Consider the following 56,149-nt stretch of genomic DNA (forward strand, 5'->3'; position numbering starts at 1 on the left):
GCGCGCGCCCTCACGCCGCCCGAGGTCTTCGCCCGCGTCATCGCCGCGGTCGACGCGGGCCACGACGCGGTCGTGCCCGTTCTCCCGGTCGTCGACACGCTGAAGCGGGTAGCCGACGACGTGGTGGTCGAAGCCGTCGACCGGTCGGTCCTCGCTGCTGCGCAGACGCCGCAGGGGTTCCGTCGCGCCGTGTTGGATGCCGCGTACGCCGCGGCCACCGCGGAGTTCACCGACGACACCGCGCTCGTACAGCACGCTGGCCGCGCCGTGCACACCGTGGCGGGGGCGGACCTCTCGTTCAAGATCACCACCCAGGCCGATCTCGCCCGGGCTCGCGCCATCGTCGCGCCCGTCCCGCCGGCGCCTCGGGTCGGCGTCGGCACCGACGTACACGCGTTCGGCGGTGACGGCACGCTGTGGCTCGCAGGCCTCGAGTGGCCGGGAGAGGCCGGGCTGCACGGGCACTCCGACGGCGACGCCGTGGCGCACGCGATCGTCGACGCCGTGCTCGCCGCGGCATCCCTCGGCGACATCGGCACTCACTTCGGCGTCGACAAGCCGGAGTACGCGGGCGCCCACGCACCGGCGTTCCTGCGCCGGACCGCCGAGATCCTCGCCGAGGCGGGGTGGCGGGTCGGCAACGTGAGCGTGCAGGTCCAGGCGAATCGGCCCCGCTTCGCGGCGCGGCGACTCGAAGCCGAGCAGGTGCTGTCGGCCGCACTCGGCGCACCGGTCTCGGTGTCGGCCACGACGACCGACGGCCTCGGGTTCACCGGTGCGGGTGAGGGCGTCGCCGCGTTCGCCGTCGCAGTCGTCGTCCCGCGCTGAGGGGCCGTCCCGGCGGAGCGCTCAGAGGGCGCGGGTCATGAAGGTCGACAGCGGGTCCAGCCGGTACGAGCCGAACGGGCCGCAGACCTCGAATCCCTCGCTCGCATAGAGGCCGCGGGCGGTCTGGAATCCGGCATCCGCTCCGGTCTCGAGCCAGAGCGCACGGATGCCGGCGGCGCGGGCCTCGGCGACGATGTGGCGGACGAGTGCTCGACCGACCCCGGTGCCGAGGTGGGTGTCTGCGACGCGCATCGACTTGATCTCTCCGTGGGCGTCGCCGAACCGCTTGAGCGCGCCGACACCGGCGATGTCGTCGCCCGCCCACGCCGACCAGACCGTGATGTCCGGATGCCGCAGCGCCTCGAGCCCGAGCGCGTGGACGCTCTCGGCCGGCGTCAGGGCGTGCATCCCGGCGAGGTGATGCGCGATGAGCGCTCGGGTCGGCTCACCCGACAGATCGTCGACGCGGATCGTCAGTGCAGCGGTCATCAGCCCTCCACGGCGAACGGGCGAGGGTCGCGGGTGCGACGCGAACCCCAGGCGAGGGTCGCGAGTCCGGCGGCCAGGACCACGAGGCCGACGATCGCGAGGATCGACAGCTGCTCGCCGAGGACGGCGAGCCCGAGGATCGCCGCGGTGAGCGGTTCGCCGAGCGTGAGCGTCGCCGCGGTCGCTGCGGTCAGTCCCTGCAGCCCCCACGTGAACATCGTGTACGCCACGGCGATCGTCGCGAGGCCGAGCCACAGCGTCATGACGAGCCCGCTCGGCTCGAGCACCCATGCGAGGTCGACGAAGGGGAGTGCGAGTGCGCTGACGAGCGCGGACCCCAGGCCCATCGCGCCGACGACGGTGAAGGCATCCCAGCCGCTGTCGAGGAGCCTCCGCTGCGCGTTCGCGATGACGGCGAAGGACGCGCCCGCGCCGATCGCACCGAGGACGCCGATCGGGTCGGCCCCGCCCGACTCGGCACCGCCGCCGACGCCGAGGAGCACCACGCCGACCGTTGCGAGCGCCGTCGCCGACATCCAGATGGGGGAGGGGAGCCGACGCGTGAGCGCCCACTCCAGGAGGCCCGCCAGCACCGGTGCGGAGCCGAGGGCGATCACTGTGCTCACGGCGACGCCGTTGCGTTCGGTGCCCAAGAAGAAGAGCGGCTGGTACACCGCGAGGGCGACACCGGTAGCCGCCATGAGGAGCAGTGGTGTGGCGGTGAGCTTCGGCCTTGGCGCGGTCGAGGTGCGGGCGTGACGTGCCGCCAGCAGGAACGCGATCAGCGCGAGCGCGGATCCGCCGACGACCATGCGCGCGACGCCGACGGCGAGGGGCGTCGTGCCGTCGGGGCCGAGGGCTTGCGAGGTGCCCGTGGTGCCGAACAGCACCGCTGCGGCGAGGACGGCGAGGACGTGCAGCACGCTTCCTTTCTACCTTCACGGCGACCGTGCTCCCGACCACGCGATCGCGCCGACCCCCAAGTAGGCTGGTGCGGTGACGGTTCGGCTCTATGACACCCAGGCGCAGGCGCTGCGCGACTTCGCGCCCGCGGAGCCGGGCAACGTCACGATGTACGTCTGCGGGCCGACCGTCCAGTCCGGCCCCCACATCGGGCACGTGCGCGCTGCGCTCAGCTTCGACCTGCTGCGGCGCTGGCTCGCGCACCGGTTCGGTCGCGTCACCTTCGTCCGCAACGTCACCGACATCGACGACAAGGTGCTCGCGAACGCGACCGCCGACGAGCCGTGGTGGGCCCTCGCGTACCGCATGGAGCTCGAGTTCTCGCGGGCGTATGCCGCCGTCGGCATCCTGCCCCCGACCTACGAACCTCGCGCGACCGCGTCGATCCCGCAGATGCAGGAGCTCATCGAGCGCCTCATCGACGCGGGGCATGCCTACGCTGCGGCGGGCGACGTGTACTTCGACGTGCGTTCCTGGTCCTCGTACGGTGCGCTGACCCGGCAGTCGGTCGACGCGATGGAGTCGGCCGCCGACGCCGACCCGCGCGGCAAGCGCGACCCCCGCGACTTCGCGCTCTGGAAGGGTGCGAAAGACGGTGAGCCGGCGGACGCCTCGTGGGCGTCGCCCTGGGGCGTCGGTCGCCCCGGCTGGCACATCGAGTGCTCCGCGATGAGCCGCCGCTACCTCGGCCCCGAGTTCGACATCCACGGCGGCGGGCTCGACCTGCGCTTCCCGCACCACGAGAACGAGCTCGCGCAGTCGACCGCGGCAGGCGACGGCTTCGCCCGCTACTGGGTGCACAACGGCCTCGTCACCGTCGGTGACCAGAAGATGTCGAAGTCGCTCGGGAACTTCCTCCTCGCGGCGGACGTCCTCGCCGAGCAGGACCCGCTCGTCGTCCGCTACGCCCTCGCGTCGGCGCACTACCGCTCGAACCTCGACATCTCGGAGGGGACGTTCGCGGAGGCGGCATCCGCCCTCGATCGCATCCGCTCGTTCCTGCAGCGCGCGGCACGTGACGCCGCCGGCTCGTTCGAGTGGTCGGAGTCAGATGTGCCCGCCGCGTTCTCCGCGGCGATGGACGACGACCTCAGCGTTCCGCAGGCCATCGCGGTGCTGCACGAGACCGTCCGCACGGGCAACGCGCGACTGGATGCAGGCGACGCAGAGGCCGCGACGATCGCGCTGCGTCAGGTCGCTGCGATGACAGCACTCTTGGGCATCGACCCGCTCGACCCGCAGTGGGCGAAGGATGCCACCACCCCCGCGACCGACGCGCTCGACGCGCTCGTGCGCACCATGATCACCCAGCGCGCGGACGCCCGCGCGAACAAGGACTGGGCGGCAGCCGACCGCATCCGCGACGCGATCGCGGCGGCCGGCATCGCCCTCGAAGACGGTCCCACCGGGACCCATTGGAGTCTGCACAATGGCTAAGTTCGGAAACCCCTCCGCAGGTCGCGGCAAGAAGGGCCCCACCAAGGGCTCCGGCGGCAAGAACAGGCGCTCGCTCGAGGGTCGTGGCCCGACACCGAAGGCCGAGGACCGCGCCTGGCACCCCGCCGGCAAGCGGAAGGCCGCCAAGGAACGGTTCATCGCCGCCGGCGGCAAGCCGCAGCAGCGGTCGAGCCAGAACCGCGCCCCGAAGTCGAAGGCGGGCGACGACACCGAGACGGTCACCGGGCGCAACAGCGTGCTCGAGGCCCTCCGCGCGAAGATCCCCGCGACGGCGTTCTACATCGCGCAGCGCGTCGAGATGGACGACCGCGTGAAAGAGATGCTGTCGATCACGACGAACCGCGGCATCCCCGTCCTCGAAGTGACCCGCCAGGAACTCGACCGCATGGCCGGCTTCGACGGCGTGCACCAGGGCGTCGCGCTGAAGGTGCCGCCGTACGAGTACGCGCACCCGCAGGACCTCCTCGAAGAGGTCATCGACCGCGGCCAGCTGCCGCTGTTCGTGGCCCTCGACGGCATCACCGACCCCCGCAACCTCGGCGCCATCATCCGTTCGACGGCCGCCTTCGGCGGTCAGGCGATCATCGTGCCGCAGCGTCGATCGGCGGGTGTGAACTCCGCCGCGTGGAAGACGAGCGCCGGCGCCGCAGCGCGCGTGCCCGTCGCGATCGCACCGAACCTGACGACGACGCTCAAGGAGTTCAAGAAGCAGGGCGTCTTCGTGCTCGGCCTCGACGGTGGCGGCGACGTCGCGCTTCCCGCGCTCGAGCTCGCCGACCGCCCGGTCGTCATCGTCATCGGTTCCGAGGGCAAGGGGCTCTCGCGCCTCGTCACCGAGACGTGCGACCAGATCGTCTCGATCCCGATCTCGTCGGCGACCGAGTCGCTGAACGCCGGCATCGCGGCATCCGTCGCGCTCTACCAGGTCGCCACGCTCCGCTCCGTCTCGGAGTGACCCCGCGCCCTGCGCATCGTCCAACGAAGGGAACGCCCATGGCACGCATCGCCGTCCTCGGTGGCACCGGATACGCCGGCCACCACATCGTCGCCGAAGCCGTCCAGCGCGGCCACACCGTCGTCTCGGTCGCCCGCACGGTGCCCGCAGAGCGCGTGGAGGGCGCGACGTACATCGAGGGCACGCTGCTCGATGTGCCGTCGCTGGCGGCCCAGCTCGACGGCGTCGACGTCGTGGTCTCGTCGGTCGCGCCCCGCGGTGACATGCTCGGCCAGGTTCGACCGAACCTCGAGGCGCTCGTGGCAGCACTGCCCGAGCACGTCCGGGTCGGGGTGATCGGCGGCGCCGGCGGCAGCCTCGTTGCACCGGGCGGCCCTCGCGTCGTCGACAGCGGATTCCCGGAGGAGTTCAAGCCCGAAGCGCTCGAGGCCATCGGCGTGCTCGAAGACCTGCAGGCCGACACGAGCGGTCGCGACTGGTTCTTCCTCCACCCGGCCGGCGGGTTCGGCGCGTGGAACCCGGGGGAGCGGACCGGCACCTACCGCGACGGCGGTGACGTCATCGTGACGGATGCCGCGGGCGAGTCGTTCATCTCCGGACCCGATCTCGCGGTCGCGGTCGTCGACGAGATCGAGACGCCCAAGCACTCCCGAGAGCGCTTCACCGTCGGCTACTGAGCCCCCGGTTCAGACCAGGTCTCGCCAGTCGATCCCGTCCGTTGCGGTCGACACCTCGCCGGTGACGACGGGAATCGCCATCGTCTCGGTCGGCGGACCCATCACGGTCGCCTCGTCGCGACGGTGCCGCAGGACCCCGTCGATGTACGACGACAGCACCTGGGCGATCGGGATCGACCGGCCGCGTGCCTGGGACATGTACCAGCGGTGCTCCAGCACCTGATGGAACACCTCGGCGGGCTCGAGCTTGGCGCGCAGGTCCCACGGGATCGCCTTCACCACCGGCTCGAAGACGCGGGTGAGCCACTCGTGCGCGAGCATCTCCTCGTCGCTCCCGAGACGTGAGACGCGTGCCGCGAACTCGTCCATGTCGTTGAGCAGGCGACGCGCCTGGTTCTCCTGCACGTCCAGACCAGTGAGGCGGAGCAGGCGGCGCTGATGGTGCCCGGCATCCACCACCTTCGGCTGGATGAGCACCTTCGCCCCGTCGGACGTCTCATCGATCGACATCTCGCCGATGTCGAAGCCCAGCGAGTTGAGGCGCTGCACCCGCTCGGTGATGCGCCACGTCTCGTTCGCGGCAAACGTCTCGGTCTCGGTGAGGGCGCTCCACAGCGAGCGGTACGACGACATGATGCCGTCGGCGATCGCGACCGCGTCGACGCCGCCCTCCAGGCGCCCGCCTGCCTCGAGGTCCATGATCTCGCCCGCGATGTTCGTCCGGGCGACGTCGAGGTCGTGCTCCCGCTGCCCGCGGGTCAGCCCGTTCTCGTGGAGCTCGCCGGTCTCGGCGTCGACGAGGTAGGCGGCGAAGGCACCGGCATCCCGTCGGAACAGCGTGTTCGACAGCGACACGTCGCCCCAGAAGAACCCCACCGTGTGCAGGCGCACGAGGAGCAGCGCGAGCGCATCGACCAGGCGCGTCGCGGTGTCGGGCCGGAGCACCTGCGTGAACAGCGCGCGATAGGGGAGCGAGAACTTCAGGTGCGCCGTCACGAGCGCGGCCGGCAGCGGCTCGCCCTTCGGCGTGCGGCGTCCGTCGATGACGGCGACCCGGCTCACGCAGGGGACATCGAGGCGGGCGAGTGAGCCGAGCATCTCGTACTCGCGACGCGCCATCTCGGCCGTCGTCTCCTTCACCGCGACGACGCGCCCCGACAGGTTCGCGAACCGGACCAGGTGGCGCGAGAGCCCCTTCGGCAGCGACACGATCGTGTCGTTCGGCCACTCGGCGAGCGGCGTCGACCACGGCAAGGCGAGGAGTCCTGCGTCGACGCTGCTTGCGGTGATGCTCAGGGAGTGGACCACGGGGATGCCTCCGGGTGACGCGCCGCGGCGCGGGAGGTCAGAAGACCCGCCCGCGCCGCGACACTGCTGGTGGTGACGATCAGGCCGAAGCGATCGCCTTGTCGTTCAGGCGGTCGCCCGACTCGATGTCGAACGCGTGCACGTGGCCGGGCTTTGCGGCCAGGGTCACGGTCTCGCCGGCGTTCGGGTGGTTGCGGCCGTCGACGCGGGCGACGATGTCGGTGCGCTTGCCCTCGATCTCGGTGTGGCCGTAGAGGTAGCCGTCGGCGCCGAGCTCTTCGACGAGGTCGACCTGGACCGAGAGGCCCTTGCCGTCGGCGGGGCCGACCTCGATGTCCTCGGGGCGGACCCCGACGGTGACCTGGCTGCCGTGCGCGCGGCCGACGGTGTCGCGGTCGAGCGGAACGACCTCGGTGCCGAACTGCACGCCGCCCTCGGCGAGGTTCGCCGGGAACAGGTTCATGGCGGGCGAGCCGATGAAGCCGGCGACGAACACGTTGTTCGGCTTCTCGTACAGGTCGCGCGGCGAGCCGACCTGCTGGAGCAGGCCGTCCTTGAGGACCGCGATGCGGTCGCCCATCGTCAGGGCCTCGGTCTGGTCGTGCGTGACGTAGACCGTGGTGACGCCGAGGCGACGCTGCAGCGACGCGATCTGGGTACGGGTCTGCACGCGGAGCTTGGCGTCGAGGTTCGACAGCGGCTCGTCCATGAGGAAGACCTGCGGCTGGCGGACGATCGCGCGGCCCATGGCGACGCGCTGACGCTGACCACCCGAAAGTGCCTTGGGCTTGCGGGTGAGGTACTGCTCGAGGTCGAGGAGCTTGGCCGCCTCGAGCACGCGCTGCGCACGCTCTTCCTTGCCGACACCGGCAATCTTGAGCGCGAAGCCCATGTTCTCGGCGACAGTCATGTGCGGGTACAGCGCGTAGTTCTGGAAGACCATCGCGATGTCGCGGTCCTTCGGCGGAACGTCGGTGACGTCGCGGTCGCCGATGCGGATGGCACCGGAGTTGACCTCTTCGAGGCCAGCGAGCATGCGCAGCGACGTCGACTTGCCGCAACCGGACGGGCCGACCAGGACGAGGAACTCCCCGTCACCGACCTCGAGGTTGAGCTTGTCGACCGCCGGGCGGGTGCCACCGGGGTACAGACGGGTTGCGTTGTCGAACGTGACGGACGCCATCGTTTCTTCTCCTTCACCGGCAGGTACGTGCCGGACGATCCGTTGTGAAGCGAGCGGGGGTCTCCCCGCACACCCATCATTGGGTGCGGGATCAGTATGGCACGCGAACCTGGGCGGCGGACAAGAGGACTCGTCAGGCTTTTTCCAGGACGCGTGGCTAGCATCGAGGGGTCAGCCGCACTCCCGAGCGGCACGCAGATTCTTCTTTCCGAGGTTCCATGTCCAACGACTCGAGCGAGCACACCCCGGCGGTCCCGGATCGCCGTGAGGCCGTCCGCGAGAAGGCGCAGCTCGTCCACGCCCGTCAGTCGCGCGCCCGCGTCGCCCGTCGCGTCGGCTTGAGCACGCTCGCCGCCGTCGCGGTCGCAGCGGTCGCCGGTGTCGTCGTGTGGTCGGTCATGTCGACCGTCGGCGGTCGCGACCTCTCGCCCCGGAACGTGACGGCCGACGGGTTCGCGATCACGTCGATCACCGGTGGTGTCCCCGACGACCTCCAGGCGATGGATGCCACGCCGACCCCGACGCCCACCGAGCAGGCCGGCGGCGGCGCGGAGCCCGCAGAGACCACGGCGGCGCCGGCACCGGTCGACATCCGCGTCTACGTCGACTACCTGTCGCCCGGCGCACGCGAATGGCACCTCGCCAACGTCCAGCAGCTCACGACCTGGGTGGACGAGGGTGCTGCGACGCTCACCTACCACCCGGTGTCGATGCTCACCGCGAAGTCGAACGGCACGAAGTACTCGCTTCGCGCAGCCGCGGCATCCGCCTGCGTCGCCACCCATGCCGAAGATGTGTTCTTCGCCTACAACAGCGAACTGCTGACCCGTCAGCCCGCCATCGATTCCGACGGGTTCTCGAACGTCGAACTCGCCGACCTCGCACAGGCGATCGGCGCCGGTGACCCGAAGATCGTCCGCAGCTGCATCGAGGACGGCGACTTCGTCGAATGGGCGAAGGACGCCACCGAGCGCGCCGTCGAGGAACTTCCCGACACCGACGGGCTCTCGCTCACCGGAACCCCGACGATCCTCGTGAACGGTCAGCCGTATCTCGGTGTGCTGACGGATGCCGCGGAGTTCTCGCAGTTCGTCCTCACCAACGCGAGCGACGCCTTCTACAAGCAGCAGGCCGAACTCCTCAGCCCGAGCCCGACCCCGACCCCGACTCCGTGACGGGGCGGCGCCCCCGATAGACTGGGCGTTCTGCCGGCTTGGCGCAATTGGTAGCGCACCGTACTTGTAATACGGGGGTTGCAGGTTCAAGTCCTGTAGCCGGCACAGCTTGTCGCGTCGACACGCACGTTGTCATACGGGGGTTGCAGGTTCAAGTCCTGTAGCCGGCACAGCTTTCCTGCGAGCGAGACGCAACCTGCCGGTCCCGCCGCGTGAATGCGTCGACCGGGAGGTTGCGTCTCGATGGCGCGGCGCGGTCAGACCTCGTCGGCGGACGCCGCGCGGGTGACGCGCACCTCGGCGATGCGACGGCGGTCCATCGCGGTGACCTGCAACGTGACGCCCTCAAGCTCGACGACGTCGCCGACGACCGCGAGGCGGCCGAGGTGCTCGGTGACGAACCCGGCGACGGTGTCGGAGGCGCCGCGCGTCAGCTCGACGCCGGTGACCTCCTCGAACTCGGAGAGGTTCAGTCGACCGTCGACGACGCCGTCGGCCGAGGCTGGAGCGACGTCGCCGTCGTACTCGTCGAAGATCTCGCCGACGACCTCCTCGACGAGGTCCTCAAGGGTGACGATGCCGTCGGTGCCGCCGTACTCGTCGACGACCACCGCGATCTGGTGCCCCTCGGCGCGCATGCGCGTGAGCGTCGGCAGCACGCGAGCGGTCGAGGGGAAGTACGAGATCGGCCGCAGGACGCGATCGAGCGCGGCATCCGCGTCGTTCGCTCCGATGTCGAACAGGTCGCGCACGTGCACGAACCCGACGATGTCGTCGATCGACTTGTCGGCGACGGGGTACCGCGAGAACGGCAGGTCGCGGATCTGCGCGATCGCCTCGCCGACGGTCGCACCCTCGTCGAGGGCCGTCACATCTGGGCGCGGCCGCATGACCTCACTGATCTGGCGGTCGCGGAGCGAGAGGACGTCTTCGAGGATCCGGCGCTCCTCCTCGGGGAGACCCTCGTGGCTCGCGACGATGTCGCGGACTTCCTCGTCGGTCATCTCCTCGCCGGTCTTGTTCGGGTCGCCGCCGAGCAGGCGCACCAGCGCGTTCGTCGAGACCGACAGCAGCCAGATCACCGGCCGCATGATGATCGCGAAGCCGTTCAGGATCGGCGCGACGGCGTATGCGAACTGGGCGTTCCGCTGGATCGCCAGCCGCTTGGGCACAAGCTCACCGAGCACGAGCGACAGATACGCGATCACGAGCGTCAGCAGGACGGTCGCAACGGTGCCCGCCACTTCGGGGGCGAGTCCCCACGTCTCGAGCAGGGGCGTGACGTACGGCGCGATCGACGTGGCGCCGTATGCCGCCGACGCGAAGCCGGCGACCGTGACACCGATCTGTACGGCCGACAGGAACGTGTTGGGATTCCTGGCCAGCCCCGCGACCTTTTCACCGCGGCGGCCACGGGCCGCGATCGCGTTGAGCTGGCTCTCGCGCAGTGTGACGAGCGCCATCTCGGTGGCGGCGAACACTCCGCCGATGAGGACGAACGCCACGACAAGGGCGATGTTCAGGATGAGATCGCCGCTCACCGGGCGTGCTCCTTTGCTCGAGGGATGTCAGTGGAGGATGCCGCAGAGCGGCTGGGTCTGTCATCCACCGTTCAGCGGTGTCCGTCCGAATTCGCCTCGGCGTCGTCGGCCGAGACGATCTCGGCCTCGCGCACCTGGGTGCGCTCGAGCGACTTCGGGTCGCGACGCGTCTTGATGAGGCTCGCGACGGTGGCGACGGCGATCGTCGCGCCGATGAACAGCAGCGAGAACCAGATCGGGATCTCGGGCGCCCACAGCATCTTCTCGCCGCCGTTGATGAACGGGACCTCGTTCACGTGCATCGCGTGGAGCACGAGCTTCACGCCGATGAAGGCGAGGATGACCGCGAGGCCCTGTGCGAGATACACGAGGCGCTCGAGCAGACCGCCGATGAGGAAGTACAGCTGGCGGAGACCCATGAGGGCGAACGCGTTGGCGGTGAAGACGATGTACGCCTGCTCGGTGAGACCGTAGATCGCCGGGATCGAGTCGACCGCGAAGATCAGGTCGACGAAGCCGATGGCGATGATCGTGAGGAGCATCGGCGTGACGAAGCGCTTTCCGCCCTTCTTCACCGTGAGCTTGTCCTCGTGGTACTCGTCGGTGACGGGCAGGTGACGGCGGACGAACCGCATGAACTTTCCGTCGGCGGGGTTCGAGTCGCCGTGGGCGAACGCCTGGCGGTAGGCCAGGAACAGCAAGAGCGCACCGAAGATGTAGAAGATCCAGGAGAAGTTCTCGATCAGCGCGGCGCCGATGGCGATGAACCCGCCGCGCAGGATGAGCGCGATGACGATGCCGATCATCAGCACCTTCTGCTGGTAGATCTTGGGCACCGCGAAGCCCGCCATGACGATGAGGAAGACGAACAGGTTGTCGATCGACAGCGCCTTCTCGGTGAGGTACCCGGCGAAGTATTCGCCCGAGTAGCCCCAACCCCAATCGGGCACGAGCCCGATGACGACGCCGAAGATCAGCGCGAGACCGATGTAGAACGCCGACCAGCGGGCGGACTCGCCGATGCTGGGCTCGTGCGGCTTGCGGACGTGCGCGAAGAACTCGTACACGAAGAAGGCGATCGTCACGGCGATCGTGATCGTCCAAACGAGGGGGGTGATGTTCACCGGTCAGGCTCCTGAAGTCGTCGGCGCCGTGCTGTCGGCGTCGCGGAAGGTGGACACCAGAGTCTCTTCCATCCCACTCGCGTGGGACCGGTGACCCGGGATGCGTGGCATCCGTAATGACGAGTCGACCGTGTCGGAGTACTCCCCCTGGAACTCACGATCGTAGAAGTGCCAGGTTTCGGGTTCCTGAGAATCCGCCCGGCGCGCGCGGCTCAGGCGTCGGCGAGCCCCAGGACATCGAGGAGCCAGGCGAGCTCGAAGGCGCGCTCGCGCCACGAGTTGTACCGGCCGCTCACGCCGCCGTGCCCGGCCACCATCTCGCACTTGAGGAGCGCGTCCGCCTCGACCTCGCGCAGGCGTGCGACCCACTTCGCCGGCTCGACGTAGAAGACCCGGGTGTCGTTGAGCGACGTGACCGCGAGGATCTTCGGGTAGGTCACGTCGGCCGCCACGTTCTCGTACGGCGTGTACGACTTCATGTAGGCATAGACATCGGCGTTGTGCAGCGGGTCGCCCCACTCGTCCCACTCGATGACCGTGAGCGGCAGCGACGGATCGAGGATCGTCGTCAGCGCGTCGACGAACGGCACGCCGGCCACGATGCCCGCGAACAGGTCGGGTGCGAGGTTCGCGACCGCACCCATCAGCAGCCCGCCGGCCGACCCGCCCTCGGCGACGAGGCGATCGGGCGTCGTGTACCCCTCGGCAACCAGGTGACGGCCGACGGCGACGAAGTCGGTGAACGTGTTGCGCTTGGCAAGGAGCTTGCCGTCCTCGTACCACTGGCGGCCCATCTCGCCGCCGCCGCGCACGTGCGCGATCGCGAAGACGACGCCGCGGTCGAGCATCGACAGGCGCGCAACCGAGAACCCGGGCTCGATCGAGTGCTCGTACGAGCCGTAGCCGTACAGGTGGAGCGGGCGGGGCGACTCGCCGGGGGCACCGAACGAGCGCTTCCAGACCACCGAGACCGGTACGCGGGTGCCGTCCTCCGCGACCGCCCACACGCGTTCCTGGCCGTAGTCGGCGGGGTCGTACCCACCGAGGACCGGCTGGCGGCGGCGGAGCAGCAGGGCGCCCGTTGCGACCTCGTAGTCGTAGACGGTGCCGGGCGTGACGAACGACGCGTAGCCGAGGCGGATCACGGGCGGCGCCCACTCTGCCGACCCGGACGCACCGGCCGCGTAGAGCTCCTCGTCGAACGAGAGCTCGGTCACCGCATCGGTGGCGTAGTCGAGCACGCCGACGCGGGCGAGCCCCTCGCGGCGGTACTCGACGATCGCCCAGTCGCGGTACGCCGAGACATCGAGCAGACGGCGGCCCGGTTCGTGCGCGAGGACGACGTGACGATCGCCGGTCGGATCGGATGCCGCGACCCGCACGAGCTCGAAGTCGAGCGCACCCTCGTTGTGGAGGATGTAGAGGACGTCCTCGCCGCCGATGACGGCGTGGGTGAGGGAGTACTCGACGCCTTCGCGTCGCGGCCACACCGAGCGGGGCTCGGCCGTGAGGTCGGCGGCATCCACGAGATATTCCTCGGACGTGATGGATGAGCCGACGCCGATCACGAGATACCGGTCACTGCGCGTGAACCCAGCGCCCACCCAGTACCGCTCGTCGGGCTCGGTGAAGATCTTGCGATCGGATTCCGCTGCCGTGCCGACCTCATGGAGCCAGACGGTGTCGGGACGCCAGGCGTCGTCGACGGTCGTGTAGACGACGTGGCGGCCGTCGGGCGAGAAGACCGCCCCCGAGAAGGTGCCCTCGATCACGTCGTCGAAGTCGGCGCCGGTCGCGAGGTCGCGGATGCGGAGCGTGTACCGCTCGTCACCGGCGACGTCGACGCCGTAGAGCATGCGGGTGCCGTCGGTGGAGATGTCGAGGCTGCCCACGGAGAAGAACTCGTGGCCTTCGGCCTCGACGTTGCCGTCGAGCAGGATCTGCTCACCGGGCACGGGTGCGTCGGGGGAGAGGAGCGGCGGCGTCCAGTCGGCCTCGTCGGCGATCGGCGCGCGGCAGTTGATGCTGTACTGCTGGCCCTCGACGGTGCGGGCGTAGTACCACCACGCGCCTCGGCGGGACGGGACCGAGAGATCGGTCTCGAGCGTGCGGCCCTTGATCTCTTCGAAGATGCGCTCGCGCAGGGGCTCCAGGTGGGCGGTACGGGCATCCGTGTACGCGTTCTCGGCTTCGAGGTGCGCGATGACGTCGGCGTCCTCTTTCGCGCGAAGCCACTCGTAGCGGTCCTCGACGTCGTCCCCGTGGTGCGAACGGATGATCGGGCGGGCGTCGGCGACAGGGGGATGCAGTGCGTCTGAGGTCACCGCTCCACGCTAACGGACCCCGCGGATGCGGAACCGGGTTCTGCCCACGGCGATCATGTGCGAGGATTTCTGCGGCCCGGTCTGAACAACAGGTGACGACGGGGTGAACTCTTCGTTCGCACGCCGATCGCCGCGGCATCCGTTCCCCCCGCTCCCGACGGAAAGTGAACTGTGGAAACCGCAGCCCTCATCGTCGTCCTCGTCATCGCGTTGGCGCTCTTCTTCGACTTCACCAACGGCTTCCACGACACCGCGAACGCCATGGCGACCCCCATCGCCACCGGTGCGCTGCGTCCGAAGGTCGCCGTCCTCCTCGCCGCCATCCTGAACCTCGTCGGCGCCTTCCTCTCGACGGAGGTGGCGAAGACCATCTCGGGAGGCATGGTCCGGGAGGATCAGATCTCTGTCGACGTCTTCCCCGCGATCATCTTCGCCGGGCTCGTCGGCGCGATCACCTGGAACATGCTGACGTGGCTGCTGGGCCTGCCGTCGAGTTCGTCGCACGCCCTCTTCGGTGGGCTCATCGGCGCGACCCTCGTGGGCGCCTCGGTGTCGGCGATCGACTTCGGCGTCGTCCTCTCGAAGGTTGTCCTGCCGGCGCTCATCGCGCCGCTGACGGCAGGCATCATCGCGTTCGTCGTCACGAAGATCGCGTACAACGTCACCCGTCGCTACGACAACAAGCCCGACGGCCGCGACGGGTTCCGGTGGGGACAGATCTTCACCTCGTCGCTGGTCGCCCTGGCGCACGGCACGAACGACGCGCAGAAGACCATGGGCGTCATCACCCTGGCCATGATCACGGTCGGCTGGCAGTCGGCGGCACACCACGAACCCGAGCTGTGGGTCGTCATCGCCTGTGCCGTCACGATCGCGCTCGGCACCTATATGGGCGGCTGGCGCATCATCCGCACGCTCGGCAAGGGCCTCACCGACGTCAAGCCGGCGCAGGGCTTCTCGGCCGAGGCGTCGACCGCGTCGACGATCCTCGCCTCGAGCGCGCTCGGCTTCGCCCTCTCGACGACGCAGGTCGCCTCGGGCTCGGTCATCGGCTCGGGCCTCGGTCGCCGCGGCTCGAAGGTGCGCTGGGGGACGGTCGGCCGCATCATGATCGGCTGGGTGCTCACACTCCCCGCCGCCGGCGGTGTCGGTGCGCTTGCGGCGCTCCTCGTCGTCTGGTTCGGCCAGCTCGTGGGTGTCATCATCGGGGCCATCGTCGCGGTCGGCATCATCCTCGGGATCTTCCTGCGCTCGCGCCGCAACGAGGTCACCCACTCCAATGCGATGAGCGAAGTCGCCGACTCGGGTCGCGCGGTCAAGGTGAAGCGGAACCCGCCGCCCACGCGCCGCCAGCGCGCGGCCGCGTCGGCCACCGCCGACACCACCACCAAGGAGGACGGCCGATGAGCGTCTCGATCGACTGGTTCGCCTTCGTCCAGGTCTTCGGTGCCGCACTCCTCGCGGCATCCCTCGTCGTCACCTTCTACGCGATCGGAGTCCGACTCCTCGTCCGCGGCGGCAAGGCACCCGTCGTCGCGCCCGCCGAGTTCACCGACGCGCTCACCGTCATCACCGAGAAGGACCAGCGCAGGGCAGCCAAGGCCGCGGCGAAGGCCGCGAAGAAGAGCCCGCTCACCGAGGGGCAGAAGCGCTTCGCGCTCGTCGGTGCGTACGCGTCCTTCACGGTCTGCGGACTTGCGGTGCTCAGCGGACTGCTGCTCATCCTCTTCAACCACTGACGCACTCGATGCGGGCGTTCCGTCTCGGTTCGCTCGCGGGCCGCTCGAGCGCGACACCGTCGGCGGTGCTCCGTAGGCTGGCGGCATGCAGCCCGTCACCTTCGGCCAGCACGCACCCGCGGTCCGGACCCTCGTCCACCTGAGCGACACCCATCTGCTCGCCGGCGACGTCCACCTCGGTGGACGGTACGACTCGACCGGCGGCGCCGCTGCGGCGCTCGCGGCCGTCGAGCGCACCGGCATCCGTCCTGACGCCATCGTCATCACGGGTGACCTCACCGATCTCGGCGAACCGGCCGCGTACCGGCGCCTGCGCGAGCTGGTCGAACCCGTCGCCGAGCGTCTCGGTGCCCCCGTGGTGTGGGTCGCCGGCAACCACGATGAGCGCCCCGCGATGCGGGAGGGGCTCTTCGACGTCGCCGGCACTGAGGAGCCGATCACGGGTGTCTGGGACCTCGGTGGACTGCGGTTGATCGCGCTCGATTCCACCGTGCCCGGGTGGCACCACGGGGAGCTTGGCGCCGATCAGCTCGACTGGCTGCGGGGTGTACTCGCCGAACCGGCGCCGCTCGGGACGGTCCTCGCGCTCCACCACCCGCCGCTGCCGTCGCACATCCCGTTCTTCGACATCCTCGAGCTGCGCCGCCAGCACGAGCTCGCGGACGTCATCGCCGGCACCGATGTGCGCGGCATCCTGGCGGGCCACCTCCACTACTCGACGAGCGGCACGTTCGCCGGTATCCCCGTGAACGTCGCGTCGGCCACGTGCTACACGATGAACCTGCAGCGCCCGGCGACATCGGTCAACGGCATGGATGCCGGGCAGTCGTTCCACCTCGTCCACGTGTACCCCGACACCATCACGCACGCGGTCGTTCCCGTGGTCGAGGCCGACACCGCCGAGTACTTCACCCCGGAGTGGAACGCACGGATGGCGGCGCTGACCGCGGAGGAACGCCTCGAGGCGTTCTCGCGCAAGCCCGCGCGCTGAGTCCGCTTGACTTCGAGCGCACTCGAAGTTCTACCGTGAGGGCATGACCACCGCCCCCACCTCCGACCCTGTCGCCGACGCGACGGTTCCGGATGCCGCCTCCCGAGGCCTCTCGATCGCCCAGGCCAGTGCCGCGACCGGCGTCTCCACTCACACGCTGCGCTATTACGAGCGCGAAGGCCTCATGCTGATGCCCGTCGATCGGGCGTCCTCGACTCACCGTCGTTACACCGACGCCGACCTCAGCTGGGTCCGCTTCCTCACCCGGCTGCGCTGGGCGGACATGCCGATCGCCGTCATGCGCCGCTACACGGAGCTCGCGCGAGAAGGCGACACCACGGTCGCAGCTCGTCGAGCCCTGCTCGTCGAGCACCGCGAGAGCGTCCTCCAGCGACTCGATGAGGTCACTCAGAGCCTCGCCGCCATCGACCACAAGATCGACATCTACGACAAGGAGATCTCGTCATGACCACCACCGCACTCGACACCATCGAACTCGGCAGCGGCGGCATCCACGTGAGCCGTATCGGCCTCGGCCTCATGGGCATCAGCGCCTTCTACAGCGGCGCCGGCGAAGACGACGCCGGGGGAGCTGCGACCATCCTCGGCGCGCTCGACCGCGGCGTGACGTTCCTCGACACCGCCGAGATCTACGGGCCGTACGCGAACGAGGAGCTTCTCGGCCGCACGCTCGCGGCTGCCGGGCGGCGCGACGAAGCCGTCATCGCCACGAAGTTCGGCACGATCCGGCAGACCGACGGTGACGTCCCCGGGCTCGACGGCAGCCCCGCGAACGTCCGGCTGTCGGTCGAGGGGTCGCTGCGGCGGCTGCAGACCGACCGCATCGACCTCTACTACCAGCACCGGATGGACCCCGGCGTGCCCGTCGAGGACACGGCCGGCGCGCTCGCCGAGCTGATCGCCGAGGGCAAGATCCGCGGCTACGGGCTCTCGGAGGCCGCCGTCTCCACGATCCGTCGCGCACATGCAGTGCACCCCGTGACCGCGGTGCAGACGGAGTACTCGCTCTGGAGCCGCGACCCCGAGGCCGAACTCCTGCCCGCGCTGCGCGAACTCGGCATCGGCTTCGTGCCGTACTCGCCGCTCGGCCGCGGCTTCCTCACCGGCGCGATCCGCTCGGTGGACAGCCTCGCCGAGAGCGACTTCCGTCGGGCCAACCCGCGCTTCGCGGGGGAGGCGCTCGACGTGAACCTCGCCATCGTCGCCGTCATCGAGCGGATCGCTGCCGAAGCGGATGCCACACCCGCGCAGGTGGCGCTCGCGTGGCTGCTCGCGCAGGGCGACGACATCGCCCCGATCCCGGGCACGCGGCGGATCGAACGCGTCGAGGAGAACATCGGCGCGGCATCCGTCGCACTCACCGCCGACCAACTCGCCGCGCTCGACGCGATCGTCCCGGCTGTCGGCGACCGGTACGCGGACATGACGCCCCTCAACCGCTGACGCGCGAGCGGAAACCGCACGCGGGGCCGCCCGGCTGGACATGCCGTGCGGCCCCGCGTCCGTCGTGAGGTCGGCGAGTAGGCTCGAGGGCACCCCACCCGCCCCTGTGACCCACAAGGACACCGCACATGGCACTGGACGCAACGACGCGCACCGAATCCGATTCCCTGGGAACGATGGAGATCCCCGCCGATGCCTATTGGGGCATCCACACGGCGCGGGCCCTCGAGAACTTCCCCATCTCCATGCGACCGATCTCGGTCTACCGCGACCTCGTCGTCGCCCTCGCGATGGTCAAGCAGGCGTCGGCCCGCGCGAATCGCGAGATCGGCGTCCTTGACCACGAGCGGGCCGACCTCATCGACCGCGCCGCGCAGCGCGTGATCGACGGCGAGTTCCACGACCAGTTCGTGGTCGGCGTCATCCAGGGCGGCGCCGGGACCTCGACGAACATGAACGCGAACGAGGTCATCACCAACGTTGCGCTCGAGATGGCAGGCCGCGAGAAGGGCGACTACGCCTTCCTCTCGCCGATCGACCACACCAACCGCAGCCAGTCGACCAACGACGTCTACCCGACGGCGATCAAGGTGGGACTCGGGCTCGACCTGCTGACCCTCCTCGAAGAGCTCGACCTGCTGCGCCGCGCCTTCCTCGCCAAGGCCGAGGAGTTCCACGACATCCTGAAGGTCGGTCGCACGCAGCTGCAGGATGCCGTGCCGATGACCCTCGGCCAGGAGTTCCACGGCTTCGCGACGACGCTCGGCGAGGACTACCACCGGCTCAAGGAGAACGCGTATCTCCTGTACGAGATCAACATGGGTGCGACGGCGATCGGCACCGGCATCACGACGCATCCCGACTACGCGCCGGCGGTCCTGCGTCACCTGCGCGAGGTCAGCGGCCTCGACCTCGAGACCGCCGAAGACCTCGTCGAGTCGACGAGTGACACCGGCGCGTTCATGTCGTTCTCATCGTCGCTCAAGCGCAACGCCATCAAGCTGTCGAAGATCAGCAACGACCTTCGGCTGCTCTCGAGCGGGCCGCAGGCCGGATTCGGCGAGATCAACCTGCCGCCCCGGCAGGCGGGCTCGAGCATCATGCCCGGCAAGGTGAACCCTGTCATCCCCGAGGTCGTCAACCAGGTGGCCTTCGCCGTCGCCGGTGCCGACTTGACCGTGACGATGGCGGTCGAGGGCGGCCAGCTGCAGCTCAACGCGTTCGAGCCGGTGATCGCGCACTCGATCTTCCAGTCGATCGTGTGGATGCGGCGCGGCATGCGCACCCTCCGCGTGAACTGCGTCGACGGCATCACGGCGAACCGCGAGCGACTCGGCACCATGGTCGGCTCCTCGGTCGGCGTCATCACCGCGCTCACTCCCTTCATCGGGTACTCGGCGGCGGCGGCGCTCGCCAAGACCGCGCTGCTCACCGGTCGCGGAGTCGCCGATCTCGTCGTCGAGGCGGGCCTCATGTCGCGCGAAGACGTCGACAAGCAGCTGTCGCCGGCGCGACTGTCGGGGCTCGAGGTCGCGACCCGGGCGATCCCCGTTATCACAACCACGGGGGATGTCGACGGAAACTGATCGGTCCTTGTCTCCAGACCCCGAACGCCGCTAGCGTCGGGGCGTATCCAGGCCGATCCGTGACCAGAAGGACGCGACATGACCGATCCGAACCAGCCGAATCCGCAGCACACGCCCCCGGCGGCGCCGCCCGCGTACGAGGCGCCCGGTTACCCGAACGCCCCGCAGTACTCGGCAGGTGCGCCCGCACCCGCCGCGCCGGCTCCCGGCAAGACGCTCGGCATCGTCGCGCTCATCCTGGCGATCGTTCCCGGCACGCAGATCATCGGTCTCATCCTGGGTATCGTCGCGATGGTCCAGAGCCGGAAGGCGGGCCGGAAGAACGGCTTCGCGCTCGCCGCGATCATCGTCAGCATCGTCTTGATCGTGGTCACCATCGTGATCATCGTGCTCGCAGTCGTGGCCTTCCAGGCTGTCGGCGGCGGCGACCTGGTCACGCAGATCAACGCGTGCCTCGAGGACCCGACCGGCACCGTGACCTACCAGGGCGTCACCATGACCTGCGAGGAAGTGCTCGAGCAGTCGGGGTACTGACCCCACGTTCCACGGAGAAGGCCCGGATGCGATTGCATCCGGGCCTTCTCCGTTCGGTTCAGTCGGTGATGCGGCAGAACGTCGTGAGTTCACCGATCCCGTCGACCCCGACGGTCACCGTCGAGCGGTCGCGGAGGAAGATCTGCGGGTCGCGCGAGTAGCCGGCGCCACCCGGGCTCCCCGTCGAGATGAGCGTCCCGGGCAGCAGTGTGGCCGAGCGGGAGAGATACGAGACGAGCTTCGCGACCGGGTGGATCATCTGCTCGGTCGAGGCATCCTGCACCGTCTGCCCGTCGACGACGGCCCAGATGTGCAGGTCCTGCGGGTCGGGGATCTCATCGGCCGTCACGACGAACGGACCGGTCGGTGTGAAGCCGTCGAACGACTTGCAGCGCGACCACTGCGCCTCGGAGAACTGGATGTCGCGCGCCGTGATGTCGTTGACCACCGTGTAGCCCCAGACATGCGCGAGGCCGTCCTCGAGCGCGACGTCGCGGGCGCCGTGCCCGACGATGACGCCGAGTTCCGCCTCGTAGTCGACCGACTGGCTGAGCGAGCGCGGCCAGGTCGTGGTGTTCCGGTGTCCCGAGAGCGAGCCCGGCCACAGCGTGAAGATCGTCGGCGCGGCATCCGCCTTCAACCCCAGCTCGCTGGAGTGGGCGGCGTAGTTCAAGCCCACCGCGATGGTGACCGGATTGCCGATGATCGCCGAGGCGTAAGTCGCGCCGTCGAGCGGATGCCACTCGACCTCACCGGCCGCCGCAGTGCGGACCCGGTCGAGCAGGTCGTCGCCGCCGTCGATGAGGCGCTGGAGCGTCGCCGGGGCGCCGTTGAAGAGCTCCGAGACGATCGCGGCGCGGTCACCCTCGACCACCACCAACTGCGGATCGTCGGCACCGTCACGAACAATGTGGGCGAAACGCATGCTGCAAGGCTACCGTCCGAGGCGCGGGCGCTTCCGGGTGAGACGCGGTCGAACTGGGCATCAATGCCGTCGTCCTGGGAATCGATCGCCCTAGGCTGAGCGGCATGTCGTTCCCGTCGCCGTTCGCGCAGCCACCGCACGTCGCGCCGGCGGCGCCGCCCCCGGCACCGGGCCCACGTCGGCTTCCGGTGCCCGCCCCTTCGCGTGGTCGATTCGTGCTGTGGCCAGTTGCGGCGATGCTCGGGGTCGCGGCACTCGGGCTCGTGGCCTACCTCCTGACGTTCTTGGGCGCGGAGGCTGCCGTCATCGCGGCGGTTCTCGCGCTGGTACCGCTCGCCGTCGTCCTTTTCGCGATCCGCGTCATCGACCGATGGGAACCGGAACCACGCGGCCTGGTCGTGTTCGCGATCGCGTGGGGCGCAGTCGCGGCAGTGTGCTTCGCGCTCCTGTTCGATCTGGTCGTCGTGCTGACGGTGGGGTCGCTGCCGGACGGGCTGTCTTCCGTCGTGCAGGCGCCGATCGTCGAGGAGATCGGAAAGGGGGCCGGCGTTTTCCTCATCTTCGCGACGGCCCGTCGCGCGTTCGACGGCCCGGTCGACGGCGTCGTTTACGGAGCGCTCGTGGGCGCGGGGTTCGCGTTCACCGAGAACATCCTCTATTTCGCCGACAGCCTGCTCGTCGGCGGTGCCGCCGACGCGGCGACCACCTTCTTCCTGCGCGGCATCCTGTCGCCGTTCGCGCATGTGATGTTCACGGCCGTCATCGGGTACGCACTCGGCCTCGCGGCCCGCGCGGGCGCATCACCGGCCGCCGCGCTTGGACCCTGGTTCGGAGGGCTCGTCGCCGGCATCGCGTTGCACGCGCTGTGGAACGGCTCGGCGGCGTTCGCCGACTTCTTCGCGCTGTACGTGACGCTGCAGGTTCCGCTGTTCATCCTGTTCATCGTCGGAATCGTGCTGCTCCGCAGGGAGGAGGCTCGTCTCACCCGTGCCCGGTTGGGCGAGTATGCCGCGGCCGGGTGGTTCTCGACCGCCGAGGTCGAGTTGCTGGCGACACGGGCCGGACGCTCGCAGGCGATCGCCTGGGCGCGGGGCCTTCCGGGTGACAGATCCGGTGTCATGCGCCGATTCATCGTCGAGGCGACCGCGCTCGCGGCGGCGAGGCAACGAGTGGTGACCGGTCGTGATCCGCGCGCCGCGGGGGACGAACGGGTGTACCTCGAGCGTGCGACAGCGGCTCGACGAGAGCTGCTGACGGCGTGAGTCGAACTGCGGACGCCTCGCCCAGAAAGGACTCAGCGCCCGGTGCCGCGGCGATGCCTGCGAGTCTTCCCGGGCGCTGAGTTGATCTGTTGCCATCTTCCCGCCGTGTCGGGGGAGTGTCAAGACCCCCTCCGGAGCGGCGGTCGCGGTGACCTCGACGAAGACACTTTCCATTCATGGAAATAGATTTGGATGCCACGTGGTTCACACCACCGAACGCCGGCGACTGCCGGACGCCCCTGAACGAAGGACGACCATGACCGACGCCACCGCACTCGACATCCCCGGCTACAAGGCAGGCACTTGGGTGCTCGACGCCGCACACAGCGAGGTGGGCTTCAGCGTCCGCCACATGATGATCTCCAAGGTCCGCGGCCACTTCAACATCAAGGAAGCGACCCTCACCGCCCCCGAGAACCCGCTCGAGGCCACCCTCACCGCCAAGGTCGACGCGGCCTCGCTCGACACGAAGGACGAGGGTCGCGACGGTCACCTCCGCAGTGCCGACTTCTTCGACGTCGAGACCTACCCGTCGATCACGTTCGTCTCGACGGGCGTGCGTTTCGAGGGTGGTGACTTCCTCGTCGACGGCGACCTCACCATCAAGGACGTCACGAAGCCCGTCACCTTCGACGTCGACTTCGGTGGCTTCGGCACCGACCCGTGGGGGAACTACAAGGCGGGCGCGACCGCGAAGACCGTCATCGACCGCGAGGCGTTCGGTCTTACCTGGAACGCCGCGCTCGAGACCGGCGGCGTGCTCGTCGGCAAGGACGTCACGATCGAGCTCGACCTCCAGGGCTCGGTCCAGGCCTGACCCGCGTTGACCGGCCACGCCCGCTCGGCTTGGATGGAGTCATGACTGCAGACCGCACCAAGCCCGAGATCGACGCCCCGCTCGATCCCGCTCCCACCGACCTCGTCATCCGCGACCTCATCGAGGGCGAGGGGACCGAGGCGAAGCCCGGCGACAACGTCACCGTGCACTACGTCGGTGTCGAGTACGTCTCCGGCGAGGAGTTCGATTCGTCCTGGAACCGCGGCGAGAGCATCCAGTTCCCGCTCCGTGGCCTCATCCAGGGGTGGCAGGACGGCATTCCCGGCATGAAGGTCGGCGGGCGCCGCGAGCTGGTCATCCCACCGCACCTCGCCTACGGCCCGGCGGGCGGGCACTTCCTGGGCGGAAAGACGCTCATCTTCATCATCGACCTGCTGAACGTGGGCTGACCCGCACCATCCATCGACGACCCGGCCGGTTTACACTGGCCGGGTCGTCGCACGTATGGGGGAGTCTGATGGTGCGCTGGAATGGTTCTGGATGGCTGGTCGTCGTCGGGGCGGTGATCGGCGCGCTGGCGGGTTCGCTGCTCGCGGGTCCGGCCTCGGCCGAGCCGGTATCCGTCGCGTCGTCGGTGAACGCCGAGCCGAGCCCGGAACCCACCTCGGGCGCCGAATCACCGGAGACCGACCCGATCTATGGGTACTACCGCACGCCCTGGACCTCGACCAAGACGATCTACGAGTCCCGGCGCGACGGCACCGTGCGTAGGCTCACCCGGGCGGAGTGGGCCGACCTGGGGCGCCCGCCCGTGACGGTCGCGCCCGTCCGCTATGTCCGGACGTCATGGTCGTCCTCCGTATACGCGCTCCTCACATGGCCGCACGCCGACGACGACACCGCCGTCGACACCGTCGCGCACCTCACCCCGACCGCGTTCCGCTCAGCGGGATCGCCGCGCGGCGCGGTCGTCGGGCACGTCCCGTCGACCCGGTACGTCCAGTACGCATCGGGTCCTCGCGACCTCCACGCACGCACACCCGACGGTGCGAACCATCTCATGACCTCGCAGGAGCGCCGGCTGGCCGGATCGCCGAGCGCCGAGCAGGTCCTCCAGGGCGGCTACTACCGCGCAGCCTGGTCGACACGCGTCTACTTCGTCCGTCCGGATGGCAGCCGCTACCAGGTGAGCGCCAAGACGCGCGCAGCGCGCGGGAACCCGCAGGTGGCGATCGCGCCGACCGTGTACGCGCGGACGCCGTGGTCGAGCACCGTGCACGCGTTGATCACCTGGCCGCACGCGCCAGGCGACCGATCGATCGATCAGGTCGGTCGACTGACGAGCGCGAACTATGCGGCCGCCGGGCGCCCGAAGACGACCGTGCGGTACCGCATTCCCGGTGACGCCTTCGTGCGTCTCTCCATCGGGCGGACGATCTATCACCGGGTGTCGGGCACGCTCACGCCGGTCACCTGGTCGCAATGGCGGGCGGCCGGATCGCCCGCCCTCCGATCGCACTCGCTGTCGAAGCCGATGTACATCCGCGACATCCTCATCGTGAACAAGTCCATCCCGGTGCCGTCGAGCTACGGCAATGGACTCCGCCCCGAACTCACGAAGGCGTTCGCCAAGATGCGCGCCGACGCCCGTGACGACGGGGTCTCGCTCACGATCATCTCGGGCTTCCGGTCGTACGCGTCGCAGGCGGCGATCTACCCGGCGAAGATCCGGCAGTACGGCTACGAGATGGCGCAGCTGCGCGCCGCCCGTCCAGGGCACAGCGAGCACCAGACCGGGCTCGCCATCGACGTCAACTCGATCTCGCAGGCGTGGGGCGACACGAAGGCCGGCCGGTGGGTCGCGCGGTACGGCCACCGTTACGGCTTCATCGTGCGCTACCCGAAGGGCAAGACCGCCGTGACCGGCTACGCGTACGAACCGTGGCATCTGCGCCACGTCGGGGTCGAGGTCGCCACGCACCTGAAGAAGACGGGGCTCACGCTCGACGAGTATCTCGGCGTCCCGTCGAAGTACCGCTGACCCGGATCACGCCACCGGATGCGGCGCGGTGTGTCACCGGCCACGAGGCTGGTAGACTCTTGTGGTTGCCGTTCGATCGGCCGCGGAGAAAGAGAGCCCACGCATCAGGCGTCGGGCGCCGCGCAACGAAGAGGAAGGGGATCACCTATGGCACTGGAAGCAGACGTCAAGAAGGCGATCATCGAAGAGTACGCGACGCACCCCGGTGACACCGGATCCCCCGAGGTGCAGGTCGCGATGCTGACGCAGCGCATCAAGGATCTCACCGAGCACCTCAAGGAGCACAAGCACGACCACCACTCGCGTCGTGGGCTGTTCCTGCTCGTCGGTCAGCGCCGCCGTCTCCTGGGTTACCTCCAGGACGTCGACATCAACCGGTACCGCTCGCTCATCGAGCGCCTCGGTCTCCGTCGATAAGCATCGACTGCCAGCGTTCAATCGCGCAGAACATTCTTGAGAAGGCCGCCCCAGGTGTGGGGCGGCCTTCGTCGTTCCCGGCGCGGGTCAGCTGCGCGCGGCGACGAGGTCGGCGTGCCAGATCTCGGCGACGTCGGGGTGCGCGCGCAGGCGCGACTTCAGCGCGTTGTCGCCGTGCAGCCCGTGGATCGGGTTCCGCGGGTCCTGCGTCACGCCCCGCGCCTTCGCGGCGAGATCGGCCGGGAGGTCGATCCGCGGCAGTGCGGCGTCGAGTGAAGGATTGAAGAAAAACGGCACGGAGATGCGGTCGTGCGGGGCGCGCGGTGACACGACGCGGTGGTGCGTCGCGGTCAAGTAGCCGCCCGTCGCGTGCTCGAGGAGCTCGCCGATGTTCACGACGAACGCGCCCGGCACCGCAGGCGCGTCGACCCACGCGCCGTCGCGCTCGACCTGCAGGCCGCCCTTGCCTGGCTCGACCCAGAGCAGCGTCAGCACGCCGGCGTCCTTGTGCGCGCCGACGCCCTGCTGCGGCTCGGGCTCGTGCGAACCCGGGTACCGGACGATCTTCAGGAGCGTCTGGGCTTCGCCGAAGTGGTCTTCGAAGTACGTGGACGGGGCACCGAGCGCCTCGGCCCACGCGCGGAGGAGCTTTCGAGAGATCTCCGACAGCTTCGCGACCCATTCCTCGGCGAGGGGCCGGAGCTCCGGCTGGGCGGACGGCCACAGGTTCGGGCCGACGAGCACGGCGTAGTCGGGCGCATCTGCAGTGGTGACCGCCGGGCGTTCCGGACCGATGTCGATCTGCTCGCGCCAGTCGACCTTGCCCTGCGTGCGCTCACCGCCGATCCTCGTGTACCCGCGGAAGTGCGGGCTCTTGATGTTCTCGATCTCGAGCTTCGCCTCGTCGGACAGCTCGAAGAACGCGCGCGCGGCACGGTGCAGCCGGGATTCCAGCTCGGGAGAGACCCCGGTTCCGGTCAGGTAGAAGAAGCCCACCTCGTGGGTCGCGGCGCGCAGGTCGGCGCGGAAGCGTTCGGCGGCGTCGGGGCCCTGATCGAGCAGCGACAGATCGAGAACGGGGAGAGAAGGCTCGGACATGCACCGAGGATAGGCACGCCCGGGCGCCTGCTCGGCGATTGTTGCCGCCCGTTACCGCGGCATCCGCTCTGTCGGGTTCGATCGACGGATCAATGGAACGCTGCCGCGACCCGATTACGGTGATAGTCGAAGATGATGCTCGTCCGGGTGTTCGCGACGCTTCCCTGCGCCGAGAGGTGCTCGACGACGAAGTCGCGGACGTCGCTCGAGCCGCCGACAGCGATGTGGATGAGGAAGTCGTCCGAGCCGCCGAGGAAGAACATCTGGATGACCTGGGGGAGCTCGCGCACCTCCTGCGCGAACGCGACGATGCTCTCCTGTCGGGAGCCGGGCCGCAGGGTCACGTGGACCATCGCCTGGAGCCCTGCGCCGACGACCCGCTGATCGACGCTCGCGTGGAACCCCGTGATCACGCCGCGGTCGACGAGCGATCGCATGCGGGTGTGCGCGGTCGACGGGGCGACCCCGATCCGCGCGGCGAGCTCCGCGTTGGTCAGGCGTCCATCACGCGCGAGCGCGTCGACGATGGCGGTGTCGAGCTCGTCCAGGTCGGACGTCTGTCGAAGATTCTTCGGCTGTGGAGCGGATGCGGGCATGAACGGATGGTATCGCAGCCGCCACGGGCGGCAGTGTCCGAAGGATCATCGGACTTCACACGTCTGAAACGAATGCGCGGGAGGATTCCGGCAAGACCTGCGACCCTTCCGTCCGACAGAGAAGAGCCCGCCATGCGCATCGGCGTCCCCACCGAGATCAAGAACAACGAGAACCGCGTCGCCATCACCCCGGCGGGCGTCGATGCGCTCGTCGCGCGGGGCCACGTGGTGCTGGTCGAGTCCGGTGCCGGCGCGGGCTCGCGGCTGCCGGATGCCGCGTTCGCCGACGCCGGCGCGACGATCGTCCCCACGGCTGAAGATGCGTGGGCGGCAGACCTGCTCGTGAAAGTCAAGGAACCCATCGCCGCCGAGTACGGCTACCTCCGCCCAGACCTGACGCTCTTCGCGTACCTGCACCTCGCGGCCGACCGGCCGCTCACCGATGCACTGCTCGCATCGGGGACCACCGGCGTTGCGTACGAGACCGTGCAGCTCGCCGACCGCAGCCTGCCGCTGCTCTCGCCGATGAGCGAGGTCGCCGGTCGAATCTCGATCGCGGTGGGCGCGCACACCCTGATGAGTCCCGCGGGTGGCCGAGGGATGCTGCTCGGCGGTGTGCCCGGTACGCCGAAGGCGAAGGTCGTCGTCATCGGCGGTGGCGTCGCCGGTGAGCACGCGGCCGCGAACGCCCTCGGACTCGGGGCCGACGTCACCGTCATCGACATCTCCATTCCGCGCCTGCGCGAGCTCGAGAAGCGCTACCCGGGGCTGCACACGCGGATCTCGAGCCGATACGACATCGCCGAGCAGGTGGCATCCGCCGATCTCGTCATCGGCTCGGTGCTGATCCCGGGTGCGGCGGCGCCGAAGCTCGTCACGCTCGACATGGTCGCCGGAATGAAGCAGGGCGCGGTGCTCGTTGACATCGCGATCGACCAGGGTGGCTGCTTCGAGGGATCGCGCCCCACGACGCACGATGCGCCCACGTTCGCGGTCCACGACACCGTCTACTACTGCGTCGCGAACATGCCCGGCGCGGTGCCGGAGACGTCGACGCGCGCGCTGACCAACGCGACGCTCCCGTACGTCGTCGCGCTCGCCGACAACGGATGGGATGCCGCGGCCGCCGCGGACCCCGCGCTCGCCAGGGGCCTCAACACGGCTGCCGGCCGCGTCACCAACGAGGGCGTCGCCGCCGCGTTCGGGCTGCCGTTCGCGCCGTAGGCCTCAGGCGCTCGGCGTCGCGTCTGTCGCCTTCGGTGGCTTCGGTCCACCCTGCGGGCGGCGCGATCCCGTCGGGTCGCTGCGGCGGTCGTCGCGGCGCGTCAACGACGGATCTGCGAACAACCAGCCGGGGCGTGGTTCGACGAGCGGGCGGAACACCCGCCGGACGAGCGGCGAAGCGAGTGCGACGGTGACCACGACCGAGAGCACGAGCACGAGCGGCAGGAAGAGCCAGGTCGGCTCGAGCCCGCGGAGCACACCCGACTCACGGAACGGATAGAGTACGAACGAGTGCAGCAGGTAGATGTACATCGTGTACGTGCCGATGGAGGTCCAGCGATACTGACCGCGCGGGATGAGCGCGACGAACGCGACGCTCAGCACCAGCGCGACGACCATGAGCAGCAGTCTCACGCCGCCTGCCCACCACTCGGTGCCGCCGATCGAGGCGTAGTTCTCGTCGTAGAACAGCCACTGCCGCAGGTTCATCGCCTCGAGCTCGTCGACGAAGAACCAGGCACAGAAGCCGGCGACGACGAACACCGCTGCGGCCGCGACCCGCACCGACACGCGGCGCCGGTGGAGGATGTTGCGGCGCTCGAGGATCTTGTGGTGGCTGAGCCACCAGCCGAGCGTGAAGAACGGCAGGAGGCCCAGCGTGCGGGAGAGCGACAGCGTCGAATCGACGTTCGGGAGGTACCCGACGGTGAGCGAGATCACGACGGTCCATGCCAGTGGCCATCGCAGCAGTGACAGATACGGCAGGACGAGGCGGAAGATCGCGAGCGCGAGCAGGAACCAGAGGGTCCACGACGGCTGAGTGATGTTGGGGTTCGCCTGCCCCTCGACGAGGAACTTCGTCGCCGTCCACAGCGCCTCGAAGATGACGTACGGCAGCACGATGTCGGTGAGAACCCGGGTCATCTGTCGACGGTTCGGCGGATCGGACTTGGAGAAGTAGCCCGAGATGATCGCGAACGCCGGCATGTGGAACGCGTAGATCAGGAAGTACAGCCCGAGTGCGATGTCGGAGTCGTACGTCAGGCGCTGGATCGCGTGGCCGAGGACCACGAGCAGGATGCAGGCCGCGCGGGCGTTGTCCCAGATCGGGACGCGCCGGCGCGGGGAAGCGGGGGCCGCGGTGCTCATCGGGGCCAGCGTACCGGCGGGAATACTGTGGATACGATCGCGTTGGAGCAGGTACATTCAGTTGCATGTAATCGGACGTGATCCGTCCGGAAAGCGAGCACATCGTGAGCGACACGACCCCCACCACCGGTCCCGCCGTCCAGTTCGGCATCTTCACCGTCAGTGACATCACCCAGGACCCGACCACGGGACAGACACCGAGCGAGCGGGAGCGCATCGCCGCGACGGTCGAGATCGCGAAGCACGCCGAAGAGGTCGGACTCGACGTCTTCGCCATCGGTGAGCACCACAACCCGCCGTTCTGGTCGTCCTCTCCCACGACGACGCTCGCGTACATCGCCGCCCAGACCGAGAAGCTCATCCTCTCGACGTCGACGACGCTCATCACCACGAACGACCCGGTGAAGATCGCCGAGGACTACGCGATGCTGCAGCACCTCTCCGGCGGGCGCATGGACCTCATGCTCGGGCGCGGCAACACCGGCCCCGTCTACCCGTGGTTCGGGCAGGACATCCGTCAGGGCGTTCCGCTCGCCATCGAGAACTACGCCCTGCTCCACAAACTGTGGCGCGAGGACGTCGTGGACTGGGAGGGCAAGTTCCGCACGTCGCTGCAGGGCTTCACCTCGACTCCGCGTCCCCTCGACGGTGTGCCGCCGTTCGTGTGGCACGGCTCGATCCGCACGCCCGAGATCGCCGAGCAGGCCGCGTACTACGGTGATGGCTTCTTCGCGAACAACATCTTCTGGCCCGCCGAGCACTACCAGCGCCTCATCGGCCTCTACCGTCAGCGCTGGGAGCACTACGGGCACGGCGCGCCCGAGACGGCGATCGTCGGCATCGGCGGGCAGACGTTCATGGCGAAGAACTCGCAGGACGCCGTCTCGCAGTTCCGCCCCTACTTCGACAACGCGCCCGTCTACGGGCATGGTCCGTCGATGGAGGACTTCGCCGAGATGACGCCCCTCACCGTCGGCTCGCCGCAGCAGGTCATCGACCGTTACGCGGGCATGCGCGACCTCTTCGGCGACTTCCAGCGTCAGCTGTTCCTCGTCGACCATGCGGGGCTCCCGCTGAAGATGGTGCTCGAGCAGCTCGACTTCCTCGGCGGCGAGGTCGTGCCGGTGCTCCGCAAGGAGCTCGCCGAGCGTCGCCCCGCGAACGTCCCGGACGCTCCGAACCACGCCGCGCGCGTCGCTGCCACCTACGGTGACGGCCCCGTCCGCGATGCCCGGCCCCGCGCCAACCGTGGCGACAACCTCTCTGGCCCGAGCCCGTACCAGGACACGCCCGCAGCCGCCGGCGCGAGCTTCGGTCTGGGTGGTGCACGATGACCGCCCGGCGCATCGCCGTCGTCTCGGCGGGGCTGTCGAACCCGTCCTCCACGAGGATGCTCGCCGACAAGCTCGCCGCGGCGACGGTCGCCGACCTCGCGGGGCGCGACGTGGTGGCATCCGTCGACGCGTTCGAACTCCGCGAGTACGCACATGACATCACGAACAACCTGCTCACCGGCTTCGCGCCGCCCGCGCTCGAGACCATGCTCAGCGCGGTCGTCTCGGCCGACGCGCTCATCGTCGTGACGCCGATCTTCTCGACGAGCTACTCCGGGCTGTTCAAGTCGTTCATCGACGTGATCGATCCGGACGCACTCCACGGGATGCCGGTGCTGATCGGCGCCAACGCGGGGACGGCGCGGCACTCCCTCGCCATCGACTACGCGATCCGCCCGCTCTTCACCTACCTGCGTGCTGAGCCCGTGCCGACCGGCGTCTTCGCGGCGTCGTCGGACTGGGGCGCCCGCGCCGACGACGTGAAGCCGCTCAGCGCGCGCATCGACCGCGCCGCGCGCGAGCTCGCCGACGCGATCGACCGTCGACCCGTGGCATCCGGTCTCGACCCGTTCGACCCCGAGGCCTACCTCGGCAAGGGCGGATCTTTCGGCCACCTGCTGGGCGGGCTCAGCGGGGAGTGACCCTGCGGCGGCGCGCGACCACGACGTCGATCGCGACGCCGAGGAGCAGTGCGGTGACGATCGACAACACGATCGCGAGGATCGGGTCACCGGGAAGCAGGGCGCCGATCGCGGCGCCCACGACCGCCTGGTAGCAGGCCCAGAGCAGCCCGGCCACGGCCACGACACTCAGATACCTCACCGCCGGCACGCGCGTCGCGCCGGCGGTGAGGTTCACCGCGAGTCTCGCGAACGGGATGAACCGAGCCGTGAAGACGACGGTCGCGGCCCCTCGGTCGAGCCGTGCGCCCGCCCACTCGAGTGCGGCGACCACGCGGCGGTGCCGCATCCACCGCCACCGACCGAGGCCGACCGCACGGCCGAGCAGGTAACAGCCCAGATCGCCGCAGAACGCCGCGGCCGCCGCGACCGCGATCACCGCGAGCAGGGGTGGTGAGCCGACGGATGCCGCGAGGGCACCGGCCGCGCTCACGGCGATCTCTCCGGGGACGACGACCAGGAGGGCGTCGAGCAGCACCAGGGCGAACAGTCCGGGCAGGAGCCACGGCCCGTCCAGCACCCCGGTGAGCAGATCCGCGACCACGCTCCAGAGGTAGCGCGACCGGGTGAACGCAGGGCGAACGGGCGCTGCTCGAATGAGCGTCTCGGCTTGCCCGGAGAAGGGTCGACGACGCGCCGGTGACCGGTCGGGGGAGCGTTCGTGAACACTCGGAAACCCGGCCCCTCCGAGGCGCTCGAACCGGGGCTCGGTGTGCACCCTGGTCGTGTGAGAGTCGCGGTCATCACCGAGTCCTTCCTCCCCCACATGAACGGGGTCACAGGTTCCGTCCTCCAGGTGCGGGACCACCTCGAACGTGCCGGCCACGACGTTTTCGTCGTCGCACCGGCGGTCCGCAGGCATGCGCTCGGGATGCCGGGGCGCAGCGTCGCCTCCGTCCCGTTGCCCGCGTACCCCGCGGTGCGTGTGTCGATCCCGCCGTCGGCGAGCATCGCGCGAGACCTCCGCCGCTTCGATGCCGACGTCGTGCACCTCGCGTCGCCGTTCCTGCTCGGCTGGCAGGGGCTCGTCGCCGCCGACGCGCTGCAGCTGCCATCGGTCGCGGTCTACCAGACCGATGTCGTCGCCTATGCGGCGCGATACGGCGTCCCGCAGGCGACCGCGCTCGCCGAGGCGCACGTGCGCCGGCTGCACCGACGTGCGACGCTGACCCTCGCACCCTCGGATGCCGCCAGGTCGCAGCTCGAGGGCCTCGGTGTCGACCGCGTCGCCCTGTGGGGGCGCGGTGTCGACGGCATCCGCTTCGCCCCGCACAAGCGCGACGAGGCATGGCGTGCGCTGATCGCGCCGGGAGAGACGATCGTCGGCTACGTGGGTCGCCTGGCGCCCGAGAAGCAGGTCGAGGACCTCGTCGCGCTGCGTGGACTTCCCGGCATCCGTCTCGTCATCGTCGGTGACGGGCCCTCGCGTCCGATGCTCGAACAGCTCCTCCCCGACGCGGTGTTCACGGGGCATCTCCAGGGCGACGAGCTCGCCGCGGCGATGGCGAGCTTCGACGTCTTCGTTCACCCCGGCGAGAGCGAGACGTTCGGGCAGACGATCCAAGAGGCGCAGGCGAGCGGTGTGCCCGTCGTCGCGACCGGCCGCGGGGGTCCGCTCGACCTCGTCCGCAGCAGCATCGACGGCTGGCTGTACCGTCCCGGCGACGCCGACGACCTGCGCGCGCGGGTCGCCGACCTCGCCGGCGACCCGGCGAAGCGCCGAGCCTTCGCGGATGCCGCTCGCGGCGCGGTCGCCGGCCGGACATGGTCGCACCTGGGCGACCGGTTGCTCGAGCACTACGACCGCGCGATGCACCTGTCACGGCTCGACCGCGGGCTTCGCGCCAAGGCGTGGCCGCGACCAGAGCTCCCGACGACGCCCGCCGATGAGGCCCGGCGTCGCTGGTCACGCTATGTCGCCCTCGGCGACTCCATCACCGAGGGCCTCTGCGACACGTCTCGGATGCCGGAGGGACAGTTCCGCGGCTGGGCCGACCGACTCGCGCAACTCCTCGCCCTCTCCGGTCCGAGCCGACGCCCGTTCCGGTACGCGAACCTCGCCGTCCGCAGTCGCCGTGTCGGGCACCTGCTGGCCGAGCAATTACCGCGCGCGCTGGAGCTGCGTCCCGACCTGGCATCCGTCCTCATCGGCGCCAACGATCTCGTGGGGGCGCGCGTCGACGTCGACGCCCTCGCGCGCGATGTCGACACGGCGGTACGGAGGCTCCGGGCATCGGGCGCGGACGTCCTGCTCGCGACGGTGTTCCTCCCCGAGCGCGCGGCTGCGGGTCTCCTGGCGCGGCGCTTCGGGGCGTTCAACGCGCGGCTTCGGACCATCGCCGCAGAGACGGGCGCCATCCTCCTCGACCTCGAGGCGCACCCCGAGCTCGGACGCCTCGACTTCTGGGCGGACGACCGCGTGCACCTCCGCTCGCGCGGCCACCGATACGTCGCCTACCGCGCAGCCGAGGCGCTCGGCGTCCCGCACGCAGAGGCGCTCGCCGAGCTCGATGAGGCGTTCCACGTCGACGAGGAATCGCCCGCGCAGGGCACCTGGCTGCGTCGGGACGCGCTCCCCTGGGTGTGGCGTCGCATCCGCGGACGGACCGCCGGCGACGGGCGCACGGCGAAGCTGCCGGACTACGTCGTCGTGGGGCGAACCAGCGGGCGCACGTCCGCGCGCCACTGAGTCAGGAGAGCCAGCGGTACTCCGCCTCGGGGCGGCCCGGCCCGCCGTAGCGCGACGCGCGCTCGGCACGCCCGACATCGGCGAGGTGCTCGAGATAGCGCCGCGCAGCCACCCGGGACATGCCGAGGTGTTCGGCCGCTTCCAGTGCCGAGAGCGCCCCAGACTCGCGGAGCAGAGCGGAGACCCGTTCGAGGGTGTCCGGGGAGAGACCCTTCGGCAGTGCCGCGCGGGCGGTCGGGCGGAGGGCGCCGAGCATCGCGTCGATCTCGGCCTGTGTCGCTGCCCCGGCGGTCTGCTGCGCCTGTTCCCGGTAGCGCCGGTACCGCGCCATCCGGTCGGCGAAGTCGGCGAACGTGAACGGCTTCACGAGGTACTGCACCGCGCCGAGGCCGATCGCCTGCCGGACGACGTCGGCGTCGCGCACCGAGGTGATCGCGATCACGTCGACGGCGCCGGCCCGGGCCCGCACGTGGCGCAGCACGTCGAGGCCCGTGCCGTCGGGCATCGTCATGTCGAGCAGCACGAGGTCGATCTCCCCGGCCACCGGGCTCTCGAGGAGGGCACCGACCGCGGCGCGGGCACCGGCGCACTCCGCGACGACGGTGAACCCCTCGAGTCGTGCCACGTATTCGCGGTGCAGGTCGAGGGTGAGGGCCTCGTCGTCGACGAGCAGCACGCCGATCATGCGTCCCTCCGGGGCAGGATGACGCGGAACGTCGTCGGGCCCTCCGAGAGGGTGAGGATGCCGCCGGCGTCGTCGACGATCCCGCGAACCAGCGCGAGGCCGACGCCGCGTCCCGCGGCGCCCGCGGGCTTGGTCGAGAACCCGTGCTCGAGGATCCGCGCTCGGAGGTTGTCGGGGACGCCCGACCCGCTGTCGGCGACCGCGATCTCGAGTTCGTTCTCGTCGGTGCGGGTCATACGGACGTCGACCCATCGAGGCTGATCTCCGGATGCCGCCGCGTCCAGCGCATTGTCGATGAGATTCCCGACGACCGAGACCGCGTCGATGGGGGAGAGCGCCGAGCGAGGTGCGTCGGGGTCGATGCGGGCGCGCCACTGCACGCCGCGCTCTTTGGCCTGCGACGCCTTGCCGAGCAGGAGCGCGCCGACAGTCGGATCGCCGTCGCGCCGAGCCGCGACCTGGTCGACGAGCAGCTGACTCTGGCGCGAGTTCTCGGCGAGGATGTCGATCGCCTCGCGCGTGCGCCCGAGCTCGAGAAGGGCGATTGCGGTGTGGAGGCGATTCCCGTGCTCGTGGGTCTGCGCGCGCAGCGCCTCGCCGAGGGTGCGGAGCGACTCGTACGACGACACTGCGTCCCGCACCGCGCCCGCCGGCAGGTCGCCCGTCACCCGTCGAGTCGCCCGCCGTGCGATGACCGCGCCGACGAGGCCCGCGAACGCGAGCGCGGCCGCGATGGCGACGGCGACGAGGATGCGCGGCGCGAGCGTCGCCGAGATCGTGCCCACCGTGACCCCCACCGACACCCAGCCGACCTGCTCGCCGTCGAGGTGCACGGGCACGATCGTGCGGACCGATGGCCCGAGCGTGCCGGTGAACTCCTCGGTGAGTGCGACGTCGTCGTCGGGGATCGTGCCGAGATAGGTCTTCCCGATCTGCTCGCGGTCGCGGTGGGTGATGCGGACGCCGTCCGGGTCCATGATCGTCACGAAGTCGACGTCGGCGTCGGCCATGACCGCCTCGATCTGCGGCTGGAGCGCCGCGGATGCGGCATCCCGATCTCCCGCCGCCAACGCCTCGGCGACCTCACCGGTGTCGGCGACGGTCTGCGCGACGGCGCTCGTGACCCGCTCCGCCTCGGCCCGTACGGCGCGCTGGCCGTCCCACAGCAAGATGCCCGCCGTTACCAGCGCCAGGACGACGACCGCGCCCGCCGAGAGTGCGAAGACGCGGGATGCCGCGCTGCGACCACGCCGTCGCTCCATCGCCACCTCCTCGGGACTCGGGTGATGTCCGCGACCAATACGACCACAACTCGGCCGGAATCCGCATGACCGCGACAGTGGGGAGCGGCCGACAGCGCAGTCGGCATCGACAACGACTGTCACCTGGAGGAGAAATGGCCCTCACCACATCGTTCCGGCTCCCGGGCTACAACGCCCGACGTGGAAAGCAGGCCTGGGACAAGCACACCTGGCTCTACGTCTCGGTCATCCTCGCGGTCGTCGCCGGCGCCGTCGTCGGCCTGCTCTGGCCAGCGTTCGGCGTCGCGCTCGAGCCGCTCGGCAAGGCGTTCGTGAACCTCATCAAGATGATGATCGCGCCGATCATCTTCTGCACGATCGTCGTCGGTGTCGGCTCCATCGCCAAGGCTGCGACCGTCGGCCGAATCGGCGGCCTCGCGCTGCTCTACTTCATGGTCATGTCGACGTTCGCGCTCGCCATCGGCCTGGTCGTCGGCAACATCATCCACCCGGGCGAGGGTCTCAACATGCAGAGCGCGACGTACGACGTCGAGGGTGCCGGCGAGGCGAAGTCGACCGTCGACTTCGTGCTCGGCATCATCCCCACGACGTTCTTCTCGTCGTTCACCGGCGAGAGCGTGCTCCAGGTCCTCTTCGTCGCGCTGCTCGTCGGCTTCGCGCTGCAGAAGCTCGGTGCGAAGGGCGAGCCGATCATGAGTGCGGTCAAGCACCTCCAGACGCTCGTGTTCCGCATCCTCGGCATGATCTTGTGGCTCGCACCGATCGGCGCCTTCGGCGCGATCGCCGCCGTGGTCGGCAAGACCGGTGTCGCGGCGATCGTGAGCCTCGGCATCCTGATGATCGCGTTCTACATCACCTGCATCGTCTTCGTCGTCGGCATCCTCGGCACCCTCCTGTACGCCGTCGCACGGGTGAACATCTTCCGCCTCATGAAGTACCTCGCCCGCGAGTACCTCCTGATCGTCGGTACCTCCTCCAGCGAGTCGGCACTGCCGCGCCTCATCGCGAAGATGGAGCACCTCGGCGTCTCGAAGCCGGTCGTCGGCATCACCGTCCCCACGGGCTACTCGTTCAACCTCGACGGCACCGCGATCTACTTGACGATGGCGTCGCTGTTCATCGCCTCGGGCATGGGTGCGCCCATGTCGATCCCCGAGCAGATCGGCCTGCTGGTCTTCATGATCATCGCGTCGAAGGGCGCCGCCGGCGTGACCGGTGCCGGTCTCGCCACGCTCGCCGGTGGTCTGCAGGCCTACCGTCCCGACCTCGTGAACGGCGTCGGTGTCATCGTCGGCATCGACCGGTTCATGTCCGAGGGGCGCGCGCTCACGAACTTCACCGGCAACGCCGTCGCGACCGTGCTCATCGGCACGTGGACGAAGGAGATCGACCGCGAGCGCACCCGCGCGGTGCTCGCGGGCGAGCAGCCGTTCGACGAGTCGACGCTGACCGGTCACGGCATGTCCGACGACACCGGCGCGGTCGACACGCACGGGCTCGGCGAAGCTGCCGTGTCCGAGATGGCCGCGAAGGAGGAGCGCGCCCGCGAGCGCGTGGCCGCCGGCCGCTGATCCCTGCCCGCACGACGAAGGCCCCGGACGATCATGTCCGGGGCCTTCATCCGTGTGTGGGGGCGGTCAGCCGCTCTTGCGACGGAACTCGCGCTTGGTCACCGCGCCGTGGGTGCCGTGGATCGCGGAGTCGCCGTCGAGGTGCGCCTCACCCTGACGGTGGTGCGCGTTCTTCTTCTCGAGCGCCTCCCTGAACTTCCGCTTCATGTCGTCGGATGCCGCGCCCGCGGCTTTCTGGTCATCACTCATACCGCCACGATACGCAGACACGGGGCCCGCTGATAGGCTGAGTCGGGTTGCCGTGCGGCATCCGCACACAACTCAACACCGCCCCGTCGGCGTGATTCGTCCCGAATCCCCACGACGGGTCCATGGAGCAGGCCGGCAGGAAGCTGGTCCCCTGTGGTGGGTTCCCATCCGAGACGGATGGTGGTCTTCTACTGGTGGCCAGCGCAGGCGGTTTTCCGCGGATGCGTCCGCGCGCCCATATCTGCCTGTTCCTGCTCCTTCGAGCGACCCTCGCCCCTTACACGGAGGGACGAGGCTAAACAAAGAAGGAGAGACCTCTTGGAAGGTCCTGAAATCACCGCAGCCGAAGCCGTCCTCGACAACGGCCGCTTCGGCACCCGCACCGTCCGGTTCGAGACCGGACGTCTGGCACAGCAGGCGCAGGGCGCCGTTGCCGCCTACCTCGACGAGGAGACGATGCTCCTGTCGGCCACCAGCGCCGGCAAGCACCCGCGCGAGGGCTTCGACTTCTTCCCGCTGACCGTCGACGTCGAAGAGCGTTCGTACGCAGCGGGCAAGATCCCCGGCTCGTTCTTCCGTCGTGAGGGCCGTCCCTCGACCGAGGCGATCCTCGTCTGCCGTCTGATCGACCGGCCGCTTCGCCCGTCGTTCGTCGACGGACTCCGCAACGAGGTCCAGATCGTCGTCACCGTGCTCTCGATCGCGCCGGGCGAGTTCTACGACGCGCTCGCGATCAACGCGGCATCCGCGTCGACCCAGATCTCGGGCCTGCCGTTCTCCGGCCCGATCGCCGGTGTGCGCCTCGCGCTCATCCCGGGCCACGGCGAGCACGCCGACCAGTGGGTCGCGTTCCCGACCGCCGCGCAGGTCGAAGAGGCCGTCTTCGACCTCATGGTCGCCGGTCGCGTCCTGCCCGACGGCGACGTCGCGATCATGATGGTCGAGGCCGAGGCCACCGAAGGCTCCTGGAACCTCATCAAGGGCGGCGCCGTCAAGCCGAGCGAAGAGATCGTCGCCGGTGGCCTCGAGGCCGCCAAGCCGTTCCTCAAGCAGCTCGTCGAGGCGCAGGCGCAGATGGCCGCGAGCTCGTCGCGTGAGCCGGGCGTCTATCCCGTCTTCGCCCCGTACAGCTCGGAGGTCTACGACTTCGTCGCCGGCCGTGCCTACGACGACCTGGTGAACGTGTACCAGATCGCCGAGAAGCAGGAGCGCCAGAACGCCGATGACGCCGTCAAGGACCGCGTCAAGGCCGAGCTCATCGCCGCCGTCGAGGCCGAGCAGCTCCCCGCCGGTGCGCCGCTGGAGTTCTCCGCGGCGTACAAGTCGGTTACCAAGAAGGTCGTCCGCGGCCGGATCCTCGCCGAGGGCGTCCGCATGGACGGCCGTGGCCTGGCCGACATCCGTCCGCTCGACGCGGAGGTGCAGGTCATCCCGCGCGTCCACGGCTCGGCGATCTTCCAGCGCGGCGAGACCCAGATCATGGGCGTCACCACGCTGAACATGCTCAAGATGGAGCAGCAGATCGACTCGCTGTCGCCCACGACGAGCAAGCGCTACATGCACCACTACAACTTCCCGCCCTACTCGACCGGCGAGACCGGCCGTGTCGGCAGCCCGAAGCGTCGCGAGATCGGGCACGGCTTCCTCGCCGAGCGCGCCCTCGTGCCCGTGCTGCCGAGCCGCGAGGAGTTCCCGTACGCGATCCGTCAGGTGTCCGAGGCACTCGGCTCCAACGGCTCGACGTCGATGGGCTCGGTCTGCGCCTCGACCCTGTCGCTGCTGAACGCGGGTGTGCCGCTGCGCGCAGCCGTCGCCGGTATCGCGATGGGTCTCGTCACCGACGAGGTCGACGGCCAGACGCGCTACGCCGCGCTGACCGACATCCTGGGCGCAGAGGACGCGCTCGGCGACATGGACTTCAAGGTCGCCGGTACGAGCGAGTTCATCACCGCGATCCAGCTCGACACGAAGCTCGACGGTATCCCGTCGTCGGTGCTCTCGGCCGCGCTGACGCAGGCGAAGGAAGCCCGCCTCACGATCCTGAACGTCCTGAACTCGGCGATCGACGCGCCCGACGAGATGGCGCCCACCGCGCCGCGCGTCATCAGCGTGCAGATCCCGGTCGACAAGATCGGTGAACTGATCGGCCCCAAGGGCAAGACGATCAACGCGATCCAGGACGAGACCGGCGCGCAGATCTCCATCGAAGAGGACGGCACCGTCTACATCGGCGCCGTCGACGGTCCGTCGGCCGAGGCCGCGCGTGCGCAGGTCAACGCCATCGCCAACCCGACCAACCCCGAGGTCGGCGAGCAGTTCCTGGGCACCGTCGTGAAGCTCGCCGCATTCGGCGCCTTCGTGTCGCTGCTCCCGGGCAAGGACGGCCTGCTGCACATCAGCGAGGTCCGCAAGCTCGCCGGCGGCAAGCGCGTCGAGAACGTCGAAGACGTGCTCGGTGTCGGCCAGAAGCTCCTCGTGCGCATCACGAAGATCGACGACCGCGGCAAGCTGTCGCTGGAGCCGGTCCTCGATGACGCCGAGGGCGAAGCTGCGGCCGAGGCTCCTGCCGAGGCCTGAGCATCACGCTCCCAGGACGCCCGTCCCTCTTCGGAGGGGCGGGCGTCCGTCGTTCTGCCCCGTGACCCAATCGTTAAGAAACGCCGCGTCATCTGGGGCGCGATCAACCGGCGATGTCGCAGGCCTGCCCTACGCTCGGAGGTACGCATCGGGGGATGCGTCAGACCACGGATCCTCGGGCGCTCCGCAAGGAGGAACGATGGACGTGTTCGGCTCGGCGACGCAGGCGCCGGCCAGTGTCGCGCCTGAGCGGCACCCGTCCGGACCCCTGCCCGTGCAAGGAGTGCCGGTGGGGCAGGCGGTGCGCAAGGCGCTCGGCGAGACTGGGCTGCGGGTGTTCCCGCTGGTCCTGGGCGCAGCCGAGTTCGGCTGGCACGTCGACCTCCGCGCGGCGCACGCCATCCTCGACGCCTACCGTGAGCGCGGCGGCAACGCCGTGCACACGTCCGACAGCTTCGCCGCAGGCCGCAGCGAACACGTTGTCGGGCAGTGGTTCCGCTCGCGCGGCACCCGCGACGACACCGTCCTCGCCGTCCGAGTCGGTCGGAACCCCGACAATCCCGGCCTCGGGTCGGTGAATCTCGTCCGCGCCGTCGAGGCATCCCTCACGCGGCTCGCGACCGATCGCATCGACGTGCTTTACCTCGACGGCACGGCCGACCGCGCGACGGTGCTCGAAGACACGCTCGCGACCGCGGAGTGGCTTGTGGAGTCCGGCAAGGTCCGCGCGCTCGGTGCCAGCGGGTACACCGCGGCCCAGCTCGTCGAGGCGCGCATCCTCTCGTCTGCCGGCTACCCGCGGTTCACCGTGCTCGACGTGCCGTACAACGTCCTCCGACGCAGCGAGTTCGACGGCGACCTGCGTCTCGTCGCCGGGGCGCAGGGTATCGCCGTGACGCCGTCGCAGGCGCTCGAGCACGGCTACCTGTCAGGCGCGCATCGCGATCGCGACCGCATGGGGTCGTCGGTGCGCGGTCGTCAGCTCGCGGCCAGCATGAACCGGCGCGGGGCGCGCACCCTCCGGGCGCTCGACCACATCGCCGAGGAACTCGTGGTCCCGCCCGCCGCGATCGCGATCGCCTGGCTGCTTGCGCAGCGCGTCGTGTCGGCGCCCATCGTGAACGCCTACGCGGCGCAGCACGTCGACGAGCTCGTGCAGGGCGTCGGCGTGCAGCTCAGCCGCGCGCACCTCGCCGAGATCGCCCGCGCGACCGATTGACGGTGCCCTGACGTAGGGTGGAGGAAGCCGCGGCTTCCCGCCGCGGGGGACGACGAAGCGAGCCATGACGTGACGCACTATCTGTATCTCGTGCGGCACGGTGAGCATCTCGACGCCGAGCACGGCATGGCCGACGGTCCGTTGTCGCCGCGCGGTCGCCGACAGGCCGAGCTGCTCGCCGACCGTCTGTCCGGAGTGCCGTTGACCGCCGTGTGGCATTCGCCGCTCGAGCGCGCGGCCGAGACGGCGAGGGCGGTCGCGCAGCGATTGCCGGCGGTCGACCCGGTACCGAGCGCGCTGCTGTTCGACTGCGTGCCGAGCGGGATGACGCCCGACACCCCGAGTGTCTACGAGCCGTTCTTCGGCGGCGTCACCGAGGCCGAGATCGATGCGGGCGCCGCGCAGATGTCCGACGCGGTCGCCGAGTTCCTGGCGCACCGCCCGAACGCGCACGAGCTGCTCATCACCCACAATTTCGTCATCGCCTGGTTCGTGCGGCATGTCCTCGAAGCGCCGAACTGGCGGTGGCTGACGCTGAATCAGGCGAACGCAGGGCTCACCGTGCTCGCGCAGCGTCCCGGGCGCCCGTGGACCGTCCTGAGCCACAACGACCTTGCGCACCTCCCGATGGAGCTGCGCACCGGCCTCCCGGAGTCCCCGCTGGTCTGACGTCCTACGCTGGACGGATGCCGCAGCCGAGCCCCGAGGTCGACCTCAGCGTCGCCGAGGTCGACGCACTCGTCCGCGCACAGCACCCGGAGCTGACGGCATCCGTCGTCCGGGTCGGCGCAGGGTGGGACAACGCCGTGTACCGCTTGGGCGAGCGGCTCGCCGTGCGGGTGCCTCGTCGCGCGGTCGCCGTGCCGCTGCTGCGGAACGAGCAGCGGTGGCTGCCCGAGATCGCCGAGCGGATGCCGGTGGCCGTGCCCGCCCCCGTCGCGGTCGGCGAGCCCGGGCCGGAGTTCCCATGGCCGTGGAGCATCATGCCATGGTTCGACGGTGCGGTGGCCGCCTCGGCGTCGCAGGCAGCGCGGGACGGGATCGCGGAGGAGCTGGCTGCGGCGCTGCGTGCGCTGCATGTTCCCGCGCCGGCTGATGCCCCGTTCAACCCCGTACGCGGTGTCCCGCTCGCCGATCGCGACGCGGCGATCGATGACCGTTTCGCGGGTCGGCCGGCCCTCGAGCGTGCTTGGCGCGAGGGCGTCGCCGCGCCGATGTGGCCGCATGAGCCGGTGTGGGTGCACGGCGACGTGCATCCCGGGAACATCGTCCTCCAGGGCGGTGGCATCCAGGCACTCATCGACTTCGGTGACATGTGCGCCGGCGACCCGGCATGCGATCTCGCGATCGCGTGGCTCGGGTTCTCAGCGGCCGGACGTGCTGCGTTCCGCGACGCCCTCGGTGACTACGGCGACCCGCACCTCTGGACGCGCGCCAGCGCCTGGGCGGCCGCGATCGCCGCGCTCCTCGCCGACGCCGACGACGCGTGGCTTCGTGACATGTCCGCTCACGCGGTCCGCGAGCTCGGCTGACACGACGTCCAAGCGTCGCCGGTTTGGTGCGCGTGACCCAGCGGAGAAGAATCGTTCGGTGCTCGATGGACCGCTGCTCGCCGATTGGCTTCCCGTGTCGCTGGCGGCGCTCGTGTTCCTCATCGTCGCGGCCGGCGTCGCCGGGTGGGTCGACGCCGTCGTCGGCGGTGGCGGTCTGATCCAGCTGCCTGCGCTGGTCATCGCCGTGCCGCAGGATGTCTCGACGCCGTACATCCTCGGGACGAACAAGCTCTCCTCGTTTTTCGGCACGCTCTCGGCGAGCTGGGTCTATCTGCGCAGCATCCGCGTCCAACTGAATTTGCTCATCCCGCTCGTGGTCGGGGCGTTCGGCGGATCGGCGGTCGGTGCCGCCCTGTCGAGGTACGTCCCGCGCGACGTGTTGACACCGGTCGTGCTCGTCGCCGTCGTCGCGGTGGCCGTCTACACGCTCCTCAAGCCGAAGATGGGGCTCGAGCACGCGCCGCGCCACACCGGCAACATCGCGGTCGGGTGGCGGTCGGTCGCCATCGGCGTGGCTGTCGGGTTCTACGACGGCATCCTCGGGCCGGGGACGGGATCGTTCTTCGTCATCCTCCTCGTCGCCGTCCTCGGATTCGGGTTCCTCCAGGCGAGCGTCAACGCGAAGATCGCCAACCTCACCACCAACCTCGCCGCGCTCGTGGTCTACGGCGTCCACGGCGAGGTCATCCTGATCCTCGGCATCGCGATGGCGCTCGCCAACATGGCGGGCGGGTTCATCGGGGCACGGATGGCGACGCGAAACGGCAACGGCTTCGTGAGGATCGTCTTCCTCGTCGTCCTGTCGCTCCTGGTCGTCAAGCTCGCCTGGGACACCGTCGTGCAGTTCACCGCCCCGTAGGCTGGCAGCATGACGACGCGCGTGGCCCTCGTGGGCGGCACCGGCAAGCTCGGCAGCATCATCGCTGCCGTGATCGACGCCACCGACGGGTTCGAGACGATCGCTGTGCTGGGTTCGGGCAGCGACCTCGGCGAGATGGACGGCGCCGACCTCGTCGTCGACGCATCGACCCCCGCGGTCTCGATCGACGTCGTCCGCGCGGCGATCGACCGTGGCATCAACGTCCTCGTCGGGACCTCAGGCTGGTCCGCCGAGCGGATTGCGCTGGTCCGTCCCCTCGTGGATGCCGCCGGCACCGGCGCCGTCTTCATCCCCAACTTCTCGCTCGGCTCGGTCATCGGGTCGGCGCTCGCCGCGGCATCCGCCCGGTTCTTCCCTTCGATCGAAATCGTCGAGACCCACCGTGAGACCAAGGTGGACTCGCCGAGCGGCACCGCTGTGCGCACGGCGGAGCTCATCGCCGCGGCGCGATCGGATGCCGGTCCCGTCGAGGCGCCGCACGTCGACCAGCGCGCCCGCGGTCAGCAGATCGCGAGCGTCCCGGTGCACTCGTTGCGTCGCCCCGGCGTCGTCGCCAAGCAGGAGACGATCCTGTCGGGCCCGGGGGAGTCGTTGACCATCGTTCACGACACGATCGATCCCGCCGCCGCCTACGCGCCCGGCATCCGCGTCGCGCTCGCCGCGGCCCGCGACGCGAAGGGTGTCGTCATCGGCCTCGATTCGATGATCGACATCGGGCTTCGCACGCCGAGCTCTGGCCGCGCGGCGGCGCCGGTCGGCGATGCGGCATCCGGCCAGGTCGCCCGCGCCACCGACGTATGAGCACACGCATCGGCGTCGGCATCGTCGCCGCCGTCCTCGCGCTCTACATCGTGTTGGTCGGCCAACGCGCGTGGCTGCTGCTGACCAGCGGCGACGGCGTCGGCATCGCGATGGGCGTGGCGATGCTGCTGCTGCCGGTCGTTGCCGCGTGGGCGCTGTGGCGCGAGCTGTCGTTCGGTATTGGTGCGCAGCGACTCGGGCGGCGGCTCGAGCAGGACGGCGGTCTGCCGACCGAGGAGCTTGCGCTCCGCCCGAGCGGTCGCCCCGTCGCTGCCGAGGCCGACGCGCTCTTCCCCTCCTACCGCGAGGCGGTCGAAGCCGCGCCCGAAGACTGGCGTCCCTGGTACCGCATGGGGTTGCTGTACGACGGTGCCGGTGACCGACGTCGCGCACGATCGGCGATCCGCACGGCCATCACGCTCGAACGCGCCGAACGACGCGGCTGAGTCAGACCGCCGCGTCGACGGCGTCTTCGACGGTCGGATGCCGGAACGCGAACCCCGTCGATTCCAAAACCGACGGCACCACGAACACATCGTTCGCGAGCAGCGCCTCGACGGCATCCTTCCCGAGCACGAGTCGGAGCGCGAACAGCGGCGCTCGAAGGATGAACGGCCGTCCCATCCGCCGCGCCAGCGCGAAGCCCAGGTCGTTCGCCGTCGCCCGCACGGGTCCGGAGAGGTTGACCGGACCGGTGATGCCGTGGTCGATGACGTGGCGGATCGCGCCGACCTCGTCGTCGAGCGAGATCCACGGCCAGGTCTGCGTGCCGCTCCCGATCGGGCCGGAGAGGCCGAGCTTGGTGAGGAGCATGAGCGGCTTCAGCACACCGTCGCGGTGTACGACGGGGGCGGTGCGCAGCAGGGCCACGCGCCCGCCGGCTGCCATTGCGGCCGCCTCCCACTCGCCGCAGAGGTCGGAGAGGAACGCGTCACCGCGGGCGCCGGACTCGTCGAACCGCTCGCCCGCGGCATCCGGCGGGTAGTACCCGACCGCCGACGAACTCACGAAGTGCGGTGCATCGTCACCGAGTTCGCGCAGCGCCGTGGCGAGCGTCTGCGTCGGGTGGATCCGCGACCACAGCAGCGTCTTGCGATACGACTGCGTCCACGGAAAGCGGCCGATGCTTGCGCCGTTCAGGTTCACGACGGCCTCGGCGCCGCGGAGTACCTCGGGGTCGAGCGGCGCACGACCCGGGTCCCACTGCACCTCGCGCGGTGCCATGGGCTCCCGTCGCACGAGTGTCGTCACGGCGACGCCGTCGGCCTCGAGCGAGGCGACGAGCGCCCGCCCGATCAGCCCGGACGCCCCCGAGACGACGACGCGGCGCTCAGGCAAGCGTCGCCTCGAGCGTGATCTCGATACCGGTCAGCGCTGCCGACACGGGGCATCCGCTCTTCGCCTCCTGTGCGATGCGCTCGAAGTCCTCGGCCGAGAGTCCGGGCACCGTCGCGTTGACGTTCAGGTGCGACCCGGTGATCCCGGTGCCGGGGATGAAGGTGACCGATGCCGTCGTCTCGACGGACTCCGGCGGGGTACCGTTGCCGGCCAGGGCGTGCGAGAGCGCCATGCTGAAGCACGACGAGTGCGCCGCCGCGAGCAGTTCTTCGGGTGTCGTGACTGAGGTCGAACCCTCGCTGCGCGCCTTCCAGTTGACGGGGAGTGGCCCCTGGTTCGAACTCTCCAGGGCGATCTCGCCGGAGCCCTCGGCGAGGCTTCCCTTCCAGCTGGTGGTGGCTTCGCTCGTGACGCTCATCGGGTGCTCCTCGCAGAATCGGGGTCGATGTGGCCGAGCCTAGACCGCGCGTCATCGCCGCGGTACCGGTGGACAGGGTCCGCGCGATGTGAGAATGCGCTCAGGCGGCGCGGCCGACGAGCCCTCCCCGCTGCAGCAGCAGCCACAGCTGGCATCCGAGGCACAGGCCGAACACCGCGTTCAGGAATGCGGCGATGAAGGCCATACCCGCCGCCACCGGCAGCGCGTAGGGGACACCGACGAGGTGCAGGACGAGCCCGACACCCGTGACGAAGAGACCGACGCCCTGCGCGAAGCGCGGCGGCCGCGGGTCTTCGAGCTCGGCCGGCGGTGCGAGGCGCGGCTGGATGACCTTGCGGTAGAGCACGCCCCACGGCGCGGTCCGCGGGGCCACGACGCTCCACAGGAACAGCAGCGCGATGACGAGCACCGCGAGGAAGCCGGGGTCGAGGACGCGGGCGAGGACGGGCACGCTCGGCAGCGCCCACGAACCGGCGACGAACGCGAAATCGGCAGGGAGTGGCTGGTAAGCGAACCATCCGAACGACGCCGTGCTGAGCCTCGCCGTCGAGACCCCCACCAGCGCGAGGAACGTCGCCACGAGCAGCAGGACGGACGTGATGGATGCCGCGAACCGCGGTCCACGCGGGTCGATCCCTCGCACCTCAGCCATACGAGACTCCTGTCGTGACGCGGTTCAGTTCGAGTTCGACGACGTGTCGGCTCGGAGTTCCGCCGAAGCGGGACTTCACGACGCCGCGTCCGTCGAGGATGAGCGTCGTCGGGGTCTGCAGCACCTGGAAGTGGCGTGCGATGTCAGGCCGGTGCGTGAGATCGACGTCGAGGTGGCGAACACCGTCGGTGTCGTCGGCGATCGCCCGGAGGGTGCGGTGCACGCCGGGGCAGCGGCTGCACATCTCGGTGCTGAACTGCAGCAACGTGGCGGTCTCGCCGAGGCCGTCCGCGCCGAGGCGCGCCGGGTCGACGGCTTCGCTCGGGTCGAAGCGTCGCGGGCGGTTCTGCCGCCACCGCAGCACGAGACCCGCGACGATGGTCGCCGCGAGCAGGGCGGCGAGCACGACGATGGCGGTAGTCAGATCCATGGCACCTGCAACGGTACTGGCTGCCGTGAGGCACCGGCATCCGCTCGGCGTGCCCTCGTCATGGAGCGTCACAGCCCGCCGGTAGGGTGAGAGCCGTGAGTGAGCGCGACGACAGCCCCGGTATCGAGTTCCGCAGCGATGTCACGGTCGAGATGGTGCGCTCCAGCGCCTCTGACAGCGACGTCCTCTTCGCCGCCCGGGTCTCGACCCAGGGCGAGCAGACGCTCACCGCAGCAGCCGAGGGCACCGAGGCGACCGCCCGTGACCGCGGCCTCATCAACTACCTCATGCGCGACCGCCACGGCTCGCCGTTCGAGCACAACTCGATGACGTTCTACGTGCAGGCGCCGATCTTCGTGTTCCGCGAGTTCATGCGCCACCGCATCGCCTCGTACAACGAGGAGTCGGGCCGCTATCGCGAGCTGCGTCCCGTGTTCTACGTGCCCGCTCCGGAGCGCAACCTGCTGCAGGTCGGCAAGCCCGGCGCGTACGAGTTCCTCCCCGGCACGCCCGAGCAGGTGAGCCTCGTCGACGAGACGACGCGCACGGCGTCGATCGCCGCGTTCGAGGCGTACCAGCGCATGCTCGAGGCCGGTGTCGCCCGTGAAGTCGCGCGCATCGTGCTGCCGCTGAACATCTACTCGTCCATGTACGTGACGATGAACGCCCGGTCGCTCATGAATTTCCTGTCCCTGCGCACCAAGCGCGAGGGCACGCACTTCCCGTCCTTCCCGCAGCGCGAGATCGAGATGTGCGCCGAGCAGATGGAGAACGCCTGGCGCGAGCTCATGCCGCTCACCTACGCCGCGTTCAACGCGAACGGCCGCGTCGCCCCCTGACCCGCCTCGATCGGCCCGCTCGGACCGATACCCTTGAGGCATGACGCACTCCGGTAATCCCTTCGGTCAGGTGCTCGTCGCGCTCATCACTCCGATGACCGCCGACGGCGAAGTGGATTGGCCCGCGGTCGAGAAGCACATCGACGACGTCATCACCGGCGGCGCCGACGGCATCGTCGTGACCGGTACGACCGGCGAGACCTCGACGCTCACCGACGCTGAAAAGCTCAAGCTCGTCGAGGTCGGCAAGTCCGTCTCGGCCGGCCGCGCCAAGATCATCACCGGCGGCGGCTCGAACGAGACCGCCCACGCGATCGAGCTCTACAAGGCGAGCGAGAAGGCCGGCGCCGACGGCATCATGATCGTCACGCCGTACTACAACAAGCCCACGCAGGCCGGCATCCTCACGCACTTCCGCCTCGTCGCGGATGCCACCGACCTGCCGGTCATCCTGTACGACATCCCCGGCCGCACCGGCGTGCCCATCAAGTACGAGACGATCCTGCGCCTCGCGAAGCACCCGAACATCCTCGCCGTGAAGGATGCGAAGGGCGACTTCAGCGAGGTGAGCCGTGTGCTCAACCAGACCGACCTGCTGTACTTCTCCGGCGACGATGCCAACGTCCTCCCGCACCTGTCGATCGGCGCCGCCGGTCTCATCGGCGTGACGGCGAACATCACCTCGGCGCCGTACAGGGCGATCGTCGACGCGGTCAACGCGGGCGACCTGACGACCGCGACGAAGGCGCACATGCAGCTCGAGCCGCTCGTGCGCGCCGTGATGACGCACGTTCCCGGTACCGTCAGCGCGAAGTACATCCTGCACGGCCTCGGGCGCATTTCGAGCCCCCGCGTGCGACTGCCGCTGGTGGGCCCGGAGGAGTGGGAAGCCGCCCTCATCGAGGACGAGCTCGCCCTTGTGAAGGACGTCGTCGGCGCCGACTTCTCGAACTTCCGACCCGACCGCAACGCCGCCGCCGGCGGTGCTCTCCCGAAGGTGCATGGAACGACCCGATGAGCAACACCGTGATGGTCCCCGAGCCGCTGGCCGCCGGCACACTCCGCGTCACCCCGGTCGGTGGCCTCGGCGAGGTCGGCCGCAACATGACCGTCTTCGAGTTCGACGGCAAGCTGCTGATCGTCGACTGCGGCGTGCTGTTCCCCGAAGAGCACCAGCCCGGTGTCGACCTGATCCTGCCCGACTTCGAGGCCATCCGCGGTCGCCTGGACGACATCGTCGGCGTCGTGCTGACGCACGGTCACGAAGACCACATCGGCGCGGTGCCGTACCTTCTCAAGCGCAAGGGCGACATCCCCCTCATCGGCTCGCAGCTGACCCTCGCCCTCGTCGAAGCGAAGCTCAAGGAACACCGCATCAAGCCGTACTCGTTGACGGTCAAGGAAGGTCAGGTCGAGCAGGTCGGCCCGTTCGAGCTCGAGTTCGTCGCGGTGAACCACTCGATCCCCGACGCGCTCGCCGTCGCGATCCGCACACCGGCGGGCCTCGTGCTCGCCACCGGCGACTTCAAGATGGACCAGCTGCCGCTCGACGGCCGCCTCACCGACCTGCGCGCCTTCGCGCGACTGGGTGAAGAGGGTGTCGACCTGTTCCTCGTCGACTCCACGAACGCCGACGTCCCCGGTTTCACGCCGCTCGAGCGCGCCATCGGCCCGGTCCTCGACCAGGTGATCGGCAAGGCGCCGCGCCGAGTCATCGTCGCGAGCTTCTCGAGCCACGTCCACCGCGTGCAGCAGGTCATCGACGCCGCCGCCGCGCACGGCCGCCGGGTCGCGTTCCTCGGCCGCTCGATGGTCCGCAACATGACGATCGCCGAGCAGCTCGGTTACCTCAACGTGCCCGACGGCGTTCTCATCGACTACAAGAAGGCCAAGGACCTGCCCGACGACAAGATCGTCTACATGTCCACCGGATCGCAGGGCGAGCCGATGGCGGTGCTCTCGCGCATGGCCAACCTCGACCACGCGATCGAGCCGGGGGAGGGGGACACGGTCATCCTCGCCTCGAGCCTCATCCCGGGCAACGAGAACGCGGTCTACCGCGTCATCGACGGGCTCACGAAGCTTGGCGCGAACGTCGTGCACAAGGCGAACGCCAAAGTCCACGTCTCGGGTCACGCCGCGGCCGGTGAGCTGCTCTACTGCTACAACATCCTGCAGCCGAAGAACGTCCTCCCCGTCCACGGTGAGTACCGGCACCTGATGGCGAACGCGAAGCTCGCGCAAGACAGCGGCATCCCGGCCGAGAACACGATCATCGCCGAGAACGGCACGATCATCGATCTCAAGGACGGTGTCACCCGCATCGCCGGGCAGCTCGACCTCGGCTTCGTCTACGTCGACGGCTCGTCGGTGGGCGAGATCACCGACGCCGACCTCAAGGACCGTCGCATCCTGGGTGAAGAGGGCTTCATCTCGGTGATCGTGGTGGTCGATGCCGCAACCGGACGCATCATCACCGGTCCCGAGATCCACGCGCGCGGTTTCGCCGAGGACGACACGGTGTTCGATTCGGTGAAGCCGAAGATCGCGCAGGCGCTGACGGATGCCGCGCAGTCCGGCGTCCGCGACCAGCACGCGCTGCAGCAGGTCGTGCGGCGCACGATCGGCCGCTGGGTGAACCAGTCGCTTCGTCGTCGTCCGATGATCGTCCCGCTGGTCATCGAGGCCTGACGCAGGGCCGGTCGGCCGCTACGATCTGGCCATGCCCGAGACCTGGTCGCTTCGCCCTGCCGTGCAGGCGGACGGCGCGTTCCTCGGCGACATGGTCGTCGAGGCGGCGAACTGGCGCCCGGGCGCGGCGCGTCCGCGGCATGAGATCCTCACGCACCCGGACTACCGGCGGTACCTCGCCGGGTGGCAGCGTCCCGGGGACGTCGGCGTTGTCGCGGTCGTCGGGGCGGAGCCGATCGGTGCGGCCTGGTATCGGATGCTGCCCCGCACCGACCCGGGGTTCGGCTACGTCGGCACGGGCGTCCCCGAATTGATCATCGGTGTGCGACCGATGTGGCGCGCGCACGGGGTAGGCAGGGCCCTGCTGCGGAATCTGTGCGCCTCGGCGCGGGCCGAGGGGCGGGCGCGGATCTGCCTGTCGGTCGAGCGCGGCAACTTCGCGCAGGTGCTGTATCGGGCCGAAGGGTTCGCGGTGACGCAAAGTGGATTCGGCCGCGACACGATGGTCAAGCGCCTCGCCTGAGCCCGTGCCCGAACCGGCGCGCTCGCCGCGTCAATCCGCGGTTCTATCGGTGCTCGCGCCTACCGTGGAGGCATGGCCAGGAGCACCAGTCCGACCAGCAAGTCCCGCGCGTCCGCGTCGGGCTCCTCGTCGCGCGCCAAGAAGTCCGATCCGGCTCCGCGTCGCAAGGTCGAGCCGGCGCCCCGTCGCTACGTCGACGACGTCGACACGCCGCCCGTCTTCGTGCGCGCCTGGATGGGCCTCGCACACGCCACTGGCGGCATGTTCCGCGCGTTCGGTTCGGAGTCGCTCGAGAAGGATCAGCGACGCGACGGCTTCCCGTTCTTCCTGGTCCTGCTCGCGATCGCGGGTGCGGTCGTCGAGTGGTTCCTCATCGGTACCGAGATCGGCACGAACATCAGCGCGTACAGCGTCGGAGCGCTGATCGGCCGTGAGGCGTTCGTCTTCCCGGTGTTCCTGCTCCTGCTCGCGGGGTGGCTGTTCCGGCATCCACCGTCCGTACACGACAACGGTCGCATCGGCATCGGTGCGGGCCTGTTCATCCTCGCCGTGGCCGGGTTCTGCCACGTGTACGGGAACCGTCCGCAGCCGAGCGGCGGCCTTCCAGGGCTCAGCGAGGCCGGCGGTCTGTTCGGCTGGATGGTGGGCGAGCCGCTCACCGCGCTCACCGAGATCGGCGCCGGGATCGTCCTCGGGCTCCTCGCCGTGCTGAGCGTCCTCATTCTCACGAAGACTCCGCCGAACCGGATCTTGCAGCGGCTCGGAGACCTGTACGCGTGGATGTTCGGCGCCGAGCGCGCCGAGCGGCCGGCGCCCGCCGGAGACACCGGCCCGACCGTCGCGTTCGACGGCGGTGAAGACGACGCCGAGCCCGGTCTGCCCTGGTGGCGCCGCAACACGTCCGGCCGTGAAGAAGATGCCGACGGCGGCCTCGGTGCCGACGACCTCACGGCGCTCCTCGAGGCGAGTGGTGACGGCAGCTTCGACAACCCTGTCACGACCCCTCAGGTCGCGCCCGACGCGGTCACCGAGATCATCGACCCGACGCCTGCGCGCAAGCCCGGTCGCAAGCCTGGCGCGGCTCCCGCTGAGGTCCCGCCGGTGCCGCCGCTGCCGGATTTCGTCGCCGCGAACCTCGATTCGGTCGATCCGGATGCCGCGGACTACCGGCTGCCGGCATCCGACGCACTGGCTGCGGGTACACCGCACAAGGCCCGCTCCGAGGCGAACGACGCGATGGTCCGGGCGATTACCGGCGTCTTCGAGCAGTTCTCCGTCGACGCGAAGGTCACCGGCTTCTCGCGCGGCCCGACAGTGACGCAGTACGAGATCTCGGTCGGGCACGGTGTGAAGGTCGAGCGGATCACCGCGCTCACGAACAACATCGCCTACGCCGTGGCATCCAACGAGGTCCGCATCCTCGCCCCGATTCCGGGCAAGAGCGCGATCGGCGTCGAGATCCCCAACACCGACCGCGAGATCGTCACCCTCGGTGACGTGCTCCGCTCGCCGAACGCGCAGCAGGCGACCCACCCGATGACGATCGGCATCGGCAAGGACGTCGGCGGCGGGTACGTCGTCGCGAACCTCGCGAAGATGCCCCACCTGCTCGTCGCCGGTTCGACCGGCTCGGGCAAGTCGAGCTTCGTGAACTCGATGATCACGAGCCTGCTCATGCGCGCCAAGCCGTCGGATGTCCGGATGGTCCTCATCGACCCGAAGCGCGTCGAGCTCACGAGCTACGCGGGCGTGCCGCACCTCATCACACCCATCATCACGAACCCCAAGAAGGCCGCCGAGGCGCTGCAGTGGGTCGTGAAGGAGATGGACATGCGGTACGACGACCTCGCGTCATTCGGCTTCCGTCACATCGACGACTTCAACCGTGCCGTCGTGGCGGGCGAGATCCAGCTTCCCGCCGGCAGCGAGCGCGTGCTCAAGCCGTACCCGTACCTGCTGGTCGTCGTCGATGAGCTCGCCGACCTCATGATGGTCGCGCCGCGTGACGTCGAGGACTCGATCGTCCGCATCACGCAGCTCGCCCGCGCGTCCGGCATCCACCTCGTCCTCGCGACCCAGCGTCCGTCGGTCGACGTCGTCACGGGTCTCATCAAGGCGAACGTCCCCTCGCGACTCGCGTTCGCGGTCACGAGCGTCACCGACTCGCGCGTCATCCTCGACCAGCCCGGCGCCGACCGCCTGATCGGCCAGGGCGACGGACTGTTCCTGCCGATGGGTGCCTCGAAGGCCGTGCGCGTGCAGGGTGCGTGGGTCGCCGAGAAAGAGATCGAGAAGGTCGTCGCCCACGTCAAGAACCAGGCGCGACCGGAGTACCGCAAGGACGTCGAGGCGATCGTCGAGAAGAAAGAGATCGACGCCGACATCGGTGACGACCTCGAACTGCTGCTGGCCGCGGCCGAACAGATCATCACGACGCAGTTCGGGTCGACCTCGATGCTGCAGCGCAAGCTCCGCGTCGGGTTCGCGAAGGCCGGCCGGCTCATGGACCTCTTGGAAGCCCGCGAGATCGTCGGCCCGTCCGAGGGCTCGAAGGCGCGAGACGTGCTCGTCACGCCCGACGAGCTGCCCGCCGTGCTCGCTCGCCTGCGCGGCGAGGAGCCGCCGGAGGACGCCGCACCGGAGGCGCAGGCCGATCCGTACGGCCCCGACGCGGTGAACGCCCAGTTCGACGGGTACGAGGTCGTCGAGGCCGAGGACTCCGGTGAGGACGCGTGGGGCCTGACCGGGCGCGACTGACGTCGGTAGGCTCGTTCCCGTGACGATCCCGCGGCAGCTGCCCAACGCCATCACCGTCGTGCGCATCCTGTGCGCACCGGTCTTCGTCTGGATGTTGCTGGCCGACGGTGGCGCCGACACGGCGCTTCGTTGGTGGGCGGCGGTGCTGTTCATCGTCGCGATCGCGACCGATGGCATCGACGGATACCTGGCCCGCAAGTACGAGATCGTCACCGATCTCGGCAAGCTCCTCGATCCGATCGCCGACAAGGTCCTCACCGGAGCGGCGTTCGTCGGGCTGTCGATCCTCTTCGAACTGCCGTGGTGGATCACGATCATCGTGCTCGTCCGCGAGGTCGGGATCACGATCCACCGCCTCGTCGTCGCGTCCAGCCACGTCGTCGCGGCGGCCTGGATGGGCAAGCTGAAGACGGTGGCGCAGGGCGTCGCGCTCTCGCTGGCGTTGCTGCCGCTCTGGACCGTCGTGGGGGAGTGGATCCACGTCGTGAATATGGTCGTGATGACCGTCGCCGTCGTCCTCACCGTCGCCAGCGGCATCGACTACGTCGTCACCGAGGTGCGCGGTGCGCGTCGAAAGGCTCGCGCATGAGCGACCGCGTCCCCTCCGAGCTCCCCGACGAGGTCGAGCAGACGCTTGTGTCGTTCGGTCCCCGATCCGAGCCGGAGCGCCTCGTGGGGCGGCTCAAGGAGCTGGGGTGGACCCTCGGCATCGCCGAATCGCTCACGGGCGGACTCGTCGCGGCATCCGTCGTCGCGGTGCCCGGTGCCTCGGCGGTGCTCCGCGGCGGCGTCGTCGCCTACGCGACCGATGTGAAGGCCCGGCTGTTGGGCGTCGACGAGACGCTGCTCGAGGCGCACGGCCCCGTGCACCCCCGTGTGGCGCGTCAGATGGCGGACGGCGTCCGTCGGACGATGGGCGAAGCGGATGCCGCAGACGTCGGCATCGCCACGACCGGTGTGGCGGGTCCGCTGTCGGCGGACGGCCAGCCCGTCGGGACGGTGCACATCGCCGTGTCGACGCCGCTCGGGTCACGTGTCGAGTCGCTCGAGCTGACTGGTGACCGCGAGCAGATCCGCACCGAGGCGGCGGCGCGGGCGATCGCCCTCGCGCTCGACGCGTTGTGACCCGCGGGAATAGGTCCTGTTTCGCC

Annotated in this window: 55 protein-coding genes and 1 tRNA gene (1 of these 56 running past the window's edge); 37 read left to right on the forward strand and 19 right to left on the reverse strand. The window is 69.6% G+C overall.

Annotation, left to right across the window (positions count from 1 at the left end):
* Positions 1–828, forward strand: partial view of a 2-C-methyl-D-erythritol 4-phosphate cytidylyltransferase gene (ispD, locus tag QNI14_RS10990; protein ID WP_283716625.1) — the 3' portion only. The gene continues 339 nt to the left of window position 1, outside the view; 828 of the gene's 1,167 nt are visible here — the last part of the coding sequence; its start codon lies beyond the left edge, outside the window; its stop codon occupies positions 826–828.
* Positions 829–849: 21 nt separating this feature from the next.
* On the opposite strand, the gene QNI14_RS10995 is transcribed toward ispD, so the two are convergent.
* Entirely contained in the window at positions 850–1,317 is a 468-nt protein-coding gene (locus tag QNI14_RS10995) for a GNAT family N-acetyltransferase (RefSeq protein ID WP_283716626.1), read from the reverse strand.
* Complete coding sequence (locus QNI14_RS11000; RefSeq protein WP_283716627.1) at positions 1,317–2,240, reverse strand: DMT family transporter; 924 nt, start codon at positions 2,238–2,240, stop codon at positions 1,317–1,319. The genes QNI14_RS10995 and QNI14_RS11000 overlap by 1 nt, the downstream gene beginning before the upstream one ends.
* Positions 2,241–2,313: 73 nt before the next feature.
* Here QNI14_RS11000 and cysS point away from each other — a divergent pair, with 73 nt between their 5' ends.
* The 3 genes from cysS to QNI14_RS11015 are packed head-to-tail and all read left to right on the forward strand — an operon-like array spanning position 2,314 to position 5,370.
* A complete protein-coding gene (gene cysS / locus QNI14_RS11005; protein WP_283716628.1) occupies positions 2,314–3,717 on the forward strand; it encodes a cysteine--tRNA ligase in 1,404 nt (467 codons plus the stop codon).
* Positions 3,710–4,693 (forward strand): 23S rRNA (guanosine(2251)-2'-O)-methyltransferase RlmB, encoded by a 984-nt coding sequence (gene rlmB / locus QNI14_RS11010; RefSeq protein WP_283716629.1) that lies wholly within the window; start codon positions 3,710–3,712, stop codon positions 4,691–4,693. Before cysS ends, rlmB begins: the two co-directional genes overlap by 8 nt.
* A gap of 38 nt (positions 4,694–4,731) precedes the next feature.
* Positions 4,732–5,370 carry an NAD(P)-dependent oxidoreductase gene (locus QNI14_RS11015; protein WP_283716630.1) on the forward strand — a complete coding sequence of 213 codons (639 nt, stop codon included), beginning with the start codon at positions 4,732–4,734 and terminating at the stop codon, positions 5,368–5,370.
* A gap of 9 nt (positions 5,371–5,379) precedes the next feature.
* Here QNI14_RS11015 and QNI14_RS11020 read toward each other — a convergent pair whose 3' ends face one another.
* A complete protein-coding gene (locus QNI14_RS11020) occupies positions 5,380–6,678 on the reverse strand; it encodes a DUF4032 domain-containing protein (RefSeq protein ID WP_283716631.1) in 1,299 nt (432 codons plus the stop codon).
* 79 nt (positions 6,679–6,757) lie between these two features.
* The gene (locus tag QNI14_RS11025) at positions 6,758–7,861 is read right to left on the reverse strand and encodes an ABC transporter ATP-binding protein (protein WP_283716632.1); all 1,104 of its coding nucleotides are present in this window, start codon (positions 7,859–7,861) and stop codon (positions 6,758–6,760) included.
* A 218-nt stretch (positions 7,862–8,079) separates the two neighbouring features.
* Here QNI14_RS11025 and QNI14_RS11030 point away from each other — a divergent pair, with 218 nt between their 5' ends.
* Both QNI14_RS11030 and QNI14_RS11035 read left to right on the forward strand, forming a co-directional pair.
* Positions 8,080–9,036, forward strand: a complete 957-nt coding sequence (locus tag QNI14_RS11030) for a DsbA family protein (protein WP_283716633.1) — start codon at positions 8,080–8,082, stop codon at positions 9,034–9,036.
* A 32-nt stretch (positions 9,037–9,068) separates the two neighbouring features.
* Positions 9,069–9,141 (forward strand) — tRNA-Thr (locus tag QNI14_RS11035).
* Positions 9,142–9,293: 152 nt separating this feature from the next.
* Here the strand turns inward: QNI14_RS11035 and QNI14_RS11040 are convergent.
* The 3 genes from QNI14_RS11040 to QNI14_RS11050 form a co-directional block, all read right to left on the reverse strand.
* Positions 9,294–10,577 carry a hemolysin family protein gene (locus tag QNI14_RS11040; RefSeq protein ID WP_283716634.1) on the reverse strand — a complete coding sequence of 428 codons (1,284 nt, stop codon included), beginning with the start codon at positions 10,575–10,577 and terminating at the stop codon, positions 9,294–9,296.
* A 71-nt stretch (positions 10,578–10,648) separates the two neighbouring features.
* Entirely contained in the window at positions 10,649–11,701 is a 1,053-nt protein-coding gene (locus tag QNI14_RS11045) for a TerC family protein (protein WP_283716635.1), read from the reverse strand.
* A 212-nt stretch (positions 11,702–11,913) separates the two neighbouring features.
* Positions 11,914–14,010 (reverse strand): S9 family peptidase, encoded by a 2,097-nt coding sequence (locus QNI14_RS11050; protein ID WP_283716746.1) that lies wholly within the window; start codon positions 14,008–14,010, stop codon positions 11,914–11,916.
* Between the two features lie 186 nt (positions 14,011–14,196).
* Between QNI14_RS11050 and QNI14_RS11055 the strand changes: the two genes are divergently transcribed.
* The 7 genes from QNI14_RS11055 to QNI14_RS11085 all read left to right on the forward strand — a co-directional run bounded on the left by QNI14_RS11055 (position 14,197) and on the right by QNI14_RS11085 (position 20,339).
* Entirely contained in the window at positions 14,197–15,432 is a 1,236-nt protein-coding gene (locus QNI14_RS11055) for an inorganic phosphate transporter (RefSeq protein WP_283716636.1), read from the forward strand.
* The gene (locus QNI14_RS11060; protein ID WP_283716637.1) at positions 15,429–15,764 is read left to right on the forward strand and encodes a peptidase; all 336 of its coding nucleotides are present in this window, start codon (positions 15,429–15,431) and stop codon (positions 15,762–15,764) included. The genes QNI14_RS11055 and QNI14_RS11060 overlap by 4 nt, the downstream gene beginning before the upstream one ends.
* Before the next feature lie 85 nt (positions 15,765–15,849).
* Positions 15,850–16,755: a phosphodiesterase gene (locus QNI14_RS11065; RefSeq protein WP_283716638.1), complete on the forward strand. Its 906-nt coding sequence runs from the start codon at positions 15,850–15,852 to the stop codon at positions 16,753–16,755.
* 43 nt (positions 16,756–16,798) lie between these two features.
* Positions 16,799–17,224 carry a MerR family transcriptional regulator gene (locus QNI14_RS11070; RefSeq protein ID WP_283716639.1) on the forward strand — a complete coding sequence of 142 codons (426 nt, stop codon included), beginning with the start codon at positions 16,799–16,801 and terminating at the stop codon, positions 17,222–17,224.
* The gene (locus tag QNI14_RS11075) at positions 17,221–18,219 is read left to right on the forward strand and encodes an aldo/keto reductase (protein WP_283716640.1); all 999 of its coding nucleotides are present in this window, start codon (positions 17,221–17,223) and stop codon (positions 18,217–18,219) included. The genes QNI14_RS11070 and QNI14_RS11075 overlap by 4 nt, the downstream gene beginning before the upstream one ends.
* A gap of 128 nt (positions 18,220–18,347) precedes the next feature.
* Positions 18,348–19,805, forward strand: coding sequence for an aspartate ammonia-lyase (locus QNI14_RS11080; RefSeq protein ID WP_283716641.1), 1,458 nt, complete (start codon positions 18,348–18,350; stop codon positions 19,803–19,805).
* A 78-nt stretch (positions 19,806–19,883) separates the two neighbouring features.
* Positions 19,884–20,339: a DUF4190 domain-containing protein gene (locus QNI14_RS11085; protein WP_283716642.1), complete on the forward strand. Its 456-nt coding sequence runs from the start codon at positions 19,884–19,886 to the stop codon at positions 20,337–20,339.
* A gap of 58 nt (positions 20,340–20,397) precedes the next feature.
* Here the strand turns inward: QNI14_RS11085 and QNI14_RS11090 are convergent, their stop codons facing one another.
* On the reverse strand, positions 20,398–21,264 hold the full coding sequence (locus QNI14_RS11090) for a fumarylacetoacetate hydrolase family protein (protein ID WP_283716643.1): 867 nt from the start codon (positions 21,262–21,264) through the stop codon (positions 20,398–20,400).
* A gap of 104 nt (positions 21,265–21,368) precedes the next feature.
* Between QNI14_RS11090 and QNI14_RS11095 the strand changes: the two genes are divergently transcribed.
* The 5 genes from QNI14_RS11095 to rpsO all read left to right on the forward strand — a co-directional run bounded on the left by QNI14_RS11095 (position 21,369) and on the right by rpsO (position 25,762).
* Entirely contained in the window at positions 21,369–22,526 is a 1,158-nt protein-coding gene (locus QNI14_RS11095) for a PrsW family intramembrane metalloprotease (RefSeq protein ID WP_430539270.1), read from the forward strand.
* 256 nt (positions 22,527–22,782) lie between these two features.
* Complete coding sequence (locus QNI14_RS11100; protein WP_283716645.1) at positions 22,783–23,343, forward strand: YceI family protein; 561 nt, start codon at positions 22,783–22,785, stop codon at positions 23,341–23,343.
* Positions 23,344–23,384: 41 nt separating this feature from the next.
* On the forward strand, positions 23,385–23,753 hold the full coding sequence (locus tag QNI14_RS11105) for an FKBP-type peptidyl-prolyl cis-trans isomerase (protein WP_283716646.1): 369 nt from the start codon (positions 23,385–23,387) through the stop codon (positions 23,751–23,753).
* 68 nt (positions 23,754–23,821) lie between these two features.
* Positions 23,822–25,345, forward strand: coding sequence for a M15 family metallopeptidase (locus tag QNI14_RS11110; protein WP_283716647.1), 1,524 nt, complete (start codon positions 23,822–23,824; stop codon positions 25,343–25,345).
* A gap of 147 nt (positions 25,346–25,492) precedes the next feature.
* Positions 25,493–25,762 carry a 30S ribosomal protein S15 gene (rpsO, locus tag QNI14_RS11115; protein WP_018187174.1) on the forward strand — a complete coding sequence of 90 codons (270 nt, stop codon included), beginning with the start codon at positions 25,493–25,495 and terminating at the stop codon, positions 25,760–25,762.
* Between the two features lie 87 nt (positions 25,763–25,849).
* On the opposite strand, the gene QNI14_RS11120 is transcribed toward rpsO, so the two are convergent.
* Positions 25,850–26,860, reverse strand: a complete 1,011-nt coding sequence (locus tag QNI14_RS11120; protein WP_283716648.1) for an isopenicillin N synthase family dioxygenase — start codon at positions 26,858–26,860, stop codon at positions 25,850–25,852.
* An 89-nt stretch (positions 26,861–26,949) separates the two neighbouring features.
* Positions 26,950–27,456, reverse strand: coding sequence for an Lrp/AsnC family transcriptional regulator (locus QNI14_RS11125; protein WP_283716649.1), 507 nt, complete (start codon positions 27,454–27,456; stop codon positions 26,950–26,952).
* A 132-nt stretch (positions 27,457–27,588) separates the two neighbouring features.
* Between QNI14_RS11125 and ald the strand changes: the two genes are divergently transcribed.
* Positions 27,589–28,680 (forward strand): alanine dehydrogenase, encoded by a 1,092-nt coding sequence (ald, locus tag QNI14_RS11130; protein ID WP_283716650.1) that lies wholly within the window; start codon positions 27,589–27,591, stop codon positions 28,678–28,680.
* A 3-nt stretch (positions 28,681–28,683) separates the two neighbouring features.
* Here the strand turns inward: ald and QNI14_RS11135 are convergent, their stop codons facing one another.
* Positions 28,684–29,829 carry an acyltransferase family protein gene (locus QNI14_RS11135; RefSeq protein WP_283716651.1) on the reverse strand — a complete coding sequence of 382 codons (1,146 nt, stop codon included), beginning with the start codon at positions 29,827–29,829 and terminating at the stop codon, positions 28,684–28,686.
* A 104-nt stretch (positions 29,830–29,933) separates the two neighbouring features.
* Between QNI14_RS11135 and QNI14_RS11140 the strand changes: the two genes are divergently transcribed.
* Both QNI14_RS11140 and QNI14_RS11145 read left to right on the forward strand, forming a co-directional pair.
* The gene (locus QNI14_RS11140) at positions 29,934–31,163 is read left to right on the forward strand and encodes an LLM class flavin-dependent oxidoreductase (RefSeq protein WP_283716652.1); all 1,230 of its coding nucleotides are present in this window, start codon (positions 29,934–29,936) and stop codon (positions 31,161–31,163) included.
* A complete protein-coding gene (locus QNI14_RS11145) occupies positions 31,160–31,804 on the forward strand; it encodes an FMN reductase (RefSeq protein WP_283716653.1) in 645 nt (214 codons plus the stop codon). Before QNI14_RS11140 ends, QNI14_RS11145 begins: the two co-directional genes overlap by 4 nt.
* On the opposite strand, the gene QNI14_RS11150 is transcribed toward QNI14_RS11145, so the two are convergent.
* A complete protein-coding gene (locus QNI14_RS11150; RefSeq protein WP_283716654.1) occupies positions 31,791–32,387 on the reverse strand; it encodes a DedA family protein in 597 nt (198 codons plus the stop codon). The two genes, QNI14_RS11145 and QNI14_RS11150, sit on opposite strands and share 14 nt — an antisense overlap.
* A gap of 117 nt (positions 32,388–32,504) precedes the next feature.
* Here QNI14_RS11150 and QNI14_RS11155 point away from each other — a divergent pair, with 117 nt between their 5' ends.
* On the forward strand, positions 32,505–34,532 hold the full coding sequence (locus tag QNI14_RS11155) for a GDSL-type esterase/lipase family protein (protein WP_283716655.1): 2,028 nt from the start codon (positions 32,505–32,507) through the stop codon (positions 34,530–34,532).
* 1 nt (position 34,533) lies between these two features.
* On the opposite strand, the gene QNI14_RS11160 is transcribed toward QNI14_RS11155, so the two are convergent.
* Together QNI14_RS11160 and QNI14_RS11165 are read right to left on the reverse strand one after the other, a co-directional pair.
* Positions 34,534–35,217, reverse strand: a complete 684-nt coding sequence (locus QNI14_RS11160; RefSeq protein WP_283716656.1) for a response regulator — start codon at positions 35,215–35,217, stop codon at positions 34,534–34,536.
* Positions 35,214–36,479, reverse strand: a complete 1,266-nt coding sequence (locus tag QNI14_RS11165; RefSeq protein WP_283716657.1) for a sensor histidine kinase — start codon at positions 36,477–36,479, stop codon at positions 35,214–35,216. Before QNI14_RS11165 ends, QNI14_RS11160 begins: the two co-directional genes overlap by 4 nt.
* A gap of 134 nt (positions 36,480–36,613) precedes the next feature.
* Between QNI14_RS11165 and QNI14_RS11170 the strand changes: the two genes are divergently transcribed.
* Complete coding sequence (locus QNI14_RS11170) at positions 36,614–38,050, forward strand: cation:dicarboxylate symporter family transporter (RefSeq protein WP_283716658.1); 1,437 nt, start codon at positions 36,614–36,616, stop codon at positions 38,048–38,050.
* A 66-nt stretch (positions 38,051–38,116) separates the two neighbouring features.
* Here the strand turns inward: QNI14_RS11170 and QNI14_RS11175 are convergent, their stop codons facing one another.
* The gene (locus QNI14_RS11175) at positions 38,117–38,299 is read right to left on the reverse strand and encodes a DUF5302 domain-containing protein (protein WP_283716659.1); all 183 of its coding nucleotides are present in this window, start codon (positions 38,297–38,299) and stop codon (positions 38,117–38,119) included.
* 318 nt (positions 38,300–38,617) lie between these two features.
* Between QNI14_RS11175 and QNI14_RS11180 the strand changes: the two genes are divergently transcribed.
* The 7 genes from QNI14_RS11180 to QNI14_RS11210 all read left to right on the forward strand — a co-directional run bounded on the left by QNI14_RS11180 (position 38,618) and on the right by QNI14_RS11210 (position 45,775).
* A complete protein-coding gene (locus QNI14_RS11180) occupies positions 38,618–40,876 on the forward strand; it encodes a polyribonucleotide nucleotidyltransferase (protein ID WP_283716660.1) in 2,259 nt (752 codons plus the stop codon).
* A 199-nt stretch (positions 40,877–41,075) separates the two neighbouring features.
* Positions 41,076–42,095 carry an aldo/keto reductase gene (locus QNI14_RS11185; RefSeq protein WP_283716661.1) on the forward strand — a complete coding sequence of 340 codons (1,020 nt, stop codon included), beginning with the start codon at positions 41,076–41,078 and terminating at the stop codon, positions 42,093–42,095.
* 69 nt (positions 42,096–42,164) lie between these two features.
* The gene (locus QNI14_RS11190; RefSeq protein WP_283716662.1) at positions 42,165–42,764 is read left to right on the forward strand and encodes a histidine phosphatase family protein; all 600 of its coding nucleotides are present in this window, start codon (positions 42,165–42,167) and stop codon (positions 42,762–42,764) included.
* Between the two features lie 17 nt (positions 42,765–42,781).
* Positions 42,782–43,627, forward strand: a complete 846-nt coding sequence (locus tag QNI14_RS11195; RefSeq protein WP_283716663.1) for a phosphotransferase — start codon at positions 42,782–42,784, stop codon at positions 43,625–43,627.
* A 58-nt stretch (positions 43,628–43,685) separates the two neighbouring features.
* Positions 43,686–44,507, forward strand: a complete 822-nt coding sequence (locus QNI14_RS11200) for a TSUP family transporter (RefSeq protein WP_283716664.1) — start codon at positions 43,686–43,688, stop codon at positions 44,505–44,507.
* A gap of 9 nt (positions 44,508–44,516) precedes the next feature.
* Positions 44,517–45,329 (forward strand): 4-hydroxy-tetrahydrodipicolinate reductase, encoded by an 813-nt coding sequence (gene dapB, locus QNI14_RS11205; RefSeq protein WP_283716665.1) that lies wholly within the window; start codon positions 44,517–44,519, stop codon positions 45,327–45,329.
* On the forward strand, positions 45,326–45,775 hold the full coding sequence (locus tag QNI14_RS11210) for a hypothetical protein (RefSeq protein WP_283716667.1): 450 nt from the start codon (positions 45,326–45,328) through the stop codon (positions 45,773–45,775). The genes dapB and QNI14_RS11210 overlap by 4 nt, the downstream gene beginning before the upstream one ends.
* 1 nt (position 45,776) lies before the next feature.
* Here QNI14_RS11210 and QNI14_RS11215 read toward each other — a convergent pair whose 3' ends face one another.
* The 4 genes from QNI14_RS11215 to QNI14_RS11230 all read right to left on the reverse strand — a co-directional run bounded on the left by QNI14_RS11215 (position 45,777) and on the right by QNI14_RS11230 (position 48,188).
* Positions 45,777–46,667 carry a TIGR01777 family oxidoreductase gene (locus QNI14_RS11215; protein WP_283716668.1) on the reverse strand — a complete coding sequence of 297 codons (891 nt, stop codon included), beginning with the start codon at positions 46,665–46,667 and terminating at the stop codon, positions 45,777–45,779.
* Positions 46,660–47,085 (reverse strand): OsmC family peroxiredoxin, encoded by a 426-nt coding sequence (locus QNI14_RS11220; protein ID WP_283716669.1) that lies wholly within the window; start codon positions 47,083–47,085, stop codon positions 46,660–46,662. Before QNI14_RS11220 ends, QNI14_RS11215 begins: the two co-directional genes overlap by 8 nt.
* Positions 47,086–47,185: 100 nt before the next feature.
* Positions 47,186–47,758, reverse strand: coding sequence for a DUF4395 domain-containing protein (locus QNI14_RS11225; RefSeq protein ID WP_283716671.1), 573 nt, complete (start codon positions 47,756–47,758; stop codon positions 47,186–47,188).
* Complete coding sequence (locus tag QNI14_RS11230; protein WP_283716672.1) at positions 47,751–48,188, reverse strand: TlpA family protein disulfide reductase; 438 nt, start codon at positions 48,186–48,188, stop codon at positions 47,751–47,753. Before QNI14_RS11230 ends, QNI14_RS11225 begins: the two co-directional genes overlap by 8 nt.
* A gap of 95 nt (positions 48,189–48,283) precedes the next feature.
* Here QNI14_RS11230 and thyX point away from each other — a divergent pair, with 95 nt between their 5' ends.
* The 7 genes from thyX (at position 48,284) to QNI14_RS11265 (ending at position 56,123) form a co-directional block, all read left to right on the forward strand.
* A complete protein-coding gene (gene thyX, locus QNI14_RS11235; RefSeq protein ID WP_430539271.1) occupies positions 48,284–49,027 on the forward strand; it encodes an FAD-dependent thymidylate synthase in 744 nt (247 codons plus the stop codon).
* A 40-nt stretch (positions 49,028–49,067) separates the two neighbouring features.
* Positions 49,068–50,045: a 4-hydroxy-tetrahydrodipicolinate synthase gene (gene dapA, locus QNI14_RS11240; RefSeq protein WP_283716673.1), complete on the forward strand. Its 978-nt coding sequence runs from the start codon at positions 49,068–49,070 to the stop codon at positions 50,043–50,045.
* Positions 50,042–51,718, forward strand: a complete 1,677-nt coding sequence (locus QNI14_RS11245; protein WP_283716674.1) for a ribonuclease J — start codon at positions 50,042–50,044, stop codon at positions 51,716–51,718. The genes dapA and QNI14_RS11245 overlap by 4 nt, the downstream gene beginning before the upstream one ends.
* 31 nt (positions 51,719–51,749) lie before the next feature.
* Entirely contained in the window at positions 51,750–52,241 is a 492-nt protein-coding gene (locus QNI14_RS11250; RefSeq protein WP_283716675.1) for a GNAT family N-acetyltransferase, read from the forward strand.
* 72 nt (positions 52,242–52,313) lie between these two features.
* On the forward strand, positions 52,314–54,998 hold the full coding sequence (locus QNI14_RS11255; protein WP_283716676.1) for an FtsK/SpoIIIE family DNA translocase: 2,685 nt from the start codon (positions 52,314–52,316) through the stop codon (positions 54,996–54,998).
* 19 nt (positions 54,999–55,017) lie between these two features.
* Positions 55,018–55,587 (forward strand): CDP-diacylglycerol--glycerol-3-phosphate 3-phosphatidyltransferase, encoded by a 570-nt coding sequence (pgsA, locus tag QNI14_RS11260; RefSeq protein WP_283716677.1) that lies wholly within the window; start codon positions 55,018–55,020, stop codon positions 55,585–55,587.
* Positions 55,584–56,123: a CinA family protein gene (locus QNI14_RS11265; RefSeq protein WP_283716678.1), complete on the forward strand. Its 540-nt coding sequence runs from the start codon at positions 55,584–55,586 to the stop codon at positions 56,121–56,123. Before pgsA ends, QNI14_RS11265 begins: the two co-directional genes overlap by 4 nt.
* The last annotated feature ends 26 nt before the right edge of the window (positions 56,124–56,149 follow it).

Source organism: Microbacterium dauci, assembly GCF_030065535.1.
Taxonomy (GTDB): Bacteria; Actinomycetota; Actinomycetes; order Actinomycetales; family Microbacteriaceae; genus Microbacterium; species Microbacterium dauci.

Bases quoted from the DNA above. Each gene is read 5' to 3' on its own strand.
- QNI14_RS10995 (WP_283716626.1), bottom strand. From the start codon at position 1,317: ATGACCGCTGCACTGACGATCCGCGTCGACGATCTGTCGGGTGAGCCG.
- rlmB (WP_283716629.1), top strand. From the start codon at position 3,710: ATGGCTAAGTTCGGAAACCCCTCCGCAGGTCGCGGCAAGAAGGGCCCC.
- QNI14_RS11015 (WP_283716630.1), top strand. From the start codon at position 4,732: ATGGCACGCATCGCCGTCCTCGGTGGCACCGGATACGCCGGCCACCAC.
- QNI14_RS11025 (WP_283716632.1), bottom strand. From the start codon at position 7,861: ATGGCGTCCGTCACGTTCGACAACGCAACCCGTCTGTACCCCGGTGGC.
- QNI14_RS11030 (WP_283716633.1), top strand. From the start codon at position 8,080: ATGTCCAACGACTCGAGCGAGCACACCCCGGCGGTCCCGGATCGCCGT.
- QNI14_RS11060 (WP_283716637.1), top strand. From the start codon at position 15,429: ATGAGCGTCTCGATCGACTGGTTCGCCTTCGTCCAGGTCTTCGGTGCC.
- QNI14_RS11065 (WP_283716638.1), top strand. From the start codon at position 15,850: ATGCAGCCCGTCACCTTCGGCCAGCACGCACCCGCGGTCCGGACCCTC.
- QNI14_RS11070 (WP_283716639.1), top strand. From the start codon at position 16,799: ATGACCACCGCCCCCACCTCCGACCCTGTCGCCGACGCGACGGTTCCG.
- QNI14_RS11075 (WP_283716640.1), top strand. From the start codon at position 17,221: ATGACCACCACCGCACTCGACACCATCGAACTCGGCAGCGGCGGCATC.
- QNI14_RS11080 (WP_283716641.1), top strand. From the start codon at position 18,348: ATGGCACTGGACGCAACGACGCGCACCGAATCCGATTCCCTGGGAACG.
- QNI14_RS11085 (WP_283716642.1), top strand. From the start codon at position 19,884: ATGACCGATCCGAACCAGCCGAATCCGCAGCACACGCCCCCGGCGGCG.
- QNI14_RS11090 (WP_283716643.1), bottom strand. From the start codon at position 21,264: ATGCGTTTCGCCCACATTGTTCGTGACGGTGCCGACGATCCGCAGTTG.
- QNI14_RS11095 (WP_430539270.1), top strand. From the start codon at position 21,369: ATGTCGTTCCCGTCGCCGTTCGCGCAGCCACCGCACGTCGCGCCGGCG.
- QNI14_RS11100 (WP_283716645.1), top strand. From the start codon at position 22,783: ATGACCGACGCCACCGCACTCGACATCCCCGGCTACAAGGCAGGCACT.
- QNI14_RS11105 (WP_283716646.1), top strand. From the start codon at position 23,385: ATGACTGCAGACCGCACCAAGCCCGAGATCGACGCCCCGCTCGATCCC.
- QNI14_RS11110 (WP_283716647.1), top strand. From the start codon at position 23,822: ATGGTGCGCTGGAATGGTTCTGGATGGCTGGTCGTCGTCGGGGCGGTG.
- rpsO (WP_018187174.1), top strand. From the start codon at position 25,493: ATGGCACTGGAAGCAGACGTCAAGAAGGCGATCATCGAAGAGTACGCG.
- QNI14_RS11120 (WP_283716648.1), bottom strand. From the start codon at position 26,860: ATGTCCGAGCCTTCTCTCCCCGTTCTCGATCTGTCGCTGCTCGATCAG.
- QNI14_RS11125 (WP_283716649.1), bottom strand. From the start codon at position 27,456: ATGCCCGCATCCGCTCCACAGCCGAAGAATCTTCGACAGACGTCCGAC.
- ald (WP_283716650.1), top strand. From the start codon at position 27,589: ATGCGCATCGGCGTCCCCACCGAGATCAAGAACAACGAGAACCGCGTC.
- QNI14_RS11135 (WP_283716651.1), bottom strand. From the start codon at position 29,829: ATGAGCACCGCGGCCCCCGCTTCCCCGCGCCGGCGCGTCCCGATCTGG.
- QNI14_RS11145 (WP_283716653.1), top strand. From the start codon at position 31,160: ATGACCGCCCGGCGCATCGCCGTCGTCTCGGCGGGGCTGTCGAACCCG.
- QNI14_RS11160 (WP_283716656.1), bottom strand. From the start codon at position 35,217: ATGATCGGCGTGCTGCTCGTCGACGACGAGGCCCTCACCCTCGACCTG.
- QNI14_RS11165 (WP_283716657.1), bottom strand. From the start codon at position 36,479: ATGGAGCGACGGCGTGGTCGCAGCGCGGCATCCCGCGTCTTCGCACTC.
- QNI14_RS11170 (WP_283716658.1), top strand. From the start codon at position 36,614: ATGGCCCTCACCACATCGTTCCGGCTCCCGGGCTACAACGCCCGACGT.
- QNI14_RS11175 (WP_283716659.1), bottom strand. From the start codon at position 38,299: ATGAGTGATGACCAGAAAGCCGCGGGCGCGGCATCCGACGACATGAAG.
- QNI14_RS11185 (WP_283716661.1), top strand. From the start codon at position 41,076: ATGGACGTGTTCGGCTCGGCGACGCAGGCGCCGGCCAGTGTCGCGCCT.
- QNI14_RS11195 (WP_283716663.1), top strand. From the start codon at position 42,782: ATGCCGCAGCCGAGCCCCGAGGTCGACCTCAGCGTCGCCGAGGTCGAC.
- dapB (WP_283716665.1), top strand. From the start codon at position 44,517: ATGACGACGCGCGTGGCCCTCGTGGGCGGCACCGGCAAGCTCGGCAGC.
- QNI14_RS11210 (WP_283716667.1), top strand. From the start codon at position 45,326: ATGAGCACACGCATCGGCGTCGGCATCGTCGCCGCCGTCCTCGCGCTC.
- QNI14_RS11220 (WP_283716669.1), bottom strand. From the start codon at position 47,085: ATGAGCGTCACGAGCGAAGCCACCACCAGCTGGAAGGGAAGCCTCGCC.
- QNI14_RS11225 (WP_283716671.1), bottom strand. From the start codon at position 47,758: ATGGCTGAGGTGCGAGGGATCGACCCGCGTGGACCGCGGTTCGCGGCA.
- QNI14_RS11230 (WP_283716672.1), bottom strand. From the start codon at position 48,188: ATGGATCTGACTACCGCCATCGTCGTGCTCGCCGCCCTGCTCGCGGCG.
- dapA (WP_283716673.1), top strand. From the start codon at position 49,068: ATGACGCACTCCGGTAATCCCTTCGGTCAGGTGCTCGTCGCGCTCATC.
- QNI14_RS11245 (WP_283716674.1), top strand. From the start codon at position 50,042: ATGAGCAACACCGTGATGGTCCCCGAGCCGCTGGCCGCCGGCACACTC.
- QNI14_RS11250 (WP_283716675.1), top strand. From the start codon at position 51,750: ATGCCCGAGACCTGGTCGCTTCGCCCTGCCGTGCAGGCGGACGGCGCG.
- QNI14_RS11255 (WP_283716676.1), top strand. From the start codon at position 52,314: ATGGCCAGGAGCACCAGTCCGACCAGCAAGTCCCGCGCGTCCGCGTCG.
- QNI14_RS11265 (WP_283716678.1), top strand. From the start codon at position 55,584: ATGAGCGACCGCGTCCCCTCCGAGCTCCCCGACGAGGTCGAGCAGACG.